58 protein-coding genes (1 of these 58 cut by a window edge) are annotated in these 55690 nt (G+C 70.9%); 24 read left to right on the top strand and 34 right to left on the bottom strand.

Features of this window, described 5'->3' with window-relative positions; all coding sequences use genetic code 11:
• On the top strand, positions 1-572 hold a 572-nt coding region (locus ABD785_RS35315; protein ID WP_344837377.1), incomplete at its 5' end, for a UDP binding domain-containing protein.
• Between the two features lie 90 nt (positions 573-662).
• Here the strand turns inward: ABD785_RS35315 and ABD785_RS35320 are convergent.
• From ABD785_RS35320 to ABD785_RS35330, 3 genes are all read right to left on the bottom strand, one after another.
• A complete protein-coding gene (locus ABD785_RS35320) occupies positions 663-1046 on the bottom strand; it encodes a phage holin family protein (RefSeq protein ID WP_344837381.1) in 384 nt (127 codons plus the stop codon).
• Positions 1047-1105: 59 nt separating this feature from the next.
• Complete coding sequence (locus tag ABD785_RS35325; RefSeq protein ID WP_344837383.1) at positions 1106-2731, bottom strand: CocE/NonD family hydrolase; 1626 nt, start codon at positions 2729-2731, stop codon at positions 1106-1108.
• An 81-nt stretch (positions 2732-2812) separates the two neighbouring features.
• Positions 2813-4213 carry an alpha/beta hydrolase family protein gene (locus tag ABD785_RS35330; protein ID WP_344837386.1) on the bottom strand — a complete coding sequence of 467 codons (1401 nt, stop codon included), beginning with the start codon at positions 4211-4213 and terminating at the stop codon, positions 2813-2815.
• 217 nt (positions 4214-4430) lie between these two features.
• Here ABD785_RS35330 and ABD785_RS35335 point away from each other — a divergent pair, with 217 nt between their 5' ends.
• Complete coding sequence (locus ABD785_RS35335) at positions 4431-5060, top strand: lysophospholipid acyltransferase family protein (RefSeq protein ID WP_344837388.1); 630 nt, start codon at positions 4431-4433, stop codon at positions 5058-5060.
• A 57-nt stretch (positions 5061-5117) separates the two neighbouring features.
• Here ABD785_RS35335 and ABD785_RS35340 read toward each other — a convergent pair whose 3' ends face one another.
• Entirely contained in the window at positions 5118-5660 is a 543-nt protein-coding gene (locus ABD785_RS35340; RefSeq protein ID WP_344837391.1) for a hypothetical protein, read from the bottom strand.
• A gap of 135 nt (positions 5661-5795) precedes the next feature.
• Here ABD785_RS35340 and ABD785_RS35345 point away from each other — a divergent pair, with 135 nt between their 5' ends.
• The 5 genes from ABD785_RS35345 to ABD785_RS35365 all read left to right on the top strand — a co-directional run bounded on the left by ABD785_RS35345 (position 5796) and on the right by ABD785_RS35365 (position 11977).
• Positions 5796-6494 carry a hypothetical protein gene (locus tag ABD785_RS35345; RefSeq protein WP_344837394.1) on the top strand — a complete coding sequence of 233 codons (699 nt, stop codon included), beginning with the start codon at positions 5796-5798 and terminating at the stop codon, positions 6492-6494.
• Between the two features lie 89 nt (positions 6495-6583).
• Complete coding sequence (murA, locus tag ABD785_RS35350) at positions 6584-7867, top strand: UDP-N-acetylglucosamine 1-carboxyvinyltransferase (protein ID WP_344837396.1); 1284 nt, start codon at positions 6584-6586, stop codon at positions 7865-7867.
• A 332-nt stretch (positions 7868-8199) separates the two neighbouring features.
• Entirely contained in the window at positions 8200-9537 is a 1338-nt protein-coding gene (locus ABD785_RS35355) for a transcriptional regulator (RefSeq protein WP_344837398.1), read from the top strand.
• A gap of 107 nt (positions 9538-9644) precedes the next feature.
• Positions 9645-11330: a serine/threonine-protein kinase gene (locus tag ABD785_RS35360; protein ID WP_344837401.1), complete on the top strand. Its 1686-nt coding sequence runs from the start codon at positions 9645-9647 to the stop codon at positions 11328-11330.
• Complete coding sequence (locus tag ABD785_RS35365; RefSeq protein ID WP_344837404.1) at positions 11327-11977, top strand: hypothetical protein; 651 nt, start codon at positions 11327-11329, stop codon at positions 11975-11977. The genes ABD785_RS35360 and ABD785_RS35365 overlap by 4 nt, the downstream gene beginning before the upstream one ends.
• Here the strand turns inward: ABD785_RS35365 and ABD785_RS35370 are convergent.
• On the bottom strand, positions 11962-13281 hold the full coding sequence (locus ABD785_RS35370) for an FAD-binding oxidoreductase (protein ID WP_344837407.1): 1320 nt from the start codon (positions 13279-13281) through the stop codon (positions 11962-11964). The two genes, ABD785_RS35365 and ABD785_RS35370, sit on opposite strands and share 16 nt — an antisense overlap.
• Before the next feature lie 70 nt (positions 13282-13351).
• Here ABD785_RS35370 and ABD785_RS35375 point away from each other — a divergent pair, with 70 nt between their 5' ends.
• Entirely contained in the window at positions 13352-14206 is an 855-nt protein-coding gene (locus ABD785_RS35375) for a LysR family transcriptional regulator (protein WP_344837409.1), read from the top strand.
• A gap of 36 nt (positions 14207-14242) precedes the next feature.
• Here the strand turns inward: ABD785_RS35375 and ABD785_RS35380 are convergent, their stop codons facing one another.
• Positions 14243-14563 (bottom strand): DMT family transporter, encoded by a 321-nt coding sequence (locus tag ABD785_RS35380; RefSeq protein WP_344837410.1) that lies wholly within the window; start codon positions 14561-14563, stop codon positions 14243-14245.
• Positions 14560-15207: an FMN-dependent NADH-azoreductase gene (locus tag ABD785_RS35385; RefSeq protein ID WP_344837412.1), complete on the bottom strand. Its 648-nt coding sequence runs from the start codon at positions 15205-15207 to the stop codon at positions 14560-14562. The genes ABD785_RS35380 and ABD785_RS35385 overlap by 4 nt, the downstream gene beginning before the upstream one ends.
• Positions 15208-15301: 94 nt before the next feature.
• On the opposite strand from ABD785_RS35385, the gene ABD785_RS35390 reads away from it, so the two are divergent.
• Positions 15302-15826, top strand: a complete 525-nt coding sequence (locus ABD785_RS35390) for a TetR/AcrR family transcriptional regulator (RefSeq protein ID WP_344837415.1) — start codon at positions 15302-15304, stop codon at positions 15824-15826.
• 33 nt (positions 15827-15859) lie between these two features.
• On the opposite strand, the gene ABD785_RS35395 is transcribed toward ABD785_RS35390, so the two are convergent.
• The gene (locus ABD785_RS35395; RefSeq protein WP_344837417.1) at positions 15860-16822 is read right to left on the bottom strand and encodes a GlxA family transcriptional regulator; all 963 of its coding nucleotides are present in this window, start codon (positions 16820-16822) and stop codon (positions 15860-15862) included.
• Between the two features lie 79 nt (positions 16823-16901).
• On the opposite strand from ABD785_RS35395, the gene ABD785_RS35400 reads away from it, so the two are divergent.
• Positions 16902-17834 (top strand): NADP-dependent oxidoreductase, encoded by a 933-nt coding sequence (locus ABD785_RS35400; protein WP_344837580.1) that lies wholly within the window; start codon positions 16902-16904, stop codon positions 17832-17834.
• Here the strand turns inward: ABD785_RS35400 and ABD785_RS35405 are convergent.
• The 6 genes from ABD785_RS35405 to ABD785_RS35430 are packed head-to-tail and all read right to left on the bottom strand — an operon-like array spanning position 17831 to position 22616.
• Entirely contained in the window at positions 17831-17989 is a 159-nt protein-coding gene (locus ABD785_RS35405) for a hypothetical protein (RefSeq protein ID WP_344837419.1), read from the bottom strand. The two genes, ABD785_RS35400 and ABD785_RS35405, sit on opposite strands and share 4 nt — an antisense overlap.
• Positions 17990-18026: 37 nt before the next feature.
• Positions 18027-19097 carry a pyridoxal phosphate-dependent aminotransferase gene (locus tag ABD785_RS35410; protein ID WP_344837420.1) on the bottom strand — a complete coding sequence of 357 codons (1071 nt, stop codon included), beginning with the start codon at positions 19095-19097 and terminating at the stop codon, positions 18027-18029.
• A gap of 34 nt (positions 19098-19131) precedes the next feature.
• The gene (locus tag ABD785_RS35415; protein ID WP_344837423.1) at positions 19132-19806 is read right to left on the bottom strand and encodes an NUDIX hydrolase; all 675 of its coding nucleotides are present in this window, start codon (positions 19804-19806) and stop codon (positions 19132-19134) included.
• A gap of 38 nt (positions 19807-19844) precedes the next feature.
• Complete coding sequence (locus ABD785_RS35420) at positions 19845-20738, bottom strand: phosphoribosylaminoimidazolesuccinocarboxamide synthase (RefSeq protein ID WP_344837582.1); 894 nt, start codon at positions 20736-20738, stop codon at positions 19845-19847.
• On the bottom strand, positions 20735-21514 hold the full coding sequence (locus ABD785_RS35425) for an MOSC domain-containing protein (RefSeq protein ID WP_344837426.1): 780 nt from the start codon (positions 21512-21514) through the stop codon (positions 20735-20737). The genes ABD785_RS35420 and ABD785_RS35425 overlap by 4 nt, the downstream gene beginning before the upstream one ends.
• 19 nt (positions 21515-21533) lie before the next feature.
• Complete coding sequence (locus tag ABD785_RS35430; protein ID WP_344837429.1) at positions 21534-22616, bottom strand: magnesium and cobalt transport protein CorA; 1083 nt, start codon at positions 22614-22616, stop codon at positions 21534-21536.
• Positions 22617-22940: 324 nt separating this feature from the next.
• On the opposite strand from ABD785_RS35430, the gene purD reads away from it, so the two are divergent.
• A complete protein-coding gene (purD, locus tag ABD785_RS35435; protein ID WP_344837432.1) occupies positions 22941-24197 on the top strand; it encodes a phosphoribosylamine--glycine ligase in 1257 nt (418 codons plus the stop codon).
• Between the two features lie 92 nt (positions 24198-24289).
• Here the strand turns inward: purD and ABD785_RS35440 are convergent, their stop codons facing one another.
• The 4 genes from ABD785_RS35440 to fbaA all read right to left on the bottom strand — a co-directional run bounded on the left by ABD785_RS35440 (position 24290) and on the right by fbaA (position 28273).
• Entirely contained in the window at positions 24290-25198 is a 909-nt protein-coding gene (locus ABD785_RS35440; protein ID WP_344837434.1) for a glycerophosphodiester phosphodiesterase family protein, read from the bottom strand.
• Between the two features lie 160 nt (positions 25199-25358).
• Entirely contained in the window at positions 25359-26642 is a 1284-nt protein-coding gene (locus ABD785_RS35445; protein WP_344837436.1) for an adenylosuccinate synthase, read from the bottom strand.
• 130 nt (positions 26643-26772) lie between these two features.
• The gene (locus tag ABD785_RS35450) at positions 26773-27186 is read right to left on the bottom strand and encodes a DUF3151 domain-containing protein (protein ID WP_344837438.1); all 414 of its coding nucleotides are present in this window, start codon (positions 27184-27186) and stop codon (positions 26773-26775) included.
• A gap of 67 nt (positions 27187-27253) precedes the next feature.
• Positions 27254-28273, bottom strand: coding sequence for a class II fructose-bisphosphate aldolase (gene fbaA / locus ABD785_RS35455; RefSeq protein ID WP_344837440.1), 1020 nt, complete (start codon positions 28271-28273; stop codon positions 27254-27256).
• Between the two features lie 207 nt (positions 28274-28480).
• Here fbaA and ABD785_RS35460 point away from each other — a divergent pair, with 207 nt between their 5' ends.
• Together ABD785_RS35460 and ABD785_RS35465 are read left to right on the top strand one after the other, a co-directional pair.
• The gene (locus tag ABD785_RS35460) at positions 28481-29116 is read left to right on the top strand and encodes a DedA family protein (RefSeq protein WP_344837442.1); all 636 of its coding nucleotides are present in this window, start codon (positions 28481-28483) and stop codon (positions 29114-29116) included.
• 151 nt (positions 29117-29267) lie between these two features.
• Complete coding sequence (locus ABD785_RS35465; protein WP_344837445.1) at positions 29268-29645, top strand: hypothetical protein; 378 nt, start codon at positions 29268-29270, stop codon at positions 29643-29645.
• A 29-nt stretch (positions 29646-29674) separates the two neighbouring features.
• On the opposite strand, the gene pyrE is transcribed toward ABD785_RS35465, so the two are convergent.
• The gene (gene pyrE, locus ABD785_RS35470; RefSeq protein WP_344837447.1) at positions 29675-30211 is read right to left on the bottom strand and encodes an orotate phosphoribosyltransferase; all 537 of its coding nucleotides are present in this window, start codon (positions 30209-30211) and stop codon (positions 29675-29677) included.
• Between the two features lie 75 nt (positions 30212-30286).
• Here pyrE and ABD785_RS35475 point away from each other — a divergent pair, with 75 nt between their 5' ends.
• Positions 30287-30736: a hypothetical protein gene (locus ABD785_RS35475; protein ID WP_344837449.1), complete on the top strand. Its 450-nt coding sequence runs from the start codon at positions 30287-30289 to the stop codon at positions 30734-30736.
• Between the two features lie 37 nt (positions 30737-30773).
• Here ABD785_RS35475 and ABD785_RS35480 read toward each other — a convergent pair whose 3' ends face one another.
• Complete coding sequence (locus tag ABD785_RS35480) at positions 30774-31304, bottom strand: DUF4240 domain-containing protein (protein WP_344837451.1); 531 nt, start codon at positions 31302-31304, stop codon at positions 30774-30776.
• A gap of 75 nt (positions 31305-31379) precedes the next feature.
• Between ABD785_RS35480 and ABD785_RS35485 the strand changes: the two genes are divergently transcribed.
• On the top strand, positions 31380-31895 hold the full coding sequence (locus tag ABD785_RS35485; RefSeq protein ID WP_344837454.1) for a GNAT family N-acetyltransferase: 516 nt from the start codon (positions 31380-31382) through the stop codon (positions 31893-31895).
• Here ABD785_RS35485 and ABD785_RS35490 read toward each other — a convergent pair.
• Positions 31841-32356 (bottom strand): ATP-binding protein, encoded by a 516-nt coding sequence (locus ABD785_RS35490; RefSeq protein WP_344837457.1) that lies wholly within the window; start codon positions 32354-32356, stop codon positions 31841-31843. The two genes, ABD785_RS35485 and ABD785_RS35490, sit on opposite strands and share 55 nt — an antisense overlap.
• A complete protein-coding gene (locus ABD785_RS35495; RefSeq protein ID WP_344837460.1) occupies positions 32353-32601 on the bottom strand; it encodes a hypothetical protein in 249 nt (82 codons plus the stop codon). Before ABD785_RS35495 ends, ABD785_RS35490 begins: the two co-directional genes overlap by 4 nt.
• 151 nt (positions 32602-32752) lie before the next feature.
• Here ABD785_RS35495 and ABD785_RS35500 point away from each other — a divergent pair, with 151 nt between their 5' ends.
• Positions 32753-33505 carry a GntR family transcriptional regulator gene (locus tag ABD785_RS35500; protein ID WP_344837463.1) on the top strand — a complete coding sequence of 251 codons (753 nt, stop codon included), beginning with the start codon at positions 32753-32755 and terminating at the stop codon, positions 33503-33505.
• 16 nt (positions 33506-33521) lie between these two features.
• Here the strand turns inward: ABD785_RS35500 and ABD785_RS35505 are convergent, their stop codons facing one another.
• Together ABD785_RS35505 and ABD785_RS35510 are read right to left on the bottom strand one after the other, a co-directional pair.
• Positions 33522-34049, bottom strand: coding sequence for a GNAT family N-acetyltransferase (locus tag ABD785_RS35505; protein ID WP_344837466.1), 528 nt, complete (start codon positions 34047-34049; stop codon positions 33522-33524).
• 77 nt (positions 34050-34126) lie between these two features.
• Positions 34127-34849, bottom strand: a complete 723-nt coding sequence (locus ABD785_RS35510; protein ID WP_344837468.1) for a hypothetical protein — start codon at positions 34847-34849, stop codon at positions 34127-34129.
• A 135-nt stretch (positions 34850-34984) separates the two neighbouring features.
• On the opposite strand from ABD785_RS35510, the gene ABD785_RS35515 reads away from it, so the two are divergent.
• The 3 genes from ABD785_RS35515 (at position 34985) to ABD785_RS35525 (ending at position 39705) form a co-directional block, all read left to right on the top strand.
• Positions 34985-37351, top strand: a complete 2367-nt coding sequence (locus ABD785_RS35515) for a sigma-70 family RNA polymerase sigma factor (protein WP_344837471.1) — start codon at positions 34985-34987, stop codon at positions 37349-37351.
• Positions 37352-37615: 264 nt separating this feature from the next.
• On the top strand, positions 37616-38992 hold the full coding sequence (locus tag ABD785_RS35520; RefSeq protein WP_344837474.1) for an NYN domain-containing protein: 1377 nt from the start codon (positions 37616-37618) through the stop codon (positions 38990-38992).
• 149 nt (positions 38993-39141) lie between these two features.
• Entirely contained in the window at positions 39142-39705 is a 564-nt protein-coding gene (locus tag ABD785_RS35525) for a tetratricopeptide repeat protein (protein WP_344837477.1), read from the top strand.
• A gap of 66 nt (positions 39706-39771) precedes the next feature.
• On the opposite strand, the gene ABD785_RS35530 is transcribed toward ABD785_RS35525, so the two are convergent.
• Both ABD785_RS35530 and ABD785_RS35535 read right to left on the bottom strand, forming a co-directional pair.
• Positions 39772-41331, bottom strand: a complete 1560-nt coding sequence (locus ABD785_RS35530) for an alkaline phosphatase D family protein (protein ID WP_344837480.1) — start codon at positions 41329-41331, stop codon at positions 39772-39774.
• A 50-nt stretch (positions 41332-41381) separates the two neighbouring features.
• Entirely contained in the window at positions 41382-42446 is a 1065-nt protein-coding gene (locus ABD785_RS35535) for an RNA ligase (ATP) (RefSeq protein WP_344837483.1), read from the bottom strand.
• A 205-nt stretch (positions 42447-42651) separates the two neighbouring features.
• Between ABD785_RS35535 and ABD785_RS35540 the strand changes: the two genes are divergently transcribed.
• Complete coding sequence (locus ABD785_RS35540) at positions 42652-43857, top strand: cytochrome P450 (protein ID WP_344837486.1); 1206 nt, start codon at positions 42652-42654, stop codon at positions 43855-43857.
• A gap of 4 nt (positions 43858-43861) precedes the next feature.
• Here ABD785_RS35540 and ABD785_RS35545 read toward each other — a convergent pair whose 3' ends face one another.
• Positions 43862-44431 (bottom strand): hypothetical protein, encoded by a 570-nt coding sequence (locus ABD785_RS35545; protein ID WP_344837489.1) that lies wholly within the window; start codon positions 44429-44431, stop codon positions 43862-43864.
• Positions 44428-45045, bottom strand: a complete 618-nt coding sequence (locus ABD785_RS35550) for a TetR/AcrR family transcriptional regulator (protein WP_344837491.1) — start codon at positions 45043-45045, stop codon at positions 44428-44430. Before ABD785_RS35550 ends, ABD785_RS35545 begins: the two co-directional genes overlap by 4 nt.
• A gap of 139 nt (positions 45046-45184) precedes the next feature.
• Here ABD785_RS35550 and ABD785_RS35555 point away from each other — a divergent pair, with 139 nt between their 5' ends.
• Both ABD785_RS35555 and ABD785_RS35560 read left to right on the top strand, forming a co-directional pair.
• Positions 45185-45937, top strand: a complete 753-nt coding sequence (locus ABD785_RS35555) for a hypothetical protein (protein ID WP_344837492.1) — start codon at positions 45185-45187, stop codon at positions 45935-45937.
• Between the two features lie 83 nt (positions 45938-46020).
• Positions 46021-46410 (top strand): hypothetical protein, encoded by a 390-nt coding sequence (locus ABD785_RS35560; RefSeq protein ID WP_344837493.1) that lies wholly within the window; start codon positions 46021-46023, stop codon positions 46408-46410.
• A 144-nt stretch (positions 46411-46554) separates the two neighbouring features.
• On the opposite strand, the gene ABD785_RS35565 is transcribed toward ABD785_RS35560, so the two are convergent.
• From ABD785_RS35565 to dnaK, 6 genes are all read right to left on the bottom strand, one after another.
• Complete coding sequence (locus ABD785_RS35565; protein ID WP_344837495.1) at positions 46555-46722, bottom strand: hypothetical protein; 168 nt, start codon at positions 46720-46722, stop codon at positions 46555-46557.
• Positions 46723-47135: 413 nt separating this feature from the next.
• Positions 47136-49727 carry an ATP-dependent chaperone ClpB gene (gene clpB, locus ABD785_RS35570; RefSeq protein WP_344837498.1) on the bottom strand — a complete coding sequence of 864 codons (2592 nt, stop codon included), beginning with the start codon at positions 49725-49727 and terminating at the stop codon, positions 47136-47138.
• Between the two features lie 297 nt (positions 49728-50024).
• A complete protein-coding gene (locus ABD785_RS35575) occupies positions 50025-50456 on the bottom strand; it encodes a heat shock protein transcriptional repressor HspR (RefSeq protein ID WP_344837501.1) in 432 nt (143 codons plus the stop codon).
• Positions 50456-51616 carry a molecular chaperone DnaJ gene (gene dnaJ / locus ABD785_RS35580; protein WP_344837504.1) on the bottom strand — a complete coding sequence of 387 codons (1161 nt, stop codon included), beginning with the start codon at positions 51614-51616 and terminating at the stop codon, positions 50456-50458. Before dnaJ ends, ABD785_RS35575 begins: the two co-directional genes overlap by 1 nt.
• 91 nt (positions 51617-51707) lie before the next feature.
• Positions 51708-52283 carry a nucleotide exchange factor GrpE gene (gene grpE, locus ABD785_RS35585; protein WP_344837507.1) on the bottom strand — a complete coding sequence of 192 codons (576 nt, stop codon included), beginning with the start codon at positions 52281-52283 and terminating at the stop codon, positions 51708-51710.
• Positions 52280-54118: a molecular chaperone DnaK gene (gene dnaK, locus ABD785_RS35590; protein WP_344837510.1), complete on the bottom strand. Its 1839-nt coding sequence runs from the start codon at positions 54116-54118 to the stop codon at positions 52280-52282. The genes grpE and dnaK overlap by 4 nt, the downstream gene beginning before the upstream one ends.
• 326 nt (positions 54119-54444) lie before the next feature.
• Here dnaK and ABD785_RS35595 point away from each other — a divergent pair, with 326 nt between their 5' ends.
• Both ABD785_RS35595 and ABD785_RS35600 read left to right on the top strand, forming a co-directional pair.
• Positions 54445-55137, top strand: a complete 693-nt coding sequence (locus tag ABD785_RS35595) for a response regulator (RefSeq protein WP_344837513.1) — start codon at positions 54445-54447, stop codon at positions 55135-55137.
• A gap of 5 nt (positions 55138-55142) precedes the next feature.
• Positions 55143-55690, top strand: the 5' end (the start) of a protein-coding gene (locus ABD785_RS35600; RefSeq protein WP_344837515.1) for a sensor histidine kinase. Its footprint extends 1207 nt past the window's final position; only the first 548 of its 1755 coding nucleotides appear in the window; its start codon is at positions 55143-55145; its stop codon lies beyond the right edge, outside the window.

Raw genomic sequence — 55690 nt, forward strand, 5'->3', positions numbered from 1 at the left:
GTATCGGCGGGAAGTTCCTCCAGCCGGGTCTGGGTTTCGGTGGCGGCTGCCTGCCGAAGGACATCCGGGCCTTCGCCCACCGGGCCGAGGAGATCGGTGTCGGCCAGGCGGTGAGTTTCCTGCGCGAGGTCGACGCGATCAACCGCCGCCGCCGTTCCCGCACCGTCGACCTCGTCCGGGGCCTGCTCGGAGGCCGTCTCGACGGGGCCAAGGTCGCCTGCCTGGGTGCCGCGTTCAAGCCCAACAGCGACGACATCCGCGACGCCCCGGCTCTCGACGTGGCCCGCACGATGCACGGCCTGGGCGCCCACGTCCGCGTCTACGACCCGGAGGCCATGCCCAACGCCCGCCGCGCCTACCCCGAACTCCGCTACGGCACCAGCGCCCTCGACGTCGCCCAGGACGCCGACGTCGTCGTCCTCCTGACCGAGTGGTCGGAGTTCAAGGCCATCGACCCGGCCGCCATGTCCGAGGTCGTCACCCACAAGCGGATCGTCGACGGCCGCCACGCCCTCAACGCCGAGACCTGGCGCTCCGCCGGCTGGGAGTACCGGGCCCTCGGCCGCCACTGACCCGTGTTCCACCCACAGGCGTGACCTCCCACAGGCGTGACCCCACCGGCCGGGGTCACGCCTGTGGCATGTCCTGCGCGGGGGATGGGGTCAGTCGTCGCCGAAGAGCATGTCCAGGGTGAAGGCGACCACGGCGATGATGACGGCACCGACGACCGCCGTGGGCCAGAAGTCGTCGACGTGGAAGGGGATGTCGAGTTCTTCGGCGATGCGGCTGGTCAGGAGGAGGAGGGCGGCGTTCACGACCAGGCCGAACAGGCCCAGGGTGAGGACGTAGAACGCGCATCCGAAGGTCTTGATGATGGGCTTCAGGACGGCGTTGACGACGCCGAAGATGACCGCGACGGCCACCAGCGTCAGCGCCTTCTTGCCGCCGTCGTCGCCGGTCAGGGTGATGCCGTCGAGGAACCACGCGGCCGCGCCGAGGGCGACGGCGGTGATCGCGACCTTTATGAGGATCTTCACGACATGCATCGTGGCATGACGCGCGGCGCGGGCGCGTCATGCCACGAGATGAACTCCTCGCGCGGTATCTAGACCACGGGAAGGAGAAGCGCCGACGGACGGGCCGGATCGTGGAAGACCTCCTGGTCGGCGGCCACGAACTCCCGGGCGGTGCCGATCGGCTCGCCCGTGCCCGGATTGCTGGCGATCTTGGGATAGGCGCCGCTGGCGACATGGACGCGCAGCCGGTGGCCCTTCTTGAAGCGGTGGCCGACCGGCCACATGTCGAGCACGACCTGGCGGACCCCGTCGGCGTCCGGCGGGCAGTTCTCCTCGGTGAGCCGCAGCCCGCCCTCGCAGACGTTCTTGGACGTCCCGTCCGGCGCCACGTCGCACAGCCGGACCACGAAGTCGGTGTGGGTCCGTGAGGAGCGCACGAACAGCTCGGCCGCGACAGGCCCGATGACGTCCAGATCGTCCTTGAGCACCGGGGAGCTGAACACCAGCACGTCGGGACGTCGCTCGGCGGGCCTCTGGTCGACCGGGCGCCCGATCCCGAGGAGGGTCGGGCCGCCGAACGCGGGCGTCGGATCGGCCGGGTCGTACCGGTAGGAACCGGGCGCCGACCGGGGCGGGTTCGCCTGGTCGAGCCCGTAACCGGGCTGGAGGTGCCAGCGCTGCGGCGTCGCCCCGGGAATCGGCCAGTCGCCGTACTCGCGCCACTCGCCGGCGCCCGTCACGTACACCCGGACGGGATTGGCCCGCAGGCCCGAGTAGTCGTCGCGCAGGTGGGCCCGGAAGAACGCCAGCGCCTCCCGGACGGCCACCAGCCCGTGCCGCGGATCGGCGTGCCACCAGGGGCCGATCGTGAGCTGGGGGTGATGCCCCTGCTCCCGCATCGCCATGTAGTCCTTGACCAGCCAGGGCAGGAACACGTCGTACCAGCCGCCGACCATGGTCGCCGGGGGAAGCGACGGGGTGATCGCCGAGCTGTGCAGCCGCCCGTCCCAGAAGGGGTCCTCGGGATGTCCGTGCCCGGTCAGGAGCCGCTGGAAGAACGGCACGGAGCTGCCGGTCGTGAACGCGTCGAGCTCGCCCAGCGGCAGCCCCGCCCGGACCGCGCGGGCCGTGCGCCGCCGCATCCGGATCAGCTCGATCGGCTGCTCGATCTTGGAGGTGACCGACACCCAGCCGAGCGTCGACTCCAGCGCGAACGATCCGCCGATGTAGATCGCGTCCCGGAACTGCGAGGCCGTGACGCTCAGCGCCATCGCCCTGTGCTCGGGCCCGGACTCCGCGGCGATCGCCCACTGCGTGTGCCCCAGGTAGGAGGGCCCGTAGGTCGCGAAGGTGCCGTGGAACCACGGCTGCCTCTTCATCCACTCGACGGTCGTGAGCCCGTCGGCCTGCTCGTACAGCGGGTTGAACTCCCCGCCCGACCCGAAGGTCCCCCGGACGCTCTGCACCACGACCTGGTAGCCGAAGTAGGCGAACGGAAGCCCGTTGATCGCCCCCGTCACGCCCCGGCGGCCGTAGGGGGTCCGCACGAGGATCGTCGGGGGGCTCTCCACCCCCACGGGCACGTACCGGTCGGTCAGGAGCACGACCCCGTCGAGCATCTCGACGGGAACGTCCTTGATGTGGGACACCCGGTGCCTGGTTCTGGAGAGCCGCGGCAACCGGAGCCGGTCGGGCATGCGATCCGTCAGGGCCATGACGTCCTCCCTCGGTTCCCTGGTGTGATACCCGCTCGTTACCTACTGGTAACGGTAACCGGTTCTACCGCGGGGAGGGGCTCAGCCGCACCCGACATTCGTCACATCGTCGCTGTGGGCCGTCCCGCTTCCCGAAGCCAGCGCGAAGTGGTACGCCGAGCAGAAGTAGAAGGACAGGTTCCGCTGGACGGTCAGCTCGCGCCACCGCCCGGACTCGAAGTACCGGAAGGACGACCCGGTCAGGAGGGCGTCGGCGGACGGATCGTGCTTCAGGTACTTGGCCAGCCACGCCTGGGCGTAGGCGCTGGCGACCTTGCCGCCGTTCCGCGAGGCGGGCAGGAGGATCGGGAAGTCGGTGTAGTCGAGGTGGGTGGCCGCACGCTGCACGAAGACGGCGGCGTCCACGTCCGCGGTCCGCCAGGCCCGGTATCCCCTGTTGAGCTCGCGGGCGGGGTCGGGGGCCTGCTCGTGGGCCTCGGGGAAGAAGGAGTAGTCGGCCTGGAGCCCGAGCGCGGGCACGACCGGGCGGACCGGCCAGGCCTCGCTGCCGGACGACAGCTTGTCCAGCGCGATGATCGTCTGCACCCGGTCGTCCACACCCTGGAGATGGCTGATGGCCATCGCGCCCAGCGAATGCCCGGCCAGCGCCAGCCGGGTCGTCCGGCCGGGCGTCGCGGGATGGGGGTCGGGCGAGCGGTCGACCAGTTTCCACAGGGGGTTGAAGGCCTCACGCACGGGTGAGGAAGGTGTCGCGTAGAAGAAATCGATCGCGTCCGACGTGCCGTAGACGAAATTGGCGGCCTGCTGCGACGGCACCCCGGGGCAGTCCCCCGCCTCGTTCGGCGGCTTCGGCCCGGTGCCGCAGGAGGGCAGGAGCAGGTCGCCGATGTGCGGGAAGGTCTCGCTCTGGCCCTGGCCCTGCACGTCGAAGGTCAGCACCACGTAGCCGCGCTCGGCCAGGTCCTGGGCCAGCCAGGTGTACATCGGCCGCATCCCCTGGATCGACCCGGGCGTGATGACGACCGAGGGGAACGGCCCCTCGAGCCGTTCGCCGGTGTAGGGGTCGCGCGCGCCGGGCAGCGGGGCGTAGACCGTGCCGCGCAGCAGCGCCCCGTACCGGTTCTTGAAGGCGACCTCGGCCGACTGGCCGCGCCTGCCCGCCCAGTCCGCGCGCAGCGGGTCGCCCATCGCGGCGGGCGGCAGGAGCGTCTGGAGCGTGATCGCGGGCCGGTTCGGCCGGGACGCCTGCTCCATCCACGTGGTGAAGGTCACGGGCCCGAGCCGCGCCAGCGCCGCCATCAGGTAGAGCGGGTCGGTGAGCTGCCCGACGGTCCGCCCCCAGGCGTCCGCCTGATTGGTCTCGTCCCGCTTCTGGTACTCGGCCGACCCCGGGACGGGTGGCGCCGCGGCGACGGCCGGAGCCGAGAGAACCGACGCGATCACGCCGAGTGAGAGAAAGGGAGCGAGAAGTAGCCTGCGCATCTGCGGAAAGTAGCCCCGGACTGTGAGATGGTCCACTCACCTGACTGACAAAAGCCTCACGGTAACCAGTTCGGCCGCTCAAGAATTACTGAGGGGTAGCGACCCGGTCACCGTGGGGTAACGCAGGGCAGTTAGGGTGGAGTAGCAGAATCCGGGCGTCCCAGGAGAACCCTTGCTCTATCGCTTCATGCGACTCGTGGTACCTGTCGTGTTCAGAGTGCTGTTCAGAGTAAAGATCGAAGGACGAGAGAACATCCCGGCCACGGGCCCCCTGATCGTGGCCAGCAACCACCTGTCCTTCATCGACAGTTACGTGATCCCCATCACACTGCTTCCGTTGAAGGTCGTCTTCCTCGCCAAGGCCGAGTACTTCGACACCAAGGGCGTCAAGGGAGCGCTGAGCCGCTGGTTCTTCACCTCCATGGGGATGATCCCGGTGGAGCGCGGAGACGGGGCGTCGGCGATGGGCTCGCTGGAGCAGTCGGCGCGGATCGTCCAGGAGGGGCACGTCTTCGGGATCTACCCCGAGGGCACGCGCTCGCTGGACGGCAGGCTCTACCGGGGCCGCACCGGCGCCGGCTGGGTCGTCCTCAAGACCGGAGCGCGCGTCCTGCCCGTCGGGCTCATCGGCACCCCCGACCTCCAGCCCGTCGGCTCCCGGCTGCCCAAGATCGGCCAGCGGGTCGTCGTGCGGATCGGCGCGCCGCTGGAGTTCGGCCAGTACGCCGAGGACCCGCCCGGCAAGGCCCGCCGCGCCATCACCGACGAGATCATCGGCGCGATCCAGAAGCTCACCGGCCAGGACTACGCGGGCGAGTACAACGAGCCCAAGGCCGAAGCGAAGTAACCCGCGGCCGGCCCGCCCGGAGCCCGTCTCCCCGCTCCGGGCCGGCCGGCGCGGCGGTCAGAAACCGGTCGACCGGTCGGTGATGTTGACGCCCGAGTCCTGGGCGGCCTTCCTGGCCTGCTCGATGGCGGCGCCCGCACCGGCGATGGCCGAGGTGTCACCGCTCTTGAGGCCGTTGACGGCGCTCTGGATCGACTCCGTCACCTTGTCGAACGGCGCCTTCAGGTACTTGCAGAGCGTCGGGTCGGCGCTGACGAGCTTGCGCGCGGCGTTGAGCCGGTTCACGGTGAACAGGCCCGCGGCGGCGCCCTTGGCGATGGCGGTCTTGCGGCCGTCCGCGCCGGCCTTGAAGGTGCCCGCCTGGAAGGGCTTGTAGATCCACCGGTAGAACGTGCCGAACGCGAGGCCCATGTCCGCGGCGAAGCGGGTCTTGGCGAACGACTTGGTCGCCTTGGTCGGGCACGTGGAGGGCGACGCCGAGGCGGACCCCGTCGCGACGACCCCGGACGCGGTCGCCGAGGCCTGGCTTCCGGTCGAGACGACCTTGTCGCTGCTGCCGCAGCCGACGAGCGACACCGCGAGCAGCGGTACCACCAGCATTTTCCTGAGCATTCCGAATTCCCCCCCGAGAAAAGCAGTTGATCATCCCCTTACCCCGCCGCGTCGCCCTGATCACCAGCGAAAGCCGCAGTAAGGTCGTTTTTCATGGCGCTCAGGTGGCTTGCTCTTCCGGTCTTGGGGGTCTTTGTCGCGGGTTGTGCGGGTAACTCCCCGTCGCAGGCCGACTCCACCCCGCTGCCGACCGGAACGGCCGCCTCCGCCTACACCTCCGACCAGCTCCGCCAGGCGCTCCTGCCCGCCATCGCCACCTACGTCCGGGCCGGCGAGCCCGACTCCGGTCCCTACAACGGCCTCAAGGCCATCCGTAACTTCGCCCAGCTCCAGCAGCAGGTCGTCCTCGACAAGCCGAAGTGCGCCCAGGTGAACCAGGCCTTCGGCGACCAGAACGGGACGACCGCCGCGCCCGCCGCGCTCACCACCTTCGCCAGGGCCACCGGGCAGACCGTCACCGAGACGCTCGTGGCCGTCCCCGACGACGTCGCCAAGGAGGAGGTCGCCCGCCGGGTGGGCTCCCTGTGCCGGGTCTTCCGGACCAAGGTCGGCGACCAGTGGTCGACCCACCAGGTCGTGGAGAACACCCCGGACCGCCACCTGATCGCGGACGGCTCCAGGACTGTGGGCCTGGTCACGATGGGTGCCGAGCCTCCGCGCGGACAGCGCCGACCGGAAAAGGTCGCGATGTGGTTCGTCGTGTTCCGATCCAGGGGATACCTGGCGACGATCAGCGTTTACGGTCCGACGGCCACCCGCGCGGAGGCTGAAAGCATCGCCCGCAGCGCGTACGATCAGGCGGAACGAATTCTGCCGAAGTAGCCGAACTTCCACGGTCGGCGAGCGTCCAAACAAGAGCCGCCCCACGGTGGACGGACGGGTTGTAACCAAGCAGGAGGGATTACCGGGGAATGAGCGTGACCTACCGCGTACGTGGGGGACGGCAGCTGCACGGCACCGTGTTCATCCAGGGCGCCAAGAACTCGGCACTGCCGATGATCGGCGCCGCGCTGATGGCGGCCAAGGGCCGCACCGTGCTGCGCAACGTCCCGATCATCGAGGACGTCAAGCGCGCCGTCGAGCTCGCCCAGGCCATCGGCGCCAAGGCCGAGCTCCACGAGGCCGAGCGCACCCTGGTGATCGACGCCTCCCAGCTCACCAGCCCGGTCCTCCCGGCCGAGATCGCCGCCCGGTTCCGCGGCTCGTTCCTCTTCGTCCCGGCGCTGCTGCACCGGCTCGGCGAGGCCGTGATCGAGGGCGTCGGCGGCTGCAACCTCGGCAGCCGCAACCTCGACTTCCACTACAACGGCTTCAAGCGCATGGGCGCGACGGTCACCGAGCACGGGATGGAGGCCGACGACGGCTACATCCACGTCAAGGTCGGCCAGCTCCAGGGCGGCACCCTCTACTGTGACACCCCGTCGCACACGGGCACCGAGAACCTGGTCATGGCGGGTGCGCTGGCCCACGGCCAGACCCTGATCAAGAACGCCGCGCTGGAGCCCGAGGTCCTCGACAACATCGACTTCCTCCAGCGCATGGGCGCCCGGATCACCGGCGGCGGCACCGGCTTCATCCGCGTCGACGGCGTCGAGGAGCTGTGCGGCATCGAGCACACCGTCATGCCGGACCGGATCGACGCCGGCGTCCTGGTGATGGCCGCGGCGATCACCGGTGGCGAGGTCAGCCTGGTCGGCGCGGACGTCGAGCACCTGGGCGTCGCGGTCGACAAGCTCGAGCAGATGGGCGTGGAGTTCCACCAGCAGGGCGCGGTCCTCCAGGTGAAGCGCGAGAAGCCGCTGCGGCCGATCAACATCATCACCGACGAGTACCCCGGCTTCGCGACCGACCTCCAGTCGCCGATCATGGCGCTGGCCACCCAGGCCGAGGGCGAGTCCTACATCTACGAGCGCATCTTCGACGCCAGGTTCCAGCTGGCGGGGGAGCTCGAGAGCATGGGCGCGTCCATCGAGCTGACCGGCAGCCAGCGAGCGCTGGTGCACGGCCCGACCAAGCTGCGCGGAGCCAAGACCGTCGCCCACGACCTGCGTTCCGGTGCGGCCCTCGTGCTCGCCGGGCTGGTCGCCGAGGGGGAGACCGAGATCAGCTCGGCCTACTTCATCGACCGCGGCCACTCGAACTTCGCCGAGCGTCTCAACGCGCTGGGTGCCGAGGTCGAGCGCGACGAGAGCTGACCTGGGAGGCGCCCCTTCGGGGCCTTCCGTAAACCTGTACATGCCCGGCCACTTTCGGTCACCGCAGATCCAGGTTACAAACCCATAGAAGTCCTTCACAGCCCATGATCCGGCCCTTTAGGGTGCGAGTTCATGGGCTGTGAGTGCTGACCGGAACGTGGCCTGATGGTGAGGATTTTCTGTCCAACCCTGTCCTTAGGTTACTTTTTCGCCGCACTCTTGATTCGGTTTCGCGTCAGAGAGTCACATTCACCGGCATAGGCGCGATCGCGTGTTGAGGATGACTCGACAAGGGCAACGCGGGCGGGCCGAAAGGCAGGGGCGGAAAAGCCATGACTGGACCACGGACGGGGTCGGTGACACCGGACCTGACGATCGGCGTCGTCGGGCCGCACGATCTCGTCGAACGGGTCATGCTGATGGGCCATGGGCCCACTCCGGTGCCGAGCCGCCTGGTGGCGGCGGCGTACCGGGACGAGCAAGAGGCCGCGGACAAGGTGGTCAGGCTGGGTTCGGGCGTGGATGTCTGCCTGTTCGCCAGTCCTGTCCCCTATGACTTCGCACGGAAGGCCGGCGTCCTGACGATGCCGGCCACCTATGTGCCGCTGAACGGGGCCGCGCTGCAGGGGGCACTGCTGCGCGCCGCGCTCGACGAGCGGTTCGACCCGGCGCGGGTCAGCATCGACGTGCTGGCGCGGGGCGAGGTCGAGGAGGCCTACGCCGAGATCGGCATGAGCACTGACCAGGTACATCTACGAGAGGAAGTGGCGGGCCCGGGTACTCTCGCGGCCTTCCACGAGCGGCTGTGGCGGCGCGGTCTGACGACCGTCGCGCTGACGTGCGTGCACGCCACCGCCGAGCGGATGGAGCTCGCGGGCGTCCCGACGCTGCGGATCCGGCCGACCGGGGCGGCGATCCGGAGCGCGCTGCAGACCGCGGCGCTGCTCGGGGCGCACCACCGGCTGGAGGAGTCGCAGCTGGTGGTGGTGCTGGTGGACGTTCCGACGCTGCGGGAGTCGCCGCGCCGGGTCACCCCCCGGTACTGGCGCGAGGAGCTGAAGCTGGCGCTGCACCGGGTCCTCCTGCAGGAGGCGCACCGGATGAACGCCAGCGTCTGGCCGCTCGACGACCACAGCTATCTGGTGACGGCCACGCGCGGTTCGGTCGCGTCCGGCACGGAGGGGTTCAGGACCCCGCCGTTCGTCGAGCGGGTCCGTGAGGAGCTCGGTCTCGCCGTCGAGGTCGGGATCGGGATGGGCCGCACCGCGCAGGAGGCCGAGACGCACGCGCGGGCCGCGCTCGCCCGTTCGCAGACCTCGCAGCGGGCCCAGGGCTTCGCGCTCGACCGGGACGGCCGGGCGCTGGTGCCCGCGCCGCGCACCCCGCCGCGGGGTTCGCAGCCGGTCAAGCCGAAGGGGCTGGAGATCCTCGCCAGGCTGGCCGACCGGCTGGGCGACCAGAGCGAGTCCGGGGCTCCGCTCATCGTCGACGCGGAGAACGCCGGGCGCATGCTGGGTGTGACTCCGCGCACAGCGCGCAGGCTGCTCCGCACCCTCGTCGAGGAGGGTCTCGCGTGGCCGCTTCCGCCCAACCGCACCCCCCAGCCTGGGCGTCCTCGCCAGCTCTACCGGCTGATCGTCGAGAAGCTCGGACCGGCCAAGACCGGCTGAATCCCAGAAGCCGGGAATCGTAACAATAAAGCGGTAATGTTCCGCCAACCACCGCACAACGGCGTGCGTCTCATGGCTGAGAAACAGCGTGGCTGGAAGGACTTGGCGTGGACAGCACTTGGACGGTACCCGGCTACCGCCATGTAAGGGACCTGGGCGCGGGCGCGTCGGGGCGCGTGGTGATGGCCGAGCACGTCGACTCGGGAATCCAGGTCGCGATCAAGTACCTTTCCGCCGACCTGTTCATGGATCCCGAGTTCGTCGGCCGTTTCCGTGAAGAGGCCAGGCTGCTCGCCGCGCTCGAGGACCCGAACCTCGTGCAGTTCTTCGAGTACGTCGAGACGGGCGCCGACGCCGCGATCGTCATGGAGCTCATCAACGGCGTCAGCCTCTCGCAGATGCTCGCCGACGCCGGAGCGCTGAGCCCCGAGGCCTCGCTGGCCGTCCTGAAGGGCTCGCTGCTCGGACTCGCCGCCGCGCACGCCAACCGGATCGTCCATCGCGACTACAAGCCGGGCAACGTCCTCGTCGACGGCGAGGGCAACAGCATGCTCGCCGACTTCGGCATCGCCGTGCGGGCGGGGATGGACGTCCAGGCCGCCGGGACGCCCGCCTACATGCCGCCGGAGCAGTGGTCGGGATCCCCGGTCACCCCCGCAGCCGACGTGTACGCCGCGACCGCGGTCGCCTACGAGTGCATGACCGGGGCCCGGCCCTACGCGGCCAAGACGCTGCCGGAGCTCGCGGCCGCGCACCAGTCGCAGCCCGTCCCGATCGAGAACGTGCCCGAGCCGATCCGGCCGCTGATCGCCGCCGGGCTCGCCAAGGACCTGTCCGAGCGCCCGCAGACCGCCGACGCGCTGCTGTGGGAGCTCGAGACCATCGCCGGTGCCGTCTACGGAGAGGGCTGGGAGGAGCGCGGCCGGTCGCACCTGAAGGAGCGGGCCCTCGCGCTGCTGCTGCTGTTCCCGCTGGGAGCGCCGCTGGCCGACGCCGTGAGCGATGTCGCCTCGACGGTCCTGCAGCCGTCCGTGCCGAAGGCCCCGCAGGCCGCCAAGGCGGCGCCGAAGCTCGGGCTGCTGCTCGCGGCCGGTGCCGCGGTCGTCGCGCTGTTCGGCAGCGGCGCGTTCGTCCTGGTCAACACCTCCGACAGCAAGGCGATCCCGCAGGCAGCGCCGCTGACGACCCCCAAGCCGGACAGCACGGTCGGCGGCGAGACCCCGACCGGCACCCCGACGACTCCGGCCAAGCCCGGTGACGACCCGGATCCGGCCGTCCCGGTCACCGACCCGTCGACCACGCCGCTTCCGTCGGCGAGCCCGTCGACCTCCGCGAGCCCGTCGGAGTCGGCCACCCCGGGGCCGGACGAGGACGGGACGATGACCCCGACCCCCGGCCCGACGCCCAAGCCGACCACTCCCAAGCCGACCCCGACGCCGACCCCCACCCCGACGGTGACCGAGGAGCCCGAGCCCGAACCGGAGCCCGAGCCCGTCCCGGTCCAGGTCGCCGGGCTCGGCGTCAGCGTCTCGGACGCCGGGGCGAACCTCACCGTCACCGTCACCGTGCGGGTCACCGGCGACAGCGGCACCACCTCCGTCACGGTCTACGGGCTGCGGAACGGCCGCCGCGTCGGCAGCCGGGTCATCGGCAACATCAAGGCCAGCGGCACCTACACGGTCTCCTTCGCCGGGATCTTCGGCACGGGCAACTGCGACAAGGGCAGCGCGTCGGCCAACGGAGACGGGGTCAGCGCCGCCAGCGGCACGGTCACCGGATCCTGCGTCCGGTGACCTCGCCGGAGGACCGCACCCACCGGGACCCCGGGCCGGGTGAGACCCACCTCGACGCGGGGGAGACCTTCCGGGACGTCCCCGCCGACGCCACCCGGCACGAGCCGCGCGCCGCCTCCTACGGCAACGCCGCGTTCCCGCCGCCGGAGGCCGCCGACGAGGAGATCAGGCTCCGCTTCGGCGCCGGACCCGCCGCGCCGAAGGTCTGGCAGCCCACACCGCGGCCGCGCCGGCGCAGGTCCCGGGTGATGCCGTTCGTGAGCATCGCCGTCTCCGCCGCGATCATCGGCGGGGTGGCCTGGTACCTCCTCGGCACCCGCGGCGACCTCGCCGTGTCGGCCGTCCGGGTGCAGGCGCCCGCGGGGGTGCTGCGCTGCGACGGCAAGACCTCCTCGCGCAAGATCAGGGTCGTCGCGACGGTCACGCTCAACGGCAGGCCGGGGCTGCTGACCTACCGCTGGACCCAGAGTGACTCCAGGCCGCAGGAGCCCGTCCAGGTGCGGATCGCCCGCGGCGAGAAATCCCGTGACCTGCCGCTGGACTGGACCGTCTCCGGAGCCGGCCGGGCCGAGCGCACCGCGACGTTCGAGGTCCTGTCCCCCGGCACCCTGCGCAGCCACGCGACCTTCCGCTACTCCTGCTCCTGACCCCGCGCGGGCCGGATCCGGTGGGTGTACCGGAAGAGGTCGTCCGGATCGTGGACGGCCTTCAGCTCCCGCAGCCGGGCGAAGTCGGCGGGGGAGAAGGCCCGCTCGACGTTCCGCTCGGTCGCGTTCTCCCCGTAGAGGAAGTTCAGGTGGACGCCCACCGTCTCCGGGGCCAGCACGTCCAGGAAGCGGGCGTGGACGGGCCCGAGGCGGGCCTGCGAGATCATCGAGAAGAAGTAGGCGGCGTCGCGGTGGCCGACCGGATTGTCCGCAGGGACGCTCAGCGCCCCGCCGAGATGGCGGATCTCCATCACGGCCGGATCGGGGGAGCCGGGGCCGATCAGCGCCAGGACGTCACGGATCATCGTGGGCGTCAGATCGCGGAGGACGGCGTGGCTGCCGTGGTAGGCCATCGGGAACGGCGGATCGTTGTGGATGGTGGCCGAATCGGTGTAGGGGAGCACCCGCAGGGTGTCCACCAGGCGCGGCAGGGCGCGCAGCGGGGCGACGAGCTCCTCCCCCTCCTCCGCCGGGCCGGTGAACGCGATGCGGACATGGGCGGCATGACGGCCGCGCAGGGGCTCCGGGACGCCCGGAACGTCCGGGAACGGGACCAGCGCGACGGACGAGGTCATCGCGTCCGGCAGGGCGCGGCTCCACTCCAGGTAGGTCCCCAGGACCTCGGGGACGTCCCCGGCGTCGTAGTAGAGGGCGCCGCCGAACAGCTCCGCCACCGGGACCAGCCCCACCTCGATCGCGGTGGCCACGCCGAACGCGCCGCGACCGCCGGACAGGGCCCAGAACAGGTCGTCGCCGGGGCGGACCGTGCGGAGCGCGCCGTCGGCCGTCACGACCTCGACGGAGCGCAGATGATCGGCGGCGAAGCCGTAGGCACGGGCCAGCAGGCCGATGCCGCCGCCGAGGGTGTAGGAGACCGCGCCGACGTGCGGGGTGCTGCCGCTGAGCGGTGCGAGACCGTGCTCGCCGGCCGCCTCGACGACCGCGCCCCAGCGGGTGCCCGCCTCGATCCGGGCGGTCCGCGCCACCGGGTCGATCCGGACCCCGTCCATGCGGCGGGTCAGGATCAGCACGCCGCCGTCGGAGCCGATCGGCATCCCGTGCCCGGTGTTCTGAACGGCGACGCCGTGACCGTGGGCGGCGGCATGGCGGACGGCCTCCCGGACGTCCCGGATGCTCGCGGCGTCGACGATGAGGCCGGGCCTGTGCCCGTGCGAGAGCTGGAAGCCGATCCGGGCCTCGTCGTATCCGTCGTCGGTCGGAAGGATCTTCGTCAGGTTCTCCATGCCTCCAGCCTCGTCGCCCGTGCTCCATACGTCCAAGAGCTGGATCTTCTGAGGGCTAGAATCCGTGGTTATGGAGCTACGGCATCTGCGCTACCTGGTCGCGGTCGTCGACGAGGGCGGGTTCACCCGGGCCGCCGAGGCCCTTCATGTCGCCCAGCCGGGGATCAGCTCCCAGCTCAGGCAGCTGGAGCGGGAGCTCGGCCAGCCGCTGCTCGACCGTTCGGGAGGCAGCGTCACCCTGACGGCCGCGGGCGAGGCCGTCCTGCCCTACGCCCGCGCCGCCCTGGCCGCCGCGGCGGGCGTCCGGGAGGCGATCGACGAGCTGACGGGGCTCATGACCGGCCAGCTGGCGATCGGCACCGTGGCCTCCTTCTCCTCCCCCGCCTTCGGCCTGCCGCGCCTGATCGCCGACTTCCACCTCGACCATCCCGGCATCGACCTGACCCTCACCGAGTCCCCCACCGACCCCCTCCTGGACGCCCTGCGGTCGGGCCGCGTCGACGTCGCCTTCCTGGGCCTGCGGACCGTCCCGCCGCACGGCCTGTCGACCGAGGTCCTCTGGACCGACGAGGTCGTCGCCGCGGGCCCCGGCCTCCCGGAGAGGATCACCGTCGCGGGTCTCGCCGATCGTGCCGTCTACACCTTCCCGACCTGGACCAGCATCCGGATCGCCTTCGACGAGGCCTGCGAACGGGCCGCCTTCCATCCGCGCGTGGCCTTCGAGACCACCGCCCCGCCGATCCTCGTCGACCTCGCGGCCCGGGCCGACGGGGTGGCCGTCCTGCCCTCCTCGGCGGTCCCGGGCCACACCTCCTTCGATCCGCCGCTGTACAGCCGGGTCGCCATGGCCTGGCGCTCCGACGTGCCCGTCAGCCCGGCCGCCCGCGCCTTCCTGGCCCACACGCGCAAGGCGGCCGGGATCTGAGCCGTTCGGGCTCTGTCCGAGTCACCGCGATCTGAGTCAGTCGGGGGTGGTCACGCGGGCCAGGAGGATGCCGCCCACGAGGAGGGCGAGGGCGGCGAGGCGCCCGGTGGTCAGCGGGTCCTTCTGGACGGCGGCGCCGAGGGCGATCGCCCCGACGGCGCCGATGCCGGTGAAGACCGCGTAGGCGGTGCCGACCGGCAGGGAGCGCATCGCCAGCGACAGCAGCCAGACCGAGACGGCGGCCAGCACGAAGCAGACCAGCGTGGGCAGCGGGCGGGTGAAGCCCTCGGTCGGCTTGATCGACTGAGAGAAGCCGATCTCCACGAGCCCGGCGAGGGCCAGCAGCAGCCAGTTCACGCCTTCTCCTCCGCCAGGGCCCGGATCCGGGCGAGCGCTCCGGCGAACGACGCCTCCTGGTCGGCGACGTGCCGTCCGAGCAGGGGATCGACCAGCGCGTTGCTCCACTCCGCGTGGACGAACGTGACGTCCTCGATGAAGAAGTGACCGGCGAAGAAGTCCCGCAGGTAGCTCTCCTGGTGGTCGAACGGGGCCTTGGGGGCGCCCGGCAGATAGGAGCCGCCGCGGGCGCTCGCGACCACGATGGAGCGTCCGGCGAGGGAGACCTTGGGGAAGGTCACCTGGTCGAGCCAGGCCTTCAGGGCCGAGGGGACCGAGTAGTTGTACATGGGCGTCCCGATCAGGAGGACGTCGGCGGAGATCAACTCGTTCAGCAGCGGCTCGACGACGTTCCAGGCGGCCCGCTCGGCGTCGGTCGTGACGGCCTCCGCCAGCCGTTCCGGCTCGGTGATCCCCAGCCTGAGGACGGTGTCGCAGATCCGCGTCCAGTCCTCGCCGATGTGCGGAACCGGTTGCGCCGCGAGGTCCCGGTAGGTGTAGCCCGCGTCCGGGGCGGTGGCCCGCCAGGTCTCGGCGAAGGCCGCCGAGAGCCTTCGGGAGAACGAGCCGCGACGGGCCCCGGAGTCGAGATGCAGAAGCCGCATGGAAGAACCCTCCTCAATAAGCGGACATCGTGTCCACTTGAGACGACAGGGCTAACCGGACAGTGCGTCCACATATTCCGCTACCGTGGGGACGGTGAGAGCCGACGCCGAACGCAACCGCGCCCGCATCCTCGAGGCGGCCGCACGGCTGTTCGCCGACCACGGCGCCCCCGACGTCACCATGGACGACATCGCCAAGGCCGCGGGCGTCGGCCGCGGCACCCTCTACCGCCGCTACCCCGACCGCGCCGCCATCGCCACCGCGCTCCTCGACGAGCACGAGCGCGTCCTCCAGTCGGCCCTCATGAGCGGCCCCCCGCCGCTGGGCCCCGGAGCGCCGCCCGCCGACCGCCTGGCGGCCTTCTACGAGGCGATGATCGGCCTGCTGTCCGCCCACGCCCATCTGGTCCTCGCCACCGAGACGGGCCACTCCCGCTTCACCACGGGCGCCTACTCCTTCTGGCGCGTCCACCTCGCGACCCTCGGCGTGACCCCCGCCCGCCTCGACGTCCTCCTCGCCCCCCTGGCCCCGGACGTCTACACCTTCCAGCGCTCCCAGGGCCTCACCGACGCCGACATCGTCGAGTCCCTCAGGACCCTGGCCCGCGCCGTTCTCTGAGGAGCTCCGGGTTCCGGAGGCGCCCGGCGCGGATCACGGGGTGTGGGCGAAGGTGCGGCGGTAGGCGTGGGGGGAGACGCCCAGGGCGGTGTGGAGGTGCTGGCGGAGGCTGGCGGCCGTGCCGAAGCCCGCGGTGCGGGCGACGCGGTCGACGGGGTGGTCGGTGGTCTCGAGGAGATGGCGGGCGAGGTCCATGCGCTGGGCGGCGAGCCACCGGCCGGGGCTGACGCCCGTCTCCGCGCGGAAGCGGCGGGTGAACGTGCGGCGGCTCATGCCCGCGTGCCCGGCCAGGTCGTCGAGCTGGAGGGGCTCGTGCAGACGGGTCAGGGCCCAGGCCCGGGTGGGGGCCGTCCCGGTGTCGGCCGGGGCGGGCACGGGACGCTCCACGTACTGCGCCTGGCCGCCCTCCCGCCAGGGCGGGACGACGCACCGGCGGGCCACCTGGTTGGCGACGGCGCTGCCGTGGTCGCGGCGGACCAGATGGAGGCAGAGGTCCACGCCCGCCGCGGCCCCGGCCGAGGTGAGGACCCGTCCGGCGTCGACGAAGAGCACCTCGGCGTCGACCCTGATCCGGGGATACAGGCGCTGGAAGCGGGCGGCGTGCCGCCAGTGGGTCGTCGCCTCGCGGCCGTCGAGGAGGCCGGCGGCGGCCAGGACGTAGGAGGCGATGCAGATCGAGACGATCCTCGTCTCCGGGCGGATCAGGGCCAGGGCGCGGCGCAGGTCGGCGGGCATGCGCTCCGCGTCGGTGATCTCCGTGTACTCCTCCGCGGCCGGGATCACCACGGTGTCGGCGGTCGCCAGGACCGCCAGATCGTGGTCGGGAAGGACCGCGAAGTCGGCGGTGGTCCGCACCGGACGGCCGCCGGGAGAGCACGTGATCACCTCGTACAGCGGACGGTCGGCGGCGTCCGTGGCGGCTCCGAACAGCCGGGACGCCAGGCTGAGCTCGAACGGGATCACGCCGTCGAGGGCGAGGACCACGACCCTGTGCATGGCCCGATTGTTGCACAGCTTGGCCTTCGGGTCACTGTCATCCCAGGTCGGAGGGCGTCAGGCTGGGTACATGACGAAGATGAGAGCGATCAGCCAGAACGTCTACGGCGGCCCCGAGGTGCTGGAGGAGGTCGAGCTGGACCGGCCGGTGCCCGGGCCGTCCGAGGTCCTGGTGCGGGTCCGCGCCGCGGGAATGAACCCGACGGACTGGAAGCACCGGCGGTTCGCGGGGTTCCTCGACCGGCTTCCGCTGGTCCTCGGCTGGGACGTCTCCGGCGTCGTCGAGGCGGTCGGGATCGGGGTGACGCTCCACGCGCCCGGCGACGAGGTCTTCGGGATGCTGCCCTATCCGCACGGCTCAGGCGCGTTCGCCGAGTTCGTGGTCGCCCCGGCCCGCGCGCTGGTCGCCAAGCCGGAGAACGTCGACCACACGCAGGCGGCGGCCGTCCCGCTGGCCGCCCTGACGGCTTGGCAGGTCCTCGTGGACGCCGCCGGGGTCCGGCCCGGCCAGCGGGTCCTGATCCACGCTGCGGCGGGCGGGGTCGGGCATCTGGCCGTCCAGATCGCCAAGCACCGCGGCGCCCACGTGATCGGCACCGCCAGCGCGCCCAAGCACGCCCTGCTGCGCGAGCTCGGCGCCGACGAGACGATCGACTACCGGACCGGGGACTTCACGAAGATCGACCCTGTCGACCTGGTCTTCGACACCCAGGGCGGGGACACCGCGGTCCGCTCCCTGGACGTCCTGAAGCCCGGCGGGCGGCTCATCAGCATCGCCCTCGGCACCTTTCCCAAGGATCTTCCGGGCAGGGCCGCCGCCAGGGACGTCATCGCCCACGCCCTCCTCGTCGAGCACGACCAGGAGGGCATGCGCGCGGTCGCCGGCCTCGTGGCCTCCGGCGCGCTCCGCCCGGTCATCGAGACCGTCCTCCCCCTGGCCGACGCCGCCAAGGGTCACGAGCTCGGCGACACCGACCACGTCACCGGCAAGATCGTCCTGACCGTTCCCTAATCGAGGACGACCCGGGCGAGGACGCGGAAGGGGAAGCCGAGGATCTGGAGGACGCTCCAGGACGCCTCGGCGGTCTCGACGGCGTCGACGGCGACGTCGGCGGCGAACTCGGCGCGGCGGCGGTTCTTCCGGTGCTTCCTGCTGCGGTGCTTCATATCGGGTGAGATGCGCCCGAAGGGCCGATGGTTCCCGTCAGGAGCGGTGCGGGTAGGCGGCGGCCACCTGGAGGAAGACGTCGTTGTCGGCGGGGTCGGCGATGGAGACGCGGACCCCGTCGGTGGCGAAGGGGCGGACCGAGACCCCGGCGGCGGCGCAGTGGGCGGCGAAGTCGGCCGAGCGGTCGCCGAGCCGGATCCACACGAAGTTCGCCTGGGTGTCCGGGACGGTCCAGCCCTGGCCGCGCAGCTCCTCGACGACCCGGCCCCGCTCCGCGACGATCACCGCGACGCGCTCCAGAAGCTCGTCCTCGTGGCGCAGCGAGGCGACGGCCGCGGCCTGGGCGAGGCTGTTCACGCTGAAGGGCAGGTAGACCTTGCGCATGGCCTGCGCGACGGCCGGATGCCCGACCAGGAAGCCCACGCGCAGCCCGGCGAGCCCGTAGGCCTTGGAGAAGGTCCGCAGGACGCACACGTTCGGCCGGTCGCCGTAGAGCGTCAGGCCGTCCGGGACGTCCTCGTCGCGGATGTACTCGCGGTAGGCCTCGTCGAGCACGACCAGGACGTGCGGCGGCACCGCGTCGAGGAAGGCCGTCAGCTCGTCGCGCCGGACGACCTCGCCGGTCGGGTTGTTCGGGTTGCAGACGATCACCATCCGGGTGGCCGGGGTGATCGCGGCGAGCATCGCGTCGAGATCGTGGGTCTCGTCGTCCTTCAGCGGGACGGGCACGGCCGTCGCCCCGCACAGGTCGGCGAACTGCGGGTAGGCCTCGAACGAGCGCCAGGCGAAGATGATCTCGACGCCGGGCTCGGACACCGCCGCGAACAGGTGCTGGGTGAGCACGACCGAGCCGCAGCCGACGGCGATGTGGTCCTCGGGCACCCCGTGCCGCAGCGACAGCTCGGCGATGAGCTCGGTGCAGCCGTTGTCGGGGTAGCGGTTGATCGTCAGCGCGGCCTCGCCGATCGCCTCGATCACGGACGGCAGCGGCGCGCCGGGGGACTCGTTGGAGGAGAGCTTGAACGACCGTCCGTCGGGCGAGAGCACGGTCTTACCGGGCTTGTAGGCCTCGAACCGCTCCAGGACCGAACGGAATCGCACGCTCATTCACTGCCTCCTCATCGAGTGTCGCGAACACACCTTATGTGTTGGGTCGCAGCATCGGAGGATGCAGCTGCTCGGCGCTCCCCCGCCGGAAGAGCTGGGCCGGACGCCCCCCGTCCCGGGTGGTGGTGTCGCCGGTCGGCACCAGGAACCGGTCGGCGCCGGTGACCTTGCGGTGGAAGTTCCGCGGGTCCAGCGCGGTGCCCCAGACGATCTCATAGACCCGCCGCAGCTCCGCGACGGTGAACGCGGGCGGGCAGAACGCGGCCGCCAGCGAGGTGTACTCCAGCTTGGCCCGCGCCCGCTCGACCCCCTCGCGCAGGATCCGCCGGTGGTCGAAGGCGTTCTCCTCCCGCTCGAAAAGGACGTCCACGGGCTTCCACAGCACCTGCGCACGCGACGACGCCGGCAGGTTCGGCGCCAGCCCCAGATAGGTGACGCTGACGACGCGCTGCCGCGGGTCGCGGTCGGGATACCCGAACGTCGAGAGCTGTTCGAGATGGATCCGGACGTCCGCGAGCCCCGCCCGCTCGTCCATCAGCCGGACGGCCGCCACCGGCAGGTCCTCGTCGAGCTGGATGAACCCGCCCGGCAGCGACCAGCAGCCGAGGTAGGGATCACGGTCGCGCTTCCAGGTCAGGGCGCAGAGCCGCTGTTCGCGCACGGTGAGGACGACGAGGTCGACGGTGAGGGCGACCCTGGGCACTGACATGGCACTGAACCTATCCCGTCCGGCCGGGCCGGTGGCCGCTACAGCCAGGTACGGCCGGTGATGCGCTCGTAGGCCTCGACGTACTTGGCGCGGGTCCGCTCGATGACGTCCGCGGGGAGGCCGGGAGGGGCCTCGCCGGACGAACGGTCCCAGCCGGACTCGGCGGAGACCAGCCAGTCGCGGACGTACTGCTTGTCGAAGGACGGCTGGCCGTGGCCCGGTTCCCAGAGGTCGGCGGGCCAGAACCGGGAGGAGTCGGGGGTGAGGATCTCGTCGCCGAGGGTCAGGACCCCGTCGGCGAACCCGACCTCGATCTTGGTGTCGGCGACGATCACACCGCGTTCCAGGGCGAGCTCGGCGCCGCGCCGGTAGACCTCGAGGGTCAGGTCGCGCAGGCGGGCCGCGGTCTCGGCGCCCACGGCCTTCTCGACCTCGGCGAAGGTCATCGGCTCGTCGTGGTCGCCGACGGCGGCCTTGGTCGTCGGGGTGAAGATCGGCTCGGGCAGGCGGGAGCCGTCCACGAGGCCCTCGGGCAGCTCGACCCCGCACACCGAGCCGGTCCTGCGGTACTCGGCGAGCCCGCCGCCGGTCAGGTAGCCGCGCGCCACGCACTCCACCGGGACCATGTCGAGCTTCTTCGCGACCACGGACCGCCCGGCCCACCCGGCCGGCGCCCCGTCGGGCAGCGCGGTGCCGATCACGTGGTTGGGGGCCACGTCGGCGAGCTTGTCGAACCACCACAGCGAGAGCTGGGTGAGGATGGCGCCCTTGTCCGGGATCGGGGTGTCGAGCACATAGTCGTAGGCCGACATGGTGTCCCGCGCGACGAGCAGCAGCTCGCCTCCCGGCAGTTCGTACAGATCGCGAACCTTGCCGCTGTGCAGGTGCTTCACGCCGCCACTCCAGGATGCTCGATCGACAGGGGCCGTCAGGCCAGGACCGTCACGGATTCGCCCAGGTGAAGGGTACCGGTCGTGCGCGGGACGGCGTTCTGGCCGAACATGATCTGCCGGTCGCCCTCGTAGACCTGGGCGCGGTAGCCGGCGAGGGTCCGCAGCGGCTCCCGGCCCTTGACGCCCGTGGCCTGGTCGACGGTGGTCAGCACACAGCGTCCGCAGGGCTTGACGACGTCCAGCTCGACCTCGCCGATCCGGATCCGCCGCACGCCGTCCTCGCCGAACGGGCCGAGCCCGCTGAGCACGAGGTTCGGCCGGAAACGGTTCATCGGCAGGGCGTCCTCACCGCGTTCGGCCAGCCGGTCGTTGAGATCGTCCAGGGACTCCTGGGAGATCACCAGGACGGGGTAGCCGTCGGCGAAGGCCGTCTGGCCGCCCGAGCCGGTGGGGCGGTGGCCGGTGAAGCGGACCAGGCGGCACTTGAGGTCGAGGAAGGCGGAGAACCAGGTCGCGGCCTCCTCGCCCTGGTCGATGGCCGTGACCGGGTCCTTCCACACACTGGTCTCGATCAGCGGTCCGTCGTCCACAGGCCTGTGGACGAGGTCGCCGACCGTCAGGAGACGGCCGTCGTAGCCGACGTCCAGCAGGGCCATCCGGGGATGGGCCCGCTGGGTCAGCATGGTCCCGTCGGAGTCGATCAGCATGAACTCCCGGTCGTGCCGGAAGCCCAGCGGGGTCACCTCGGCCGAGGACAGCGCCGTCCCCGACCCGCTCTTGATCGGGTAGACGTTCAGCCCGGTAACCGTGGTCATCGTCCGATTGTCGCAGCCGTCACAGCCAGCCGTTGCGCCGGAAGCCCCGGTACAGCATGGTGCAGCCGATCGCGATCACGCCGAGCACCACGTAGTAGCTGCCGGTCCAGCGCAGCTCGGGCATGTAGTCGAAGTTCATGCCGTAGATGCCCGCGATCGCCGTCGGGAGCATCAGGATGGCGCCCCAGGCGGAGATCTTGCGCATGTCCTTGTTGTCGCCGACCGTCACCTGCGTCATGTGCGCCTGGAGGATCGGGTTGAGGAGCTCGTCGCAGGCGTCGACCTGCTCGCGGACGCGCGTCAGGTGGTCCTCGACGTCCCGCAGGTACTCGCGGATCTCGGTCGGCACCATCCGCCGGTTGCACAGGGTGCGCAGCGGCCCCGACAGCGGCCCGACGGCCCGCTTGAGCTGGATCGTCTCGCGCTTGAGCCGGTAGATGCGGCTGGCGTCGTCGGTCCGCTCGGAGGAGAACACCGACTCCTCGACCTCGTCGACGTCCTCCTGGACGGCCTCGGCCACCCGCAGGTACTCGTCGACGACCCGGTCGGCCACCGCGTGCAGGACGCTGGTCGGCCCCAGGTCGAGCCGCTCGGGGTTGGCCTCCAGCCTGCGCCGGACGCTCCCGAGCTCGACGTAGTCGCCGTACCGGACCGTCACCACGAAGTCGGGCCCGCAGAAGATCATGATCTCGCCGGTCTCGACCTCGATGCCGGTCGGCCGGTCGGTGTAGCCGACGGTCTTCAGCACGAAGAACTGCATGTCGTCGTAGCGTTCGAGCTTCGGCCGCTGGTGGGCCTTGATCGCGTCCTCGACGGCCAGCGGCGGCAGCCCGAAGAGCTCCGCGAGCTTCTCCAGCTCGGCGGACTCCGGGTCGTGCAGGCCGACCCAGACGAATCCGGCGGGGTCGGCGTAGGGCTCCAGCCGGCCGTCCCTGACGAGGCGGACGGCGTCGGCGACGCTCTCGGTCACCACACGGTGCCCGTCGATGTAAACGGCCCAGTCCTTGACCGCGCTGTCCTTGCACGGAACGGCTTCGCAGGCCGCGGGACGCGGGCTGCGGAAGAACAGCGAACGGGACGGGCGCACCCTGGTCATGGCCATGGGGGGCTCCTTTTCACGCACAGATCCGGAGCCCGGACACGCGTGAGGGCGCTCGGCTAGTGCAGCGAGCGCGCAGGCGTTACCGGCCCCCGTGAAGAGGTGGACTGCGGATGATGAGGCATTTCGCTGGTACTGCAAGGATCACCAGTACTCATTTCCGGCCACCTCCCTTCGTCTCTGGGGGACGGGTCACAAACCTGCGCCAGGTTATCACCCGACACATAAGACGTACCGGTCAACGCGCAGGTTCACCGGGGGACACTGTGACGTCCGACGCATCCCCACCGCACTGCGGCCGTGACTTAGCCGATAGGCTCGCCCAACGTGCGCGTCCTTGTACTGGGATCCGGCGGCCGCGAGCACGCCCTGGTCCGTTCCCTCGCCCAAGACCCTGCGGTGAGCGCGCTCTTCTGCGCTCCCGGCAACCCGGGGACCGCGTCCCTGGCCGAGAACCACGTCCTGGATCCGACCGATCCGCAGGCCGTCGTCGAGCTGGCCGTCCGGCTCAAGATCACTCTGGTGGTCATCGGCCCGGAGGCCCCGCTGGTGGCGGGCGTCGGCGACGCGGTGCGCCGCGAGGGCATCCCGTGCTTCGGCCCCGACGCCGGACCCGCCCGGATCGAGGGCTCCAAGGCCTTCGCGAAGGAGATCATGGAGGCGGCGGGCGTTCCGACGGCCCGCGCCCACGTGTGCGACTCCGCCGACCAGGTCTCCGCCGCGCTCGACGCGTTCGGCCCGCCGTACGTGGTCAAGGACGACGGTCTCGCCGCCGGCAAGGGCGTCGTCGTCACCCTCGACCGCGCCGAGGCCGCCGAGCACGCCGCGCAGTGCGACCGGGTCGTGATCGAGGAGTACCTCGACGGCCCCGAGGTCTCGCTGTTCGCCCTGTGCGACGGCGAGCACGCCGTGGCCCTGTCGCCCGCCCAGGACTTCAAGCGCGCCCTCGACGGCGACGAGGGCCCGAACACCGGCGGCATGGGTGCCTACACGCCGCTCGGCTGGGCTCCGCACGGCCTGGTCGAGGAGGTCATGCGGACGGTCGTCCAGCCGACGATCGACGAGCTCCGCCGCCGCAACAGCCCCTACGTGGGCGTCCTGTACGCGGGGCTGGCGCTGACGTCGCGCGGCGTCCGGGTCATCGAGTTCAACGCCCGCTTCGGCGACCCGGAGACCCAGGTCGTCCTGGACCGGCTGTCGACCCCGCTGGCGACGCTCCTCCAGGCCTGCGCCGTCGGGAACCTCGCGCCCGGCACCAAGCTCGACTGGAAGCCCGGCTCCGCCGTGACCGTCGTGGTCGCCGCCGAGAACTACCCGGGCACCCCGGTGAAGGGCGACGTCATCGCGGGCCTGGACGAGGCCGACGCCGTGATCGGCGCCTACGTCCTGCACGCCGGTACCGCGCTCGACGAGGACGGGCTGATCGTCTCGAACGGCGGCCGGGTCCTGTCGGTCGTCGGGACGGGCGCCGACCTGGCCGAGGCCCGCGCCGTCGCCTACGCCGCCACCGGCAGGATCCGGCTGCGCGGTGCCCGGTACCGGACGGACATCGCGCTCAAGGCCACGGAGAACCGCGTCTCCTGAAGCGGGCCACGAGGGGTCCCGGCCGGTCGGCCGGGGCTCTTTCCGTGCTCCCGCCCCCAGGTTGTCCACAGCCTGTGGAAAACCCGGGCGGCTCAGGACGCGGGAGCGGTGCGGCGGATCCTCTGGCGGCGCGGCAGGGGCAGGCCCAGGTCGTGGAGGACCACCCGGAGCCGGTCGGGGTAGTCCGAGACGATCGCGGCCACACCCATGTCGACGAAGTGCTCCATCGCGGACGGGTCGTTGACCGTCCAGACCGTGACGGGCATCCCCAGGGCGAGGGAGGCCTCGTGGAGGGCCGGCGTCAGGATCGTGTACTGGGGCGAGAAGTGGGTGGCGCCCGCGGCGAACGCGGCGGCGGCCGGATCGGCGGGATCGCCCCCCGCCAGCCAGGACGGGTCGAGCGTGGGCGGCTCGGCCAGCGCGACCCGGCCGGCCTTGGGCGCCAGGCGGCGGGCGTGCTTGAGGAAGCGCCAGTCGAAGCCGAGCAGCCGGGTGCGGCGCAGCAGGTTCTGGGAGTCGAGGACGCGGCAGACGGTGGCGACGAACTCGCCGACCTCCGCGTCCGGCCAGGACGGATCGGTCTTCAGCTCGACCGCGAGCTTCACCCCCGGCACCCCGCCGACCAGGCGGGACACCTCGGCGAGCGTCGCCACGGGCGTGCCGGGCAGCGGAAGCTGGGTCATCGAGAACGGGTCGCCCGGCTCGAACCGGCGCACCCCGGAGTCGACCGTCTTGATCTGGGCGAGGGTGAGCTCCCGGATCCGCCATCCCACATAGGGATATTTCGGATCGTCGGGGGTCAGCGGTGCCACGTCGACGGTCGTGAGCGCCGAGAGCGTCTGGTCGTGGTGGACGACCACCACCCCGTCGGAGGTGAGCCCGACGTCGAACTCGACCCCGTCCACCCCGAGCTCGAGGGCGTGGGCGAAGGCGGGAAGCGTGTTCTCCGGCCGTAGCCCGCGAGCCCCCCGATGACCTTGCACCTCGACGCGTCGCCGCATGGGCGACAAGCTACGCGGAGTAATCGAACACCCCCCGGTCAATGGGTGGACGCTGCACGAACAACACCTGTAACCACAGTAGGGCTCCCAGGTATGCCCGCAGCACCGCCTTCACCGCTTTGACCGGAGGGTGTGAGGCAACACACTCCGTGATGCTTTCCTAGACCAGGTCGTGGAGCGAGAGGGTCTGGTCACGGCCGGGGCCGACGCCGATCGCCGAGATCCGCGCGCCCGACAGCTCCTCGAGCTTGCGGACGTAGGCCTGGGCGTTCGGCGGCAGGTCCTCGAACGTCTTCGCCGAGGTGATGTCCTCCTGCCAGCCGGGGAAGTACTCCAGGATCGGCGTGGCGTGGTGGAAGTCGGTCTGGGTCGAGGGCAGCTCGTCGTGGCGGACGCCCTCGACGTCGTAGGCGACGCAGACCGGGATCTCCTTCAGGCCGGACAGGACGTCCAGCTTGGTGAGGAAGTAGTCCGTGACGCCGTTGACGCGGGTGGCGTAGCGGGCGATGACCGCGTCGAACCAGCCGCAGCGGCGGTCGCGACCGGTGGTCACGCCGTACTCGTGGCCGGTGGTCCGCAGGTACTCGCCCATGTCGTCGAGCAGCTCGGTCGGGAACGGTCCCGAGCCGACGCGCGTCGTGTAGGCCTTGAGGATCCCGATGACGCCGGTGACCTTGGTCGGCCCGACACCGGAGCCGGCGCACGCGCCGCCCGCGGTCGGGGAGGAGGACGTGACGAACGGGTAGGTGCCGTGGTCGATGTCCAGGAGCGTTCCCTGGGCGCCTTCCAGCAGCACGACCTTGCCCTCGTCGAGCGCCCGGTTGAGGATCAGCTCGGTGTTGGCGACGTACGGCTTGAGCCGCTCGCCGTAGGCCAGGTACTCCTCGACGATCGGCTCGACCAGGATCGGCCGCCGGTTGTAGACCTTGGTCAGGAGCTGGTTCTTCTCCCGCAGCGAGAGCTCGATCTTCTTCTGCAGGATGCCCGGGTCGAACAGGTCCTGGACCCGCACCCCCAGACGCGCGATCTTGTCACCGTAGGCGGGGCCGATGCCCCGTCCCGTGGTGCCGATCCGCGACTTGCCCAGGTAGCGCTCCGACACTTTGTCGAGGGCGCGGTGCTGGGGCATGATCAGGTGAGCGTTGGCGGAGATCAGCAGGCGTTCACAGGTGATCCCGCGGGCCTTGAGCCCGTCGATCTCCTGCAGCAGGACGCCCGGGTCGATGACCACGCCGTTGCCGATCACCGGCACCACGTCGGGGGACAGGACCCCGGACGGGAGCAGGTGGAGGGCATAGCTCTTGTCCCCGATCACCACGGTGTGGCCGGCGTTGTTGCCGCCCTGGTATCGGACGACGTAGTCGACCCTTCCGCCGAGCAGGTCTGTCGCCTTGCCCTTTCCTTCGTCGCCCCACTGAGCACCGACGAGCACGATGGCCGGCATCAGACTTTCTCCTTCTGCTCCCGGAAAACAGAAAAGCCCCTGATCGCAAGCGCGACAAGGGGCCTCTTGCGATCAGATCTTACCCGACCTGCGCAACGACGGAACCCGGTGGGGGCCCGTAAAGCCATCTTTACTGGCCGGAAAGGGCTTCTGCGGCGGTTGCGGATGAGTCGCTGAGGAACGTCTTGCAGCGTTCCGCCTCCTCGTCCTCGCCGATCGCGGCGGCGGCCTTGCCCAGGGCGTTCAGGCAGCGCAGGAAGCCGCGGTTCGGCTCGTGCTCCCAGGGGATCGGGCCGTGGCCCTTCCAGCCGTTGCGGCGCAGGGCGTCCAGGCCGCGGTGGTAGCCGGTGCGGGCATAGGCGTAACAGTCGATCACGCTGCCCTTGGCGAAGGCGCGCTCGGCGAGCACGCCCCAGGCCGCGGGGTGGGCGGGGAACTTCGCGGCTACCTCGTACGGATCCGTTCCGTCCGCCAGCAACCGCGTGGCCTCGGGAAGGTCGGGCAGAAGGGTCGGGGCCGGGCCGCCCAGCAGGTTCTGGCTCATGCCAGCACCTTAAGCAACCCGACCCCCGCCCGGCGATACCGGGTCTCACATCGATCTTCCGGGGCTGTTACTTCAGCCGCTTGCCCGCGGACAGCAGATCCTCGCAGGCCGTGACGATCCGGGCGGCCATGGCGGCCTCCGCGGCCTTGCCCCACGAACGCGGGTCGTAGAGCTTCTTGTTGCCGACCTCGCCGTCGACCTTCAGCACCGCGTCGTAGTTGCGGAGCATGTGGTCGGCGACCGGGCGGGTGAAGGTGTACTGGGTGTCGGTGTCGATGTTCATCTTGACGACGCCGTAGCCCAGCGCCTCGCGGATCTCCTCGAGAGAGGAGCCGGAGCCGCCGTGGAAGACCAGGTCGAACGGCTTGTCCTTGCCGTACTCGGCGCCGACGGCCTCCTGAAGGCCCTTGAGGACCTCGGGACGCAGCTTGACCGCGCCCGGCTTGTAGACGCCGTGGACGTTGCCGAAGGTCGCGGCCAGGATGTACCGGCCCTTGTCGCCGACGCCGACCGCGGCCGCGGTGTCGAGGGCGTCCTGGACGGTCGTGTACAGCTTCTCGTTGATCTCGTGGGAGACGCCGTCCTCCTCGCCGCCGACGACGCCGATCTCCATCTCCATGATCGTCTTGGCCTTGACCGATTCGGCCAGCAGTTCCACCGCGATCTCGAGGTTCTCCTTGAGCGGCACCGCGGAGCCGTCCCACATGTGCGACTGGAACAGCGGCTCCTGGCCGCGCGCCACCCGCTCCTGAGAGATCTTGATCAGCGGACGCATGAAGCCGTCCAGCTTGTCCTTCGGGCAGTGGTCGGTGTGCAGGGCGATGTTGACCGGGTACTCGGCCGCGACGACCCTGGCGTACTCGGCGAAGGCCGCGGAGCCGGTGACCATGCTCTTGAGCGAGCCTGAAAGATATTCGGCGCCGCCCGTCGATACCTGGATGATGCCGTCGCTCTCCGCGTCCGCGAAGCCCTTCAGCGCCGCGTTGAGCGTCTGGCTCGACGTCACGTTGATCGCCGGGTAGGCGAACCCTTCCCGCTTGGCGCGGTCGAGCATCTCGGCGTAGACCTCGGGAGTGGCGATGGGCATGCGCGTGTCCTCTCATTTCGGGGCAGGTCAACCACCGACGCGTCCCCCCTCAGAGGGAGGACGGACCCGGTGTCGCCGCAGGAGGGTGCGGCAATGGTCTGCCTCACGCCTACTATCTCGCACCGGCTCTTTCTCCTTGCTACCCCCCTTCGGGGGATCGCACCAGGGAGGGAGTCCAGAACGTCCCGGCCTGGATAGGCTGCGTGCGTGGATTTCCTGCACCCTGAATACTGGCTGGGCCTGTTCGGCGCCTTCGCCGCCATCGGCGTCCTTGTGATCATCTTCGCGGAGACGGGCCTGCTGTTCGGCTGCATCCTCCCCGGGGACTCGCTGTTGTTCACCGCGGGGATCCTGACCTCGGTGAACCAGATCGGCGACACCGAGTTCGAGAAGATCTCGCTGCCCGTCCTGCTGATCGGCGGGCCCATCGCGGCGATCGCCGGGGCGCAGCTCGGGCACTGGATCGGGGCGAAGTACGGGCGGAAACTGTTCGACCGGCCCGATTCGCGGATCTTCAAGAAGGAGTGGGTCGAGAAGGCCGAGCACTACTTCAACAGGTTCGGGCCCGAGAAGGCGGTCGTGATCGCCAGGTTCGTGCCGATCGTCCGGACGTTCCTGAACCCGCTGGCGGGCATGCTCGGCATGGACGCCAAGCGCTTCCTCATCTGGAACACCATCGGCGGCATCATCTGGACCGACAGCCTGTTCCTGCTCGGCCACTGGCTGGGCAACAAGGTGCCCAACATCGACAAGTACATCATTCCGGGCGTCGTGGTGATTCTCATCATCTCGGTCGTCCCGATCATCCTGGAGATGCGGAAGGGCCGGAAAGCCGTGAAATAGCCGGTCCGGCCGGTAAAACAGCCGCCGTCGCATCGGTCACTGATCAGTCACTCTGGTCGCCGCACTCCCAACCTGTCGCTACCCTCCCCCTGTGGGACGACACCGGAATGACCCTCGTGGTCTTGCGCGACTACTGATCATCGGCTTGGCCGTGGCACTCGCCGTGGCCTTGGTCGTGGTCGGTGGCATCGCGCTGGTCAGCTCCCTCTCCTCCAAGTCGGGCAAGCCGGGCTCGGGGGCGCAGACGACCGGCACCCAGAAGCAGAGCGCCCAGGCCAGGGCCGTGTACGGCGAGCTCAAGCCCATCGGCAAGGCCCGCGTGCTCGCGCAGTCGCCGGGCGGCGACGAGGTCTACATCCAGGGCGATCTGACCAGGGGCGACAACCGCCCGCTCACCTGGCCCAACATCGACCTGACGATCTACACGCCCGGGACGGTCGAGCTGATCGTCGACGGGAAGAAGGTCGACCTGGGGCAGCAGGCCCCGGCCAACCTCCGTTTCCGTGGCGGAAAACTCGTCACCAAGTAGTCCGTTATCAAAGAGTTTCCTGGGATTTTTCAGTCCAGGTCGAGGTCGTCGAGCGTGTAGGCGTACCGGTACTCGTGGCCGGCCTTGACGATGGCCTCCGCGGCGCTCCGCTCGACCACGGTCGCCACCCCCACCACGATCGCTCCGGCCTCCTGGGCCGCCTCGACGGCCGTCAGCGGGGATCCACCGGTGGTGGAGGTGTCCTCCACCACCAGCACCCGGCGGCCCCTGATGTCGGGGCCCTCGATCCGGCGCTGCATGCCGTGCTGCTTGGCCGCCTTCCGCACGACGAACGAGTCGAGGATCTGGCCCCTGGCCGCCGCCGCGTGCAGCATCGCGGCAGCGACGGGGTCGGCGCCGAGCGTCAGCCCGCCGACGGCCGTGTAGCCGAGATCGGTGGTCAGGTCGAGCATGACCCGCCCCACCAGCGGCGCGGCCTTCCCGTCCAGGGTCACCCGTCGCAGATCGACGTAGAACGACGCCTTCAGCCCCGAGGACAACGTGAAGTCCCCATGCTGCACGGCCTTGCTCTTGATCTCTTTCAGCAGCTCATCACGATCGCTCACGCCTCCAAGCCTAGACCGGCTCGGCGGTCCCTCCCTCCGCCCCGTCCACCCCTGGGAACCTGTCACGATGGCCTCATGACGCCCGGCACCCTCATCCTCCTCGGTGATGACCTTCCGGATTCCCTGGCCGGTGACCTGAGGGGCCGCGGGCACCACGTCATCGCCCCGCGGCCGTCCGATCCGCCGTCGGGGAACCACCGCTACGTCGCCGGCTGCGCCCTGGAGATCGCGGCGGGGGCTCCCGCCTCGCCGCTGGTCCTGGTGGCCGGCGGTGACGCGGGCCCGCTGGTCCCGTCGCTGGCCCTCGCCCAGCGCGCCGCCAAGCGCACGATCGGCGCGTACGTCTTCCTGGACGCCGACCTGCCCGCCCCCGCCGACACCTGGCCGGACGCCCCCTGCGCCTACCTGTCCGCCGATCCCGGCGATCCGCGCGCCCACCAGGCCTCCCTCCGCGCCTGGACGGTTTTCCACGCCTCTCCCGGCACCCTCGCCGAAGCACTGCGCTCCCTGATCACCGCCCTCTGATCCCGCTCGGCCGCCGGTCTCGGGTCGCCGGTGGCGGTCAGGGCAGGAAGAGCGAGGCCAGCAGGGGCAGCCGGCGGTGCATCTCGGCGCTGTCGTCGAAGTCGAAGTCCTCCCCCATGTCGGTGTCCGGGCGCCCGCCGGGATGGCGCCGCTCCAGTGCCTCGTAGAAGGCGGTGTCGTCGGTGCCGGTGGCCCGGACGTAGGCCTCGCCGGGCGCGTAGGTGAAGTCCTCGTAGAACAGGGCCTCGTCGCCGCCCTCGGCCGCGGACTCGCGGACGGAGGGATGCTCGGCCAGGGAGTCGGGGCTCGCGGACGCCCGGTCGTACCAGTCGCGGCCCTGGGCGATGACGCCCGCCCGGAAGTCCATGAACGAGTCGTCGCTGCACCCGCCGCCGATCAGGTACCCGGCGGCCCACACGTCCCAGCGGTAGAGGCCGTGATGGACCTCGTCGTAGTGGCCGCGGAAGTCGAGGATCTCCTCGGGCCGCCGCTCGGCCAGCAGCCCGGCCAGCCGCTCGTGGTCGGCCCCCGAGGCCTCGATGATCTTCCAGAACGTGTCGCGATCCATACCCCGGACCCTGCCACGCCCCTCTGACAGAACGCCCCCGCCGCCCGATTTCCCCAGCTCCAGTACCGTGATCTTGTGACGCCCACCTTCAGGATCTTCCAGGCCACCCCGTCGGACGCCCCCGCGATCGGCGAGGTCCACGCCGAATCCTGGAAGGCCGCCTACGCCTCCTTCTTCACCGATCCCTTCTTCACCGAAGCGGTCGAGAGCCGCCGCACCAAGTGGACGAAGACCCTGGCCGAGGCCCCGCCCGGAACCATCGCCCTCCTGGCCGCCCTGGACGACCGCCCCCTGGCCTTCTCCTACTCCGGCCCCTCCCACACCCGCCCGGGTGAAGCCGAGATCTACGGCTTCTACGCCCACCCCGCCGCCTGGGGCACCGGCATAGCCCCCGCCCTCATGACCGCCACCCTCCACGCCCTCCACACCCAGGGCCACCCCCGAGCCCACCTCTGGACCCTCCGCGACACCCCCCAATCTCGCCGCTTCTACGAAAAGTCCGGCTTCACCCCCACCCCCACCCCCCGCACCCACGACTACGGCAACGGCACCCCCGTCCCCCAGATCGAATACACCCGCCCCCTCCCCTGACCACCCGAAAGGACTTCGCCCCCTCGAGCTCCCCAACCCCGAATTCCCGAGCCATCGAGCAGAGGTAAGAGTCGGGCAGCTCCACGTCCGAGCTCGAACCATGTGAGCGTCCCTCCACCGGTGACCTCGCGCGAACCCCATCGGGCGGAGATCCGATCGACGATCAGCAGCCCCCGGCCGTGCTCGGCATCGGCGAGTTCCAGAAGCTGCGGGCAGGTGTCACCACCCCCGTCGGTCACCTCGCATCGCAGATGCGTTCTCGCCGCGGTGAGCTGAACGGTGACCAGACCACCTCGGCGCGAGGCCGAGTGCTCGATCGAGTTCGTCACGACCTCGGTCAGGAGGAGCACGAGGTCATCGACGATCCCGTCCGGCAGGCTTTCCAGGACCTTGCGGGCCCAGCGCCGCACTTCGCCGACCTTCTCCGGGGCCGCGGCCACCTCCAGGATCTCGCTGGTCATGAGGTGACCGCCGCGATCAGTGCCGCCGCATCGGCCATCGGCTCGGTGGGCGCGTAGTGCACGCCCCAGACGAAGATCCAACCGCCGCCCTGCTGAACGGCCATCACAGCGAAGCGCCGCCCGTCGGACATGGAGACCCAGACGACCGGCTCCCCATTGACCGGCATGACCACCATGACGGCCCGCCGCAGCGCGTTGATCTGCCACGCCAGCCTCACGAGGAGATCGAAGCGCGTTTCACTCACGTTCAAGGCGGCTCCCTAGATAGGTAGAACGTTGCACGTTTCATAGCGTGGGGTCGCCGATGCGCACTGTCAAGGGAGTTCGGCAAACGCGCGACGTTGCGCGATCGTTCTATGCTGGATCGAGCAGCAGTCGGCGATTTTCGGAGCGCACATGCCAGTGGAGAAGCCCAGGTCGGAGTATCGGCAGGTCGTGGCGTTGCTGCGGGCGGCGATCGCCGACGGGGAGTTTCCGCCGGGGGCGCTGCTGCCCGCCGAGCCGGTGCTGGCCGAGCGGTTCGGGGTCACCCGGGCGACGGTGAATCGGGCGCTGGCCATGTTGCGGACCGAGGGATTGGTGCGTCCGGAAAGAGGGAGAGGGACGACCGTGAACGAGTTGCCGATCATTCGCCGGGAGAGTGCGGGGCGTCAGGCTCAGGGCGTCCGGGAGGCGGAGGGGAGCCGGGGGGCGTTCGACGCCGAGATCAGGGGGCTGGGGCTGGTGCCCGAGGCCGTCGTCTCGGTGGCAGAAGTCGCCGCGCCTGCCGAGGTGGCGCTCTTGCTCGGGGTGGAGGCTGGGGAGCCGGTGCTCGCCCGGGTGCGGGAGATGTCGGCTGATGGGGTGCCGGTGCAGCTCGCGACGTCGTATCTGCCGTTGGGGATCGTCGGGGGGACGCGGATCGCGGAGGTGGACACCGGGCCGGGCGGGACGTATTCGAGGCTCGGGGAGCTGGGATATGCGCCGGTGGAGTTCACCGAGACCGTGCGGGTGCGGACGCCTGCCGAGGACGAGGTGGTGGCGTTGCGGATGGATGAGGATCAGCGGGTCTTCGCGATCACGCGGGTCGCGGTCGCGGAGGGTGGGCGCGTCGTCGAGGTGAACCGGATCGTCGCGCCCGCTCATCAGTGGGAGCTCGTGTTCAGCTAGAGGGCGTGACCGGGGGTCAGGGGTGCCAAATGGGGTTGAGGAGCTGGTAGAGGGTGTGGTCCTGCCAGGTGCCGGCGATGTTGAGGTAGGCGGGGGCCCGGCCGTAGGGGGTGAAGCCGGTGCGTTCCAGGACGCGCTGGGAGCGGGTGTTGTGGGGGAGGGTCTCGGCCTGGATGCGGTGGAGGTTCAGGGCCGAGAAGGCGAGGGCGATGATGTGCTCGACGGCGCGGGTGGCGTGGCCCTTGCCGTTGGCGGGGGCGCTGAGCCAGTAGCCGAGGCTGCCGGACTGGAAGGCGCCGCGGACGATGCCGCTCAGGGTGATGCGGCCGATCGGGGCTCCGGCGGCGTCGAGGATGACGTGCGGGAGGGCGTCGCCGCGGGCCAGGCGGGAGAGGTCGTCCTCGATGACGGCCCGCTGGCCCTCCGGCGTGAAGTAGACGTCGGGGCGGATCGGCTCCCAGGGCGCCAGGAAGTCGCGGTTCGCGCGCAGCAGCGCGGCCAGCGCCGGAGCGTCGTCGGGACAGATCGGGCGCGTCGCGTTCATCCGGACATAGTGCCAGGGAGGGCCGTCGGCGCCGGGGTCCCGCCCCCTCTCCGGGACGTCGCCGGCGCCGACGGGCTTCAGGGGGCGATGGCTTCGAGCAGGGCGAGGGCGTCGCGGTGCGTCGGCGGGAGGCGTTCCACCCAGACGAGCGCGGTCTCCCTGAGCGCCCGTCTGAGCCGGGCGGTCTGCAGCCCCAGCGACGGCCTGAGCGGGACGAGCGCCGCCGCATGGCCGGAGGAGATCAGCGTGAGGGTCTCGCCGCCGGGGAAGACGGCCCGCAGATCATGGCCGACGACCACCGCCCTCGCCAGACGGCGCCAGGAGGGGGAGTCGTCGTTCACCTCGATCATCACCAGGGTGTGGGTGGAGTCGGCCGGGGTCGCCGACGCGATGGCCTCGCGGTAGATCTCGGCGAGCCTGCTGCGCAGGTAGGGCAGGGTGGCCAGCCCGGTGAGCGGATCCTCGCAGGCCGGTCCCGCCAGGTGGGTGATGCCCGCCTCCGCCCAGCCCTCCGCGATGGCCCGCACCAGCCGCAGCGGAGGATCGGGCCAGCCGACGGCCGTCGCGAGGGCCGCGAGGTCGTCGAGGGTCTCGCCGATCCCGATCCCCGCCCGTCCCCTGGAGATCCCCAGACGGCAGGCGTCCCGCATCGCCGGACGCCCCGAGGCGACGGCCTCGGCCAGCGCCTCGACGGCCGGAGTCCACCAGTCGCAGGGCAGGGTCCAGGTCCGCATGCTGTGCGACCGCCACACCTCGCACAACCGCTCGGCGCCGACCACGTCGCGCCACACGTACGCCATCCGGTCCTCCCGTCGTAAACCCGCTCAAGAACCAAGACGACGGATCCGTTTAGTCATGACGCGATTTGCGGAATCAACCCCAGCGACTGTCGGTAGCCAATAGGTTACGGTCAGACACAGCCAAAAGGGGTGGCAATGGGGGAGCAAGCGGTGGCCGAGCCGAGCGACGCCGCGCTCATCAGCCGGATCCGGACGGGCGACAACGACGCCTACGCCCTGCTCTACGAGCGGCACAAGGCGGCGGCCAGGGGCCTGGCCAGGCACCTCATCAGCAGCGACACCGAGGTCGACGACGCCGTCTCGGAGACCTTCACCAAGGTCCTCTCGGTGATCCAGCGCGGCGGCGGCCCGGGCGACAGCTTCCGGCCCTACCTGCTGACCTCCGTCCGCCGGACGGTCTACGACCGGCACCGGGCGGGCAGGCGCGAGAACATCACCGACGAGATCGAGCTGTACGACCCCGGGGTGCCGTTCGTCGACCCCGCGCTGGAGGGGCTCGAGCAGAAGATGATCGTCCGGGCGTACCTGTCGCTGCCCGAACGCTGGCAGGCCGTCCTGTGGCACACCGAGATCGAGGGCAGGAAGCCCGCCGACGTCGCCCCGCTGCTCGGGCTGAGCGCCAACGGCGTCGCCGCGCTCGCCTACCGGGCCCGCGAGGGCCTCAAGCAGGCCTACCTGCAGATGCACCTGGCCGCGACCCCGCCGAAGGCGTGCCGGCCGACGCTCGACATCCTCGGCGCCTACGTCCGCGGCGGGCTCGCGAAGAAGGAGACGGCCAGGGTCGAGGCCCATCTCGACGACTGCTCCGACTGCCGCGCCATCTACCTGGAGCTCAAGGACCTCAACCGGTCGCTGCGCACCCTCGTGGGGCCGCTCATCCTCGGCGTCGGCGGGGCCGCCTACCTGCTCAAGGGCGGGATCTTCGGCGGCGCGCTGTTCTGGTGGAAGACGCTGCCCAAGCGGCAGCAGCAGGCCCTCGCGGGCGGCACCGCGGTGGCCGTCGCGGTCGCGGCCGGGCTCCTCGCCCTGCCCGCCGGGAACGAGCTGCCGCTGCCGAAGAAGGCCGAGCCTCGCCCGCCGGCCGTCGCGCGGCCGCAGCGTCCGGCGCCGGTCAAGCCCGCCCCCGCCCCCGCGCCGGTCCCGAAGCCCGTGCCCGCGCCGGGCGACCCCGCCGTCGTGCCGCCGCCCGTGCCGAGGCCGGTGTCGTCCACGCCGAGCCCTCGGCCGTCCCGGCTGGACGCCGAGATCGGGACGGTCGGCGTCCTGCTGCGCGGCAAGCCGGGCATCGTCGCGATGACGGTCCGCAACTCCGGCGGCGGGGCGTCCCGGCCGATCGCCGCGGACGTCGCCCTCCCGCCGGGGGTCGGCTTCACCGGCGGCGCCACCGGCAGGACCGCCGCGGCCTGGGCACCGCTCGTCGCCCCCGGCGGCGGCTGGTCGTGCCGCCCGATGGAGGAGGTCCTGCGCTGCGCCCACGGTCCGCTGCGGCCGCGCGCCACCGCCTCCGCCTACCTGCACGTCCTCGTCGCCGACGACGCGCCGCTCGGCCCGCCGGTCTCCCTCGCCCTCCGCCAGGACGGCGGAAAGGCCGCGCTCAAGGCCGAGGCCGACCGCGGCGTCCAGGAGGCGGGGATGCCCGCCAGGTTCGCCACCGACGGGAACGTCCGGATCGTCCAGGCGGGCAACGCGCTGATGAGCTGCCCCGCCGGGAAGCCGGGCTGCGAGGAGGCCAGGAACCGCAAGGGCACCGAGCTCGACAACGACTTCTGGCCCATGAAGCCGATCGACCTCGACGACGCCCCCGGTACCGCCTCCTCCAGCGCGGCCGACCTCACGTTCGGCGGCAAGGTGCTGTGGGCCGGTCTGTACTGGTCGGGCGTGGAGTCGGGCGAGGAGAAGACCGCGCGGCTGCGGGTGCCGGGCGGCGCGTACACGACCGTCAAGGCACAGGACGCCGACGCCGTGAAGCTGCCCGGCTACGGCGCCTACCAGGCCTTCGCCGACGTCACCTCGAAGGTCACCGAGTCCGGCCGCTACTGGGTCGCCGACGTGCCGACCAGGACGGGCGTGGCGAAGTACGCGGGCTGGAGCCTCGTCGTGGTCGTCTCCGACCCGGCCGCCCCGCTCAGCCGGACCATGATCCTCGACGGCCCGAAGGCGCTCGGCCCGACCGGCGCCGACCGGGTCGATGTGCCCGTCGACGGCCTGCTGCCCGCCGCGATCCCGGCCCGGATCGGCGTCGTCGCGTGGGAGGGCGACGCTCAGCTCGGCGAGGACCGGGTCCTGCTCTCCGGGGACGGCAGGACCGCCGCGACCTCACTCGGCGGGGCCAACGCCTTCGTCAGCTCGGCGGCCGGAGCCGTCGGACCGCGGATGACCTACGGTGTCGATGTCGTGTCGTACACGGCCCGGCTGCGCGGTAAACCCCTGCTTTCCTTGACCACAAAGACCGATGCTTATGTGGCCGGTGTCGTCACGGTCACGGCCCCGCTACGCAGCTGACCTGCTGTGCAGATCCGCCGTAAAGATCATGTGAACTCATTACGGACAGACCGGAATCGCTGGTAGCGTCCGCGCAGACGAAATCGCGGAAGACCCCGGGCGTTCTCCCAGACCCTTGCGTGCGGCGGGTGAGCGGGGAAAGATGCGAATCGCCGGTTCGGCGTACGTCGCGAGTGGACTTCATTAGGCTAGACAAGCCTGGATCTGAGCTGGGTCGATTCGGGTCGTGATCCCAGAGGTGGGGTCGGAGAGGTGCGGTGTCGCGTGGAACGCTGTGCGCTGTTCGTAGACGCCGGCTACTTGCTGGCCGACGGCGCGATGGCGGTGCACGGAACCCGCCATCGCGAGTCCGTCTCGTGGGATTTCGGTGGGCTGCTGCAGCTCCTCGGCAATCTCGCGCGTGAGCGGTCGGGCATGTCGCTGTTGCGCTGCTACTGGTACGAATCGTCGGTCGAGGGCCGTCGCGGTCCCGAGCACGAGGCGCTCGCCGATCTTCCGGGGCTGAAACTCCGGCTCGGCCGCAGCCGCTCCAGCGGGCGCGGCGGGGTCGACACCGAGCTGAACCGCGACCTGATGACGCTCGCCCGCAACAAGGGCATCGCCGACGCCGTGATCGTCAGCGGCGACGAGGACCTCGCGACGGTCATCGCCGACGCCCAGGACCTCGGGATGCGCGTGACCATCGTGCACGTCGCGGTCGACGGCAACTGGACGATCTCCCGGGTCCTGCGCCAGGAGTGCGACGACCTCATCGAGATCAGCTCCGGCCATCTGCGTCCGTACGTGAACCTCCTGTCGGGCATCGACCGGGGCGGCGAGAGCGGCCTCTCCCCGCTGTCCAACGGGCACGGCTCGAACGGTTCACCGCTCGCGAGCCTGCAGAGCAGCATCCACTCCTCGCCCACGCACACCTCGCCGCCGCCGTCCTCCCCGCTGACGCCGCCGCCCGCGCTGCCCCAGCCGCAGCTCGCCGCGCCCGTCTCGGCACCGCTCAACTCGCCGGCCAACATCCTCAGCGGCATCCCCTACGGGACGCAGTCGCAGGCCCAGCCGCAGGCTCAGCCCGCCGCGCCGTCCTACCTGAACCCGCCGCTCGGATCCCCGGCGCCGCCGCCTTCGTCGTCCTCCTACTCGACCGGCTCGCAGTCGTATTCGACGGGCTCGTCCTCCTCGCCGTATTCGACCGGATCGTCGCCGTCCTACTCCAGCGGGCTGCCGTCGGCGCTGAACCCGCCCCCGTCGAGCCCGCAGACCTCGAGCCTGCCGGTCTCCAACCCCGCCCCCGGCCTGGGCGGGCTTCCGTCGTCGTACGCGACCCCGCCGCCCGCGCAGCCGCAGCACGGCCCCTACACCGGGCCGCAGCCGCTGCCCGCCCAGTCGGCGCCCGCGCCGGGCCCGTCCCTGTCGGACGCGGTCAAGGCCGCCCACACCGAGGGCCAGGACTTCGGCGAGTCCGTCGCCCGCGACGCCCCCGCCCTGTGGCTGGAGGCCGTCCTCGCCCGCAAGCCCCGGATGCCCTCCGACCTGGAGGCGCGCCTGCTCCAGGGCTCCGCGCTCCCGATCGACTTCCTCCTGCACGACGAGGTCAGGCACGCTCTGCGCCGCGGCTTCTGGGACGCCCTCGAACGCTCACGCCGCTGACCGGAGCCGGTCAAGGGTGTCAGGAACAAGTTCGTCAAGGGCATGGTCAAGGCGCTCGGGAGCGTCCGGCCGCTCACGGTGCGAACGGGTTGGTCCGATCTTGAGTATTTCTCCGGTTTCCTGCGAGGGGCGCAGGTAACGTCATAGGCGTGACCCACGTGACCGAAGCCGATCTCGACGACCTTGAGTTCGACACGCTGCGGACGGGTGAACACCGCGCCGCCGCCGTCCGGCTCACCGAAATGGCCGACACGGCCGAGCCTTCGCAGGGCGGTGTCTCCAGGGCGAAGGTCCTGCTCCGCGCGGGCGAGCAGTTCCAGCACGCGGGCGACCACGTCCGTGCCGCGGAGGTCTACCGCCTCGCCATCGAAGACGGCGGCGAGGTCTACGGAGACCCCCGCGTCTATCTCGCCGACGCCCTGCTCAAGCTCGGTGAGACCGAGGAGTCCCTCTCCCTCCTCGCCCAGATCCGCGAGAGCAAGCCGACCGACCCGGAGGTCTACCGCGTCGTCGCGGAGGTCCTCTACGAACACGGTGACCTGCTGGGTGCCCACACCTGGTCCACCGAAGGCGCCGACCTCATCCTGGCCCAGCCCGAGGCCAGCAGGGGCGACGCCGCCGACAGTCTCGAAGGCCTCCTGCGCATGCGCTTCCGTGCCCGTGTGGACCTCGGCCGCCCCGAAGACGAGTACGACGCCCTCCTCGACGCCTGACCGGACCGCTCCGCGACCCCTGACCCGCCCAGGTCCAGGGGTCGCCGCCGTCCGGGCCCGCCGCGGTCAGAGATCGAGCTCGTGCAGCGGGCGCAGGGCCGTGGGGGAGCTCGGGGTGCGCCAGAGGACCTTGGCGGCGCGGTCGTGGGTGGCGACGGTCGCGATGGCGTTGTCGAACCAGGGCCCGTCGGAGATCGACCACTTCAGCGGCGGCTTCGGCGCGCGGGCCGTCATGGCGACGAGACGGGCGGGGCCGCTCATGCCGGGGACGCAGGCCAGCCGGTTGGCCCATTTGAAAACGCCGTTGAGCGGATTGCGGAACGGGGAGCAGACGATCTGGGTGATCGGCAGGCCCTTCACCCGGGCCAGGTAGCTGTAGTGGATGTCGCCCGACAGGAAGGCGATGCAGGCGGGGGCGTCGCCGCGCTTGCCCTCGGCCACCTCCGTGACGGCCTCGGCGACCCTGCGGAAGGAGGAGTCGAACGCCGCCCAGTGCTCGAGGTCGGCGAAGCGGCGGAGCTTCTCGCCGAAGCCGTTCTGTCGGCGGGCGGCGATACGTTCGTTCCACGCCTCGGCGTGGTGGATCGCCGGGGGCAGCAGGTAGGGAAGGGAGCTGGCGATGAGCAGATGGTCGAGCCCGCCGGTGAGCTGGGAGTCGAACCACTCCTGCTCGGCGTCGTCGAGCATCGCGCGCCGGTCCGCGGTCAGCAGGCGTGAGGCCCGGCTGTCGACGACCACCACCCGGGTCTTACCGAGGTCGAGCGTGAACGACCAGCGGGCCGTCGAGGGCTCCTTGTCGGCGCGTTCGGCGAACTCGTCCAGCACCTGGCCGCCGTCCTTGGCCGCCAGCACGGCCGCGTACAGCGCGTCGGTGCTCCGCTCCTGCGGCGAGAGGTTCCCGAGGTGCTGGTAGACCCAGTACGAGCCGAGGCCGCCGACGATCCGCCGGCGCCACCAGGGCTGCGTCCAGATCCACTCGCGCCACGCGAAGGAGGTGTTCCAGTCGTCGCGCACGTCGTGGTCGTCGAAGATGCTGAAGGTCGGCACGGTCGAGAGCAGCCACCGCACGGCCGGATCGGTCATCCAGGCCAGCCGGTACAGCTCGGTGTACTCCTCGAAGTCGGCGATCTCCTCGAACGGCTCGGCCGTGATGTCGCGCCGGCCCTTGATGAAGGCCTGCATGCGCTCGCCGGTGCCGTCGGCGTAGACCTGGTCGCCGATCATCAGCAGCACGGTGGGCGGCTCCGCCCCGTCCTTCAGGGCGTGGGCGAACGCGCTCAGGGCGTCGATCCCATGCGTCTCCTGGGCCGCCGGGGCGATCCGGCACGATCCGAACGACACGCTCACCGGGCGCTCGGGCGAGAGGGTCCTGATCACCGAGGCGGGGAACTCGCTCCCGGGTTCCGGCCACGCCTTGCGGCCGTCCAGGCCGACCTCGTAGGGGGTGACGCTCCCCGGTTCCAGGCCGTCCACGTCGACCAGCGCGAAATGGTGCCCGTGGAGGGCGAAGGTCGGGACGATCCGCCCCAGCACCGACACCTCGCAGGCCTCGGACGTCTCCACCCAGACGGTGGCCGACGTCTCACTGACATGGCGGAGCAGGGGGCCGAGCACCAGTGCGGTCATAACCGATATCCCACCGGATCTCCGGCCCCCCGTCCACCGCCATCGCCGCGCTACTCGTATTCGGTGCCGCCCTTACGGGTGAGATAGGCCGGCGAGACGAACTTGGCGATGGCGCGGCCGCCCGTCAGGTCGCTGTGGCGCTCGCGTGCCGGCCTGACCACCAGGCCCTCGCGCAGGTGCGCCCCGGTCCCCGACAGGGTCTCGCGGCCCGAGGCGAGCCCGAACAGCACCTCCTCGTCGTAGGGGCCCCGGTAGAGGACCGGCACCGCGGGAAGCCCGAGCTCCGCCGTGACGTCTCCGACCTCGGCCGGGTCCAGCCAGCGCTTGACCCCGCCGACGACCACGGCGATGTCGAAGACCGCGTAGCCGGGCAGCTCCTCCGTGCCGCTGCGGCCGTAGGACAGGTCCTGCACGCCCTTGCCGAAGACCTCGCCGAACACGCCGACCCGCTCCGCGCCGAAGCGCCCGGCGACGGCGCGGGCGCGCTCGGGGACCTCGTGGCCGAGGACCGCGCGCCAGTAGAGGTTCTTCGGGTCGCGGACCAGGGCCTGGTCGCGGCTGCCGAACCCCTTGGAGGAGACCTGGTCGCCGTCGGGCGAGAAGGTGTACAGGGTGGCGCTGCCGTGCAGCTTCTCGGAGGCGACGACCGGCTCGCCCGGGGTGAACATGGCCGGGAAGCGCTTGACGTCCTCGATCTCGATCCAGCGGATCAGCTCGGGGGCGGACTCCACGGAGCCGGACATGTGCACCGGGATCGGCGGGATCCACTTGACGATGCCCAGCTCGGGCCCGAAGTCGTGGTCTCCGGCGGTGGCCGGGTCCCGCCGCAGGCCCTTCGGCAGGCAGACGATCCCCTGGGAGAGCTCACCGCGCAGCCGGACGGCCTTGACCCGGTTCCCGGCGGAGCCCGCGAGCCGTCCGACGAGACCGAGCTCCTCGATCAGGGCGTCGGGGAGCAGGGCGCCCTCGGGGATGTAGAGGGCCCAGTCGCCCGTCGTGAACCGGCCCTTCGCGACGACGGCGCGGTAGAGGCCCACCTGGGCGAGCTCCAGCGCGTCGGCGTTGCCGTGCGGGTGGATCGTCAGGCGTTCTGCGGTCACGCGGAACGTGGCCATCGCTCTCTCCTTCTCAGCGGTCGGGACGGGCCCCTGAGCGGCGGGACCACGGTCAGGCTGACGGCCTCGAAGCCCCTCCCGCAAACGGTTTTCGGGCCGGCCCCGGCCCTGTGACCCTTGCCATACTCAAGTCTAGACTCTTGTCTAGACTTGAGTCTCATGTTGCGCTTCAGGGGTCGGGACCTCGTATCGGAGGAGTGCGCACATGGAGATCGACGTCATCAGCCCGGACGTGTACGAGCGGGGCGGGATACCGCACGAGCAGTTCACCTGGCTGCGGGAGAACGATCCGGTGCACCGGCACGCCGATCCGGCCGGTGGTCCCGGCTTCTGGGCGGTGACCCGGCACGAGGAGGTCGTGCAGGTGTCGCGGCGGGCCGATCTGTTCTCCTCGCGGGAGCGGCTCTCGATCTTCGAGGAGGTCGATGACCAGACCGTCGAGATGTACCGGCTGATGATGCTGTTCATGGACCCGCCGGAGCACACCGAGCGCCGGGCGATGGTCAACAAGGGGTTCACTCCACGGATGATCCGGCAGCTCACCGGGCATGTCCGCGACATCTCGCGACAGCTCGTCGCCGAGGTCGCGGGGCGCGGCGAGGCCGACTTCGTGGCCGACATCGCGGCGCCGCTGCCCGCCTACGTGATCTGTGAGCTGCTGGGGGCGCCGGTCGAGGACCGAGAGCTGGTCTTCGACCTGTCGAACCGCCTGATCGGTTTCGACGACCCCGAGTACGCGAGCTCGATGGAGGACGCCGCGGCCGTCTCGGCGGAGATCCTCGCCTACGCCGGTGAACTCGCCGATCTGCGCCGGGCGCGTCCGGGCTCCGACCTGGCCACACAGCTTCTTCGGCCGGACGAGTCGGGCCGCTATCTGACCGACGAGGAGTTCCAGCTCTTCGTCCTGGTGCTGATGCTCGCGGGCAACGAGACGACCCGTAACTCGGCCGCCGGAGGCATGATCGCCTTTTTCGAGCATCCCGGGCAGTGGGAGCTGCTGCTGCGCGACCGCTCGCTGCTCCGCACCGCCCCCGACGAGATCGTCCGCTGGTCGTCGCCGGTCAACCTGTTCCGGCGCACCGCCATGGCCGACACCGTCCTGGGCGGGACGCCGATCGCGGCCGGCGACAAGGTCGTGGTCTTCTACCCCTCAGCCAACCGGGACGCCGCGGTCTTCGCCGACCCGTTCACCTTCGACATCACCCGCTCGCCCAATCCCCACCTGGGCTTCGGCGGCGGGGGCCCGCACTTCTGCCTGGGCACCCACCTGGCCAGGCTCCAGCTGAGCGTCCTGTTCGAGGCCCTCCTCGACCGTCTCCCCGACCTCCGCCCGACCGCGGAGCCCCGCCGGCTCCGCTCCAACTTCATCAACGGCATCAAGGAGCTCCCGGTGGCCTTCACCCCCTCGTAGCGCGTCAGCCGAGGAACTCGAGGAGGTAGGCGGTGGCGACCAGGAGGAGGCAGAGGGCCGGGACGGCGAGGAGGGTGCGAGGGCCGCGCAGAAGCAGGCCGGGGGCGAAGACGGTGAGCAGGGCCCACGGGGTGTGGGTCCAGACCGCGAGGACGGGAGGCAGGAGCGTGCAGGCGATCGTGGCCGCGAGGATCCAGCGGAGACGGCCTCGGGGGAGCCGGTCGATCCGGCGGGCCGCACCGGTGCCGGCGGACACGATCCGGGCGTAGCCGACGAACAGGGCGACGACCGCGGCGACGCAGGGGACGGCGAGGAGCCTCACCGGGCCCTCGCCCCACAGGAGGCCGAACGTCAGGGCCCAGAGGCCGTAGGCGAGGACCAGGGTGACGAACGCCAGCGCGACCAGGCCCGCCCAGTAGCCGACGACCATGCTGAACAGGGACATCCGCTCGTGCGGCTCGTCGCTCCCGTGCCAGGTCAGGCAGACCGGGCAGCGGGAGACCGGGCAGCGGGAGACCGGGTCGGCCGTGACCGGCGGGACGGGCAGGACGTCCGGGGCGGGTTCGCCGGTCATCGGGTCTTCCTCCGGAGCCGGCCGCGGATGGCCAGGCGGGCGACGGGGCCGAGATCCTCGAGGGCCGTGAGGAGGTGGCCGAGCTGTTCGAGGGAGGCCACGGCCCGGTCGGCGCCCTCCCGGTCGACCCCCTCGTAGAGGTCGAGGCCGACGAAGGCGGCGGTGACGGCCCGGGCGAGGCCTCCGACGTCGACGAACTCGGCGAGGGGCGTCGACGCCAGGACCCGGGTGAGGACGGCCTCGATCTCCGTCGTCCACAGGGCGAGGCCGGTGGCCGTCGCGGGGGCCAGCTCGGGGCTGACCTGGCTGCCGGCCAGGAGCTGGGCGAGCATGGCGAGGTCGGCGCGCTCGTCGGCGCGGATCCGGCGGCCGAGCTCCAGGAGCCCGGTCAGCGAGCGGACCCGGTCGAACCGCTCGCGGTAGGCGCCGACCTGCTCACGGGCGCCGTGCTCGCAGGCCGCCGTCAGCAGCCCGTGGACGCTCCCGAAATGGTGGAAGACCAGCGCCTGGTTGACTCCGGCGGCACCGGCGATGGCGCGTGCGGAAGCGCCCGCGATCCCCCGCTCCCGCAGCGTCTCCAGCGCTCCGGCCAGGAGCTTCTCCTTGGTCGTCATGCCGCCCCTCCTGGTTTGAGCGATCGCTCAAGGCGCACTCTAGTACGAGATTGAGCAATCGCTCAATTCGGGGTACTCGGGGGTGATTTGAGTACTTTCGCGGTGTTGGCTCGGAGGGCGTGCGGCGCAGAATCGCGGTATGAAGCAAGGGGAGCGCGCGGCGCTCGCGTATCTGGTGGCGGCCCTGTTCTCGGCTGCGGGCTGGGCCGCATGGCTGGGCTGGGACCAGGAGTACGACGTCCGGCCCGACGGCGGGACCGAGGGTCCCTACCAGCCGTGGCAGGTCGTCGGCCTGGTTCTGACGCTCGGCGTGGTGGTGGTGCTGTCGTCCTGGCGGCTCCACGGTCCCGGGACCGTCGCGGGGACGGCGACCGGGCTCGCGGTGGCCTCCTTCAGGGACTGGTCCGACGACGACTCGGGCCTGTTCATCGTGGGCGTGATGATGATCACTGTCGGGGCGCTCGCCGTCTCCGGTCTCGCCGCCCTCGTGGTGAGCGCCGTGGCCCGGGGCACCGGCCCGCAGGCCCGTGCGGCAGGGGCCTCGCGGCCCCGGGCCGCCTCACCGGTGCGCACGGCGGCCGAGGTGACCGCGGCGCTGCTGGGCTCGATCGTGCTGTGGTTCTCCTGGCACCTGGTCTGGTTCGACGGCCCGTGGGCGACGTTCGCGTGGGAGGCTCTGGGAAGCGTGCTCGCCGGAACCGCCGCGGCGGCGCTGGCGGTCCGGGCGGGCCGGCTCGCCCCCTCGCTCTCGGGCGTGCTCGCCGGAACTGCCCTCACCGGGCTCTCCCTGCCGGGCCTGCTCCTGCTGCCGGCGGTCGCGGCCACCGCCCTGGCCGTCCGGAAGGTCCTCGACCGCCGGAACCGGGCTCATCCGGCCGGCCCCGGCCGTTGACCACTGCGGGCGGGGCGGGGTTCGAAGACGACGAGCGGGGTTCGAAGACGACTATGGGGCGAAAATCCGGGAAAGGGGCGGGCGTGCACAGGCTGGGGCGTGAGGTGGCGTGGTTCGCGCTGGTGGCGGGGGTCGCCGCGGTGGCATGGACGGGGTGGCTCGCGGTACCCGTCACCGGGGTGGAGGAGTTCTGGTCGCGGAACCTCGCCGGGGTCGTGGTGGCGGGGGCGGCGACCGGGCTGCTGTGGGCGCGGACGGGGCTGGCCGCGGGGCCGCTCGCCGGGCTCGCCCTCGGGACGGGGTACGCGGCGACGGCGGCCTGGCGGTACGACCCGGGCTGGCAGAGCGAGGAGATGGCGCTGTGGCGGGCGGGGGTGGCGCTCCTGGTCGTCGCGGCGCTGGTCGCCACGGTGGCAGGCCGATGGACGATCGGGTTCGCCGGGCGGGTCATCCAGGACCGTTTCAGCGCGTGACCGTGGCTGCGCCGGTCGTGCCCGCGGGGTCGCGGTCTCGGGGTCTCGGTCTCGGGGTCGTGGTCGCGGATCTGCCCGGTGGTGGGGAGGGCGGCCGGCCCCCGATGGAGACCGGCCGCTGCGAAGGCGGGCGACCCGGGCGGGTCAGCGACCGCCGCGGTTGTTCATCTGACGGGTCGGCATCTGCCGGGCGTTGCGGTGGCCCAGGGTGCGGGCGGCTGCGGTGTACCTCTGGTCGGTGCCCTTCAGGGCGCCTTTCCTGCCGTGCTTCTTGCCCTTTTCGAGGGCGGGGACTTCGCGGTTTTCACGCATGCGGAAAGCACCTCCGTGACGTACTGAATTCGGCCGTGGAATGGCCGTGAGAAAAGGCGGCGTGAGCCGTTGAAAGGGATGAACGCGAGCCTGGACGCGGACCTTGCGTGGTGCCGGAGCGGAGGGACCTGCCCGTCGGGACGGGTGGCGCGAGCCTGGAGGTTCCTGAAACGGCGGTGCCCGGCGCCGGAAGGCGTCGAGTCGTGCGAGGTCAGGGGCTGGTTCGCAAGAAGGGAGCGGGGCGCGTCGCACGCGTGGTGCGAGGGGCCGCTGTGCTCAACCGGTAAGGATCAGATCTCCATGTGCTGAACAGTACCACCGGAATGGCGGGTTCTGTCAACACTCTTCGCCCGAATTATTTCGAGAAGGAAAAGGCCCGCCGGGCGGCGGGCCTTTTCTCTCGGCTTGGGCCGCTACTTGGCGAGCGGCACCTTGGAATGGACGGTCAGCTTGTCGGCCTGGGCGTCGAGGTCGACGACCACCTCGGAGCCGTCGCGGATCGAGCCCGACAGCAGCGCCCTGGCGAGCTGGTCGCCGATGGCCGTCTGGACGAGCCGCCGCAGCGGGCGCGCCCCGTAGACCGGGTCGAAGCCGGTCAGGGAGAGCCAGTCGCGGGCAGCCGGGGTGACGGTCAGCCGGAGCTGGCGGTCGGCGAGCCGCCGGGCCAGCCGGTCGACCTGGAGGTCGACGATCTGGCTGAGCTCCTCGGCGCCGAGGGCGTCGAAGATGATGACGTCGTCGAGGCGGTTGATGAACTCCGGCTTGAAGTTCGCCCGGACGGTCTTCATGACCGCCTCGTGCCGGGCCGCCTCACCGAGCGCCGGGTCGACCAGGAACTGGGAGCCCAGGTTGGAGGTGAGGATCAGGATCGTGTTCCGGAAGTCGACCGTGCGGCCCTGGCCGTCGGTGAGCCTGCCGTCGTCGAGGACCTGGAGGAGGATGTCGAAGACCTCCGGGTGGGCCTTCTCGACCTCGTCCAGCAGCACCACGCTGTACGGGCGCCGGCGGACGGCCTCGGTGAGCTGACCGCCCTCCTCGTAGCCGACATAGCCGGGAGGGGCACCGACCAGCCGGGCCACGGAGTGCTTCTCCGCGTACTCCGACATGTCGATCCGGGTCATCGCCCGCTCGTCGTCGAACAGGAAGTCCGCGAGGGCCTTGGCCAGCTCGGTCTTGCCGACACCGGTCGGGCCGAGGAACAGGAACGAGCCCGTCGGGCGGTCGGGATCGGCGACCCCGGCACGGGTGCGCCTGACCGCGTCCGACACCGCCGCGACGGCCTTCTTCTGGCCGATGAGGCGGCGGCCGAGCTCGTCCTCCATGCGGAGCAGCTTGGCGGTCTCACCCTCCATCAGCCGTCCGGCGGGGACGCCCGTCCAGGCCGACACGACATCGGCGACGTCGTCGGGCCCGACCTCCTCCTTGACCATCGCGCCGCGCGACTCGGCGGCGTCCGAGGCGGCCTCGATGTCCTTCTCCAGGGTCGGGATCTCGCCGTAGAGGAGCCGCGAGGAGGTCTCGAAGTCGCCCTCGCGCTGGGCGCGCTCGGCGAGGCTGCGCAGGTCGTCGAGCTTCTTCTTCAGCTCACCGACCCGGTTCAGACCGGCCTTCTCCTGCTCCCACCGGCCGACCAGGGCGTTCAGGGTCTCCTGCTTGTCGGCCAGATCGGCGCGCAGCTTCTCCAGCCGGTAGCGGGAGGCGTCGTCGGACTCCTTGGCGAGCGCGAGCTCCTCCATCTTCATCCGGTCGACGGTCCGCTGCAGCTCGTCGATCTCGACGGGCCGCGAGTCGATCTCCATGCGGAGCCGGGACGCGGCCTCGTCGACCAGGTCGATGGCCTTGTCGGGCAGGAAGCGGGAGGTGATGTAGCGGTCCGACAGGGTGGCCGCCGCGACCAGCGCCGAGTCGGAGATCTGCACCTGGTGGTGGGCCTCGTAGCGGCCCTTGAGCCCGCGCAGGATCGCGATCGTGTCCTCGACCGACGGCTCGCCGACCAGCACCTGCTGGAAGCGGCGCTCCAGCGCGGGGTCCTTCTCGATGCGCTCGCGGTACTCGTCCAGCGTGGTCGCGCCGATCATGCGCAGCTCGCCGCGGGCCAGCATGGGCTTGAGCATGTTGCCCGCGTCCATCGCGCCCTCTCCCGCGCCCGCGCCGACCATGGTGTGCAGCTCGTCGATGAAGGTGATGACCTGGCCGTCGGACTGCTTGATCTCGTTGAGGACGGCCTTGAGCCGCTCCTCGAACTCACCGCGGAACTTCGCCCCCGCGACCATCGCCGACAGGTCCAGGGAGATCAGCCGCTTGTCGCGCAGCGACTCCGGCACGTCCCCCGCCACGATCCGCTGGGCGAGGCCCTCCACGACGGCCGTCTTGCCGACGCCGGGCTCGCCGATCAGCACCGGGTTGTTCTTGGTCCGCCGCGAGAGCACCTGGACGGTCCGCCGGATCTCGGCGTCACGGCCGATGACCGGGTCGAGCTTGCCCTCGCGGGCCGCCTCGGTGAGGTCGACGCCGTACTTCTCCAGCGCCTGGAAGGTGTCCTCGGGGTTGTCCGAGGTCACCCGGCCGTGCCCGCGGACCTTCTCGAACGCCTCGACCAGCGCGTCGGCGGTCACCCCCGCGTTCTTCAGCAGCGTGGCGGCCTGCCCGCCGTCGGCGGCGAGCCCCACCAGCAGATGCTCGGTCGAGACGTACTCGTCCTGGAGCTGCCGGGCCCGGGAGGCCGCGGTGTTCAGGGCGGCGAGCAGCGGCCGCGACGTCTGCGGTGCCGCGACGGTCGATCCCGACGCCTTGGGCAGCCCGGCGATCGCCTCCTCGGTCCGCCGCCTGAGCGCCACGGGATCGGCGCCGACCGCCTCCAGCAGCGGGATCGTCGTGCCGTCCTGCTGGGCGAGCAGCGCGGCCAGCAGATGCACCGGCTCGACCTGCGGGCTCCCCTCGGAGGCCGCCCGCCGAACCGCCACCGAGACCGCGTCCTGGCTCTTGTTCGTCAGCTTGTAGTCCATTTCCCAACCCCCTCAACGGATGTCCCCAGGCTGTGTACGGCCCGGTCCTGCTGTGCGTTCGGTCCCGCCCGCCCCGGACGGCGCGGAAGGTCCGCTTCCCGGGCGCGCCCCGGCGGCGCCCGCCTTCTCGGCGACGACGATGAGGCGGGACGACCCGATGACGGGCAGCGGAGAAGACCGTCATGTCGTGCCGCCGCCCGGCCGTGTCGCCGTCTCCGGCCGTGCGGTGCCGGTGGTGCGGTGCCGGTGGTGCGGTGCCGGTGGTGCGGTGCCGGTCGTGCCCGGCGGTGGTGTTCGTCAGTGGTCGCGCTGGCGCCAGAGGATCACGCCGGTCTGGCGGATCGGGACCAGCTCGGCGCCGGTGGACGGCGCGTCGGGCCGGCGCTGGGCAAGCCTCGCGGCGACCGCGCGGGTCGACTCCAGTTCCGTGCCGAGCTCGTCGACCAGCCGGCGCAGGGCCAGCAGCTCGTGGGCCAGGTCGTCGTTGGCCCGCTGGAGCTCGAGGATCTTCTGGATGCCCGCGAGGTTGATGCCCTCCTCCTGGGAGAGCCGCTGGATCTCGCGGAGCTGCACGATGTCGCGCATCGAGTACCGGCGGCCGCGCCCGGTGGCCCGGCCGGGTGAGACCAGGCCGAGCCGGTCGTAGGTGCGCAGGGTCTGCGGGTGGAGTCCCGACAACTGCGCCGCGATCGAGATGACGTAGACAGGTGTGTCGTCGGGGAGGTCCATCAGCCCTCCTTGGCTTGTTCGACCAGGGTGTCGCGGAGCTCATCGCCCCTGTGGCTGTCGGCGAAACGCTTCAGCGCCTCGCGTTCCGAGTCGCTCAGCTTCTGCGGGACCTGCACCTCGAGGGTGACCAGCAGGTCTCCCCTGGTGCCGTCGCGGCGAGGCGCGCCCTTGCCGCGCACCCGCAGCACCCGGCCGTTCGGGGTGCCCTCGGGGATGCGCATCTTCACCGGCGGGGCGCCGTGCACCGGGACGAAGATCTCGGCGCCGAGCGCCGCCTCGGGGAAGGTCACCGGGACGTGCACCGTCAGGTTGTCGCCGTCGCGGCCGAACACCGGATGGGCCGTCACCTTCAGCTTGACCAGCAGGTCGCCGGCGGGACCTGAGTTCTCGCCCGGAGCGCCCTTGCCCTTCAGCCGGATCGTCTGGCCGTCCTTCACCCCGGCCGGGATGCGGGCCTGGATCGTGCGGTGCCCGACGGCGCGGCCGGAGCCGTGGCAGGTGGGGCAGGGATCGTCGACGACCATCCCGCGGCCGTGGCAGTGGTGGCACGGCTCGGCGAAACCGAACCCGCCCATGTTCTTGGTCTCCTGACCGGTGCCGTCGCAGTACGGGCAGACGCGCGGGAGCGTGCCCGCCTTCGCACCGGTGCCGCGGCAGGTCGCGCAGGGAGCCTCGGACGACAGCCGCAGCGGGACCGTGATGCCCTTGAGCGCCTCGGTGAACGACAGCGTGACCTCGGACTCGACGTCCTGGCCGCGCCGGGGCCGCCTCGTGGTCGAGGAGGTGCCGCGGGCCGTGCCGCTGCCCCGCCCGAACAGCCCGCCGAACAGGTCGCCGAGCCGCTCGCCCGTCCCACCCTGCTGGGGCTGGCCGAACAGGTCGTTCAGGTCGAAGCCCTGCGGTCCGCCGCCGCCGCGGAACGAGCCGCCGTGCGAGCGGATCTCGTCGTACTCCTTGCGGCGCTTGTCGTCGGACAGGACGTCGTAGGCCTCGGAGATCTCCTTGAACTTCTCCTCGGCCTCGGTGTCGCCCTTGTTGGTGTCGGGGTGGTACTTGCGGGCGAGCTTCCGGTAGGACTTCTTGATCTCGTCCTGGGTGGCGGTCTTGGCGACACCGAGGGACTTGTAATAGTCCTTCTCCAGGTAGTCCTTGGTGCTCACCGGCGTCCCTTCAATGCCTGTACGTGGGCCCCCGGGACCAGGTCCCGGGGGCGGTACTGCTCACTACTGTCTGCTGCCAGGATCGAGAATCCTAGGCCGGACCGGCCACGACCACACGGGCGGGGCGGAGGATCCGCTCCCCGATGCGGTAGCCCGGCTGGTAGATCTCCAGCACGCTCTCCTCCGCGACCTCCGGAGAGGGCACGTGGGTGAGCGCCTCGTGGACGTTCGGGTCGAACGGCTCGCCGACCGTCCCGAACTTCTCGAGCCCCAGCTTGCCGAGCGCCGTCTCCAGCGACTCGCCGACCGACTTGAACGGCCCGACCAGCTCGTCGTGCTCACGGGCCTTGTCGATGCTGTCGAGCACCGGCAGGAGGTCCGCGAGGACGGAACCCGTCGCGTAGTCCTTGGCGGCCGCCTGCTCGCGCAGGGCCCGCTTCCGGTAGTTCTGGTACTCGGCCTGCACGCGCTGCAGGTCGGCGGTGCGCTCGTCGAGCTGAGCCTGGAGCTGGCCGCCGGCCGCCTCGAACTCCGCCTCGAACCCCTCGACCGCCGGGCCCGCCGCGGGCTCCTCGGCGCCTTCCGGCGCGGGAACCCGCAGCTCGCCCGTCTCAGGGTCGATGCGCCGCGAGTCGCGGATCACCGGCTCATCCTGAGAGTTCGTCACTTGCCGTCCTCATCGATGATCTCTGCGTCGACCACTTCGTCGTCCTGGTCCTGCTGCGGGGCGGACTGGTCGTCGCCCGGAGCCGCACCGGAACCGTCGGCCTGCTGCTGCGCGTAGAGCGCGGCGCCCAGCTTCTGGGACGACTGCGCGAGCTTCTCCGCCGAGGCCTTGATGACGTCGGTGTCGGTGCCCTCGAGGTCCTTGCGGACCTCGGCGATGCCGTCGAGGACCTCCTTCTTCAGGTCCTCGGGAAGCTTGTCGTCGTTCTCCTTGACGAACTTCTCGGTGGAGTAGGTGAGGGTCTCCGCCTGGTTGCGGATCTCCGCGTTCTCCTTGACCTTGCGGTCCTCCTCGGCGTACTGCTCGGCCTCGCGCATCATGCGCTCGATGTCGTCCTTCGGCAGCGCGGAGCCGCCGGAGATGACCATCGACTGCTCCTTGCCGGTGCCGGTGTCCTTCGCCGAGACGTTCACGATGCCGTTGGCGTCGATGTCGAAGGTGACCTCGATCTGCGGGACGCCGCGCGGCGCCGGCGGCAGGCCGGTCAGCTGGAAGGTGCCCAGCTTCTTGTTGTACGCCGCGATCTCGCGCTCGCCCTGGTAGACCTGGATCTCCACGGACGGCTGGTTGTCGTCGGCCGTGGTGAAGGTCTCCGACCGCTTGGTCGGGATCGTGGTGTTGCGCTCGATGATCTTGGTGAAGATCCCGCCCTTGGTCTCGATGCCCAGCGACAGCGGGGTCACGTCGAGCAGCAGGACGTCCTTGACCTCGCCCTTGAGCACACCGGCCTGGAGGGCGGCGCCGACGGCGACGACCTCGTCCGGGTTGACGCCCTTGTTGGGCTCCTTGCCGGCCAGTTCCTTGACCAGCTCGGACACGGCGGGCATGCGGGTGGAGCCACCCACCATGACGACGTGGTCGATCTCCTTGACGGTGATCCCGGCGTCGCGCACGACGTTCTGGAACGGAGCCTTGCAGCGCTCGAGCAGGTCGGCGGTGAGCCGCTGGAACTCGGCGCGCGTGAGCTTCTCGTCCAGGTGCAGCGGGCCCTCGGCGGACGCGGTGATGTAGGGCAGGTTGATCGTGGTCTCAGCGGACTGGGACAGCTCGATCTTCGCCTTCTCACCGGCCTCGCGCAGCCGCTGGAGCGCCATCTTGTCCTTGGACAGGTCGACGCCGTGGGCGTTCTTGAACTTGGTGACCAGCCAGTCGACGACCTTGTTGTCCCAGTCGTCGCCACCGAGGTGGTTGTCACCGGAGGTCGCCTTGACCTCCACGACGCCGTCGCCGACTTCGAGCAGCGAGACGTCGAAGGTGCCGCCACCGAGGTCGAAGACGAGGATGGTGGCCTCGCCCTCCTTCTCCAGGTGGTAGGCGAGGGCGGCCGAGGTCGGCTCGTTGATGATGCGCAGGACGTTGAGGCCCGCGATCTGGCCGGCCTCCTTGGTGGACTGCCGCTGGTGGTCGCTGAAGTACGCCGGAACCGTGATCACCGCGTCGGTGACCGGCTCGCCGAGGTAGGCCTCCGCGTCCCGCTTCAGCTTCTGCAGCACGAACGCGCTGATCTGCTGCGGGTTGAAGTCCTTGTCGTCGATCTTCACCTTCCAGTCGGTGCCGATCTCTCGCTTCACCGAGCGGATGGTGCGGTCCACGTTGGTGACGGCCTGGCGCTTGGCCACCTCACCCACGAGGACTTCGCCGTTCTTCGCGAAGGCGACGACGGACGGCGTGGTCCGCGACCCCTCCGCGTTGGCGATAACGGTGGGCTCGCCGCCCTCCAGAATCGCGACGACCGAGTTGGTCGTCCCGAGGTCGATTCCGACCGCACGTGCCATCGTTCGCTTCCTCCGTCTACTGGGATCTCTACTGCCACCACTATGCCGCCGTGGGCGTCCTGGTGTCAAATCAGTTGAGTCTGGTCGGCTCAACTTTATTGCCGCCCGTAGGGCAGAACGCCTGAGCGTACGGCAACGTGCCCGTCCGCGGGTGAAGATGACCTACCCCGCCCGGTCGGCTACGGAACGCGACCGAGGGGACTTAGGGGGCATATCCCCCGGCTCTTCCGGCCGGCTCTTTCCGTTCAGGTGGTGGCGCGCATCGGGCACACTTGCTGTTCCGGACGCCCCGATGACGGTCCGGGGAGGCCGCGGCCCCTGAGGAGGTGGACGCCATCGGAGCACGGATCATCGTCGCCGAGGACGATCCCGGCCAGGCCGAGCTGGTCAGGCGCTACCTCGAACGCGACGGTCACGACGTGGTCGTGGTCCACGACGGATCGGCGGCGCTGAGCGAGTTCTTCCGGCGCGCACCCGACCTCCTGGTCCTCGACGTCATGATGCCCCAGGTCGACGGCCTCGACGTCTGCCGGGAGATCCGCCGGACCTCGGAGATCCCCGTGGTCATGCTCACGGCCCGCTCGACCGAGGCGGACGTCCTGCTGGGCCTCGATCTCGGCGCCGACGACTACCTCGTCAAGCCGTTCAGCCCGAGGGAGCTGGCCGCCCGGGTCCGCACGGTCCTGCGCCGCTCCCGGCCGAGGGAGGTCGTGACCCGCCGGATGAACGCCGGTGATCTCGTCCTCGACCTGGACCGGCACGAGGTCACCAGGGCCGGGGCCCCGATCGAGGTCACCCCCGCGGAATTCCGGCTGCTCACCGTGCTCGCGGGCACCCCCGGACGGGTCTACACGCGCTCCCAGCTGCTGGAGCACGTCACGGGGATGGGCAAGTACATCACCGAGCGCACGATCGACGCGCACATGCGGAACCTGCGCAAGAAGGTCGAGCGCGACCCGCACCGCCCCGCCCTGCTGGTCACCGTCTACGGGGTCGGCTACAAGTTCGCCGACGTCTGACGCCGATGTTCAACAACGTCGCCGTCAGGCTGCTGGCCGTCATGGTCGTCGTCGCGACGGCCTCGATCGCGGCGACCGCCTGGCTGGCCTCGGCGACGACCTCCAACGCCATGCGGCGGCTGCAGAACCAGACCATCGAGGGCGACGCCAAGATCTACGCGGCGCTGCTGGAGTTCGCGGCGACCCACAAGGACTGGAAGGACGTCGGGGAGACCCTGGAGGGCCTGACCGAGGAGTCGGGCCGCCGGATCACCCTGGTGACCAAGAACGGCGAGAAGGTCGGCGACACCGGGTCGGGCTCGGGGCGTCCGGCGAGCCCGTCGGCCGAGATCGATCCGCTGAACGTCAACACCGGGCTGGCGCCCAACGCCTCCAAGGAGGGCATCGACAACCGGATCATGGGGCCGTTCCGGGTGACCGACGCGGAGTACAAGGACATGCTGCGCAACGCCTACCTGGCGACGGAGTGCACCAAGGTCAACCGGGCCGACGGCTCCCCGTTCAAGATCGTCAGCGATCCGTTCGACGGCCGTCCCATGATCACCGGTGATCA

The organism is Actinocorallia longicatena (assembly GCF_039534125.1).
GTDB lineage: Bacteria > Actinomycetota > Actinomycetes > Streptosporangiales > Streptosporangiaceae > Actinocorallia > Actinocorallia longicatena.

Coding starts and splice junctions, on each gene's coding strand:
- fbaA (WP_344837440.1), bottom strand. CDS start 28,273: ATGCCCATCGCCACTCCCGAGGTCTACGCCGAGATGCTCGACCGCGCC.
- ABD785_RS35325 (WP_344837383.1), bottom strand. CDS start 2,731: ATGGCCCTGACGGATCGCATGCCCGACCGGCTCCGGTTGCCGCGGCTC.
- ABD785_RS35330 (WP_344837386.1), bottom strand. CDS start 4,213: ATGCGCAGGCTACTTCTCGCTCCCTTTCTCTCACTCGGCGTGATCGCG.
- ABD785_RS35530 (WP_344837480.1), bottom strand. CDS start 41,331: ATGACCGCACTGGTGCTCGGCCCCCTGCTCCGCCATGTCAGTGAGACG.
- ABD785_RS35355 (WP_344837398.1), top strand. CDS start 8,200: ATGACTGGACCACGGACGGGGTCGGTGACACCGGACCTGACGATCGGC.
- ABD785_RS35505 (WP_344837466.1), bottom strand. CDS start 34,049: ATGAACGCGACGCGCCCGATCTGTCCCGACGACGCTCCGGCGCTGGCC.
- ABD785_RS35490 (WP_344837457.1), bottom strand. CDS start 32,356: ATGACCAGCGAGATCCTGGAGGTGGCCGCGGCCCCGGAGAAGGTCGGC.
- ABD785_RS35515 (WP_344837471.1), top strand. CDS start 34,985: ATGGGGGAGCAAGCGGTGGCCGAGCCGAGCGACGCCGCGCTCATCAGC.
- ABD785_RS35320 (WP_344837381.1), bottom strand. CDS start 1,046: ATGCATGTCGTGAAGATCCTCATAAAGGTCGCGATCACCGCCGTCGCC.
- dnaK (WP_344837510.1), bottom strand. CDS start 54,118: ATGGCACGTGCGGTCGGAATCGACCTCGGGACGACCAACTCGGTCGTC.
- ABD785_RS35480 (WP_344837451.1), bottom strand. CDS start 31,304: ATGGATCGCGACACGTTCTGGAAGATCATCGAGGCCTCGGGGGCCGAC.
- ABD785_RS35500 (WP_344837463.1), top strand. CDS start 32,753: ATGCCAGTGGAGAAGCCCAGGTCGGAGTATCGGCAGGTCGTGGCGTTG.
- ABD785_RS35400 (WP_344837580.1), top strand. CDS start 16,902: ATGAGAGCGATCAGCCAGAACGTCTACGGCGGCCCCGAGGTGCTGGAG.
- ABD785_RS35555 (WP_344837492.1), top strand. CDS start 45,185: ATGAAGCAAGGGGAGCGCGCGGCGCTCGCGTATCTGGTGGCGGCCCTG.
- ABD785_RS35395 (WP_344837417.1), bottom strand. CDS start 16,822: ATGCACAGGGTCGTGGTCCTCGCCCTCGACGGCGTGATCCCGTTCGAG.
- ABD785_RS35565 (WP_344837495.1), bottom strand. CDS start 46,722: ATGCGTGAAAACCGCGAAGTCCCCGCCCTCGAAAAGGGCAAGAAGCAC.
- ABD785_RS35410 (WP_344837420.1), bottom strand. CDS start 19,097: ATGAGCGTGCGATTCCGTTCGGTCCTGGAGCGGTTCGAGGCCTACAAG.
- ABD785_RS35510 (WP_344837468.1), bottom strand. CDS start 34,849: ATGGCGTACGTGTGGCGCGACGTGGTCGGCGCCGAGCGGTTGTGCGAG.
- ABD785_RS35535 (WP_344837483.1), bottom strand. CDS start 42,446: ATGGCCACGTTCCGCGTGACCGCAGAACGCCTGACGATCCACCCGCAC.
- ABD785_RS35545 (WP_344837489.1), bottom strand. CDS start 44,431: ATGACCGGCGAACCCGCCCCGGACGTCCTGCCCGTCCCGCCGGTCACG.
- ABD785_RS35415 (WP_344837423.1), bottom strand. CDS start 19,806: ATGTCAGTGCCCAGGGTCGCCCTCACCGTCGACCTCGTCGTCCTCACC.
- ABD785_RS35405 (WP_344837419.1), bottom strand. CDS start 17,989: ATGAAGCACCGCAGCAGGAAGCACCGGAAGAACCGCCGCCGCGCCGAG.
- ABD785_RS35450 (WP_344837438.1), bottom strand. CDS start 27,186: ATGAGCCAGAACCTGCTGGGCGGCCCGGCCCCGACCCTTCTGCCCGAC.
- ABD785_RS35445 (WP_344837436.1), bottom strand. CDS start 26,642: ATGCCGGCCATCGTGCTCGTCGGTGCTCAGTGGGGCGACGAAGGAAAG.
- ABD785_RS35550 (WP_344837491.1), bottom strand. CDS start 45,045: ATGACGACCAAGGAGAAGCTCCTGGCCGGAGCGCTGGAGACGCTGCGG.
- ABD785_RS35540 (WP_344837486.1), top strand. CDS start 42,652: ATGGAGATCGACGTCATCAGCCCGGACGTGTACGAGCGGGGCGGGATA.
- ABD785_RS35385 (WP_344837412.1), bottom strand. CDS start 15,207: ATGCGGCTTCTGCATCTCGACTCCGGGGCCCGTCGCGGCTCGTTCTCC.
- ABD785_RS35425 (WP_344837426.1), bottom strand. CDS start 21,514: ATGACCACGGTTACCGGGCTGAACGTCTACCCGATCAAGAGCGGGTCG.
- ABD785_RS35475 (WP_344837449.1), top strand. CDS start 30,287: ATGACGCCCGGCACCCTCATCCTCCTCGGTGATGACCTTCCGGATTCC.
- ABD785_RS35340 (WP_344837391.1), bottom strand. CDS start 5,660: ATGCTGGTGGTACCGCTGCTCGCGGTGTCGCTCGTCGGCTGCGGCAGC.
- clpB (WP_344837498.1), bottom strand. CDS start 49,727: ATGGACTACAAGCTGACGAACAAGAGCCAGGACGCGGTCTCGGTGGCG.
- ABD785_RS35375 (WP_344837409.1), top strand. CDS start 13,352: ATGGAGCTACGGCATCTGCGCTACCTGGTCGCGGTCGTCGACGAGGGC.
- ABD785_RS35430 (WP_344837429.1), bottom strand. CDS start 22,616: ATGGCCATGACCAGGGTGCGCCCGTCCCGTTCGCTGTTCTTCCGCAGC.
- ABD785_RS35370 (WP_344837407.1), bottom strand. CDS start 13,281: ATGGAGAACCTGACGAAGATCCTTCCGACCGACGACGGATACGACGAG.
- murA (WP_344837396.1), top strand. CDS start 6,584: ATGAGCGTGACCTACCGCGTACGTGGGGGACGGCAGCTGCACGGCACC.
- ABD785_RS35575 (WP_344837501.1), bottom strand. CDS start 50,456: ATGGACCTCCCCGACGACACACCTGTCTACGTCATCTCGATCGCGGCG.
- ABD785_RS35440 (WP_344837434.1), bottom strand. CDS start 25,198: ATGCGGCGACGCGTCGAGGTGCAAGGTCATCGGGGGGCTCGCGGGCTA.